Annotated in this window: 53 protein-coding genes (1 of these 53 cut by a window edge); 6 read left to right on the forward strand and 47 right to left on the reverse strand. The window is 42.2% G+C overall.

What is annotated here, in order from left to right:
- The 8 genes from IGI94_RS08495 to IGI94_RS08530 form a co-directional block, all read right to left on the reverse strand.
- Positions 1 to 322 carry the 5' end (the start) of a Nif3-like dinuclear metal center hexameric protein gene (locus IGI94_RS08495; RefSeq protein ID WP_438899628.1) on the reverse strand. It extends 797 nt beyond the left edge of the window, so 322 of the gene's 1119 nt are visible here — the first part of the coding sequence; it begins with the start codon at positions 320 to 322; its stop codon lies beyond the left edge, outside the window.
- Positions 319 to 1014, reverse strand: coding sequence for a tRNA (adenine(22)-N(1))-methyltransferase (locus tag IGI94_RS08500; RefSeq protein WP_034872664.1), 696 nt, complete (start codon positions 1012 to 1014; stop codon positions 319 to 321). The genes IGI94_RS08495 and IGI94_RS08500 overlap by 4 nt, the downstream gene beginning before the upstream one ends.
- Positions 1015 to 1109: 95 nt before the next feature.
- Complete coding sequence (locus IGI94_RS08505) at positions 1110 to 1568, reverse strand: hypothetical protein (protein WP_016620078.1); 459 nt, start codon at positions 1566 to 1568, stop codon at positions 1110 to 1112.
- A 23-nt stretch (positions 1569 to 1591) separates the two neighbouring features.
- Positions 1592 to 2524, reverse strand: a complete 933-nt coding sequence (dnaI, locus tag IGI94_RS08510) for a primosomal protein DnaI (protein ID WP_016611842.1) — start codon at positions 2522 to 2524, stop codon at positions 1592 to 1594.
- A complete protein-coding gene (locus IGI94_RS08515; protein ID WP_016611843.1) occupies positions 2524 to 3900 on the reverse strand; it encodes a replication initiation and membrane attachment family protein in 1377 nt (458 codons plus the stop codon). The genes dnaI and IGI94_RS08515 overlap by 1 nt, the downstream gene beginning before the upstream one ends.
- A 13-nt stretch (positions 3901 to 3913) precedes the next feature.
- The gene (gene nrdR, locus IGI94_RS08520) at positions 3914 to 4384 is read right to left on the reverse strand and encodes a transcriptional regulator NrdR (protein WP_005226004.1); all 471 of its coding nucleotides are present in this window, start codon (positions 4382 to 4384) and stop codon (positions 3914 to 3916) included.
- A gap of 203 nt (positions 4385 to 4587) precedes the next feature.
- Positions 4588 to 5229, reverse strand: coding sequence for a FusB/FusC family EF-G-binding protein (locus IGI94_RS08525; RefSeq protein WP_438899629.1), 642 nt, complete (start codon positions 5227 to 5229; stop codon positions 4588 to 4590).
- Positions 5230 to 5475: 246 nt separating this feature from the next.
- A complete protein-coding gene (locus tag IGI94_RS08530; protein ID WP_008380072.1) occupies positions 5476 to 5805 on the reverse strand; it encodes a hypothetical protein in 330 nt (109 codons plus the stop codon).
- A gap of 177 nt (positions 5806 to 5982) precedes the next feature.
- Between IGI94_RS08530 and IGI94_RS08535 the strand changes: the two genes are divergently transcribed.
- Positions 5983 to 6762, forward strand: coding sequence for an ABC transporter ATP-binding protein (locus IGI94_RS08535; RefSeq protein WP_086332401.1), 780 nt, complete (start codon positions 5983 to 5985; stop codon positions 6760 to 6762).
- A gap of 174 nt (positions 6763 to 6936) precedes the next feature.
- Here IGI94_RS08535 and coaE read toward each other — a convergent pair whose 3' ends face one another.
- The 27 genes from coaE to IGI94_RS08670 all read right to left on the reverse strand — a co-directional run bounded on the left by coaE (position 6937) and on the right by IGI94_RS08670 (position 38290).
- A complete protein-coding gene (gene coaE / locus IGI94_RS08540; protein ID WP_438899630.1) occupies positions 6937 to 7530 on the reverse strand; it encodes a dephospho-CoA kinase in 594 nt (197 codons plus the stop codon).
- Positions 7527 to 8369 (reverse strand): DNA-formamidopyrimidine glycosylase, encoded by an 843-nt coding sequence (gene mutM / locus IGI94_RS08545; RefSeq protein WP_016611848.1) that lies wholly within the window; start codon positions 8367 to 8369, stop codon positions 7527 to 7529. Before mutM ends, coaE begins: the two co-directional genes overlap by 4 nt.
- 15 nt (positions 8370 to 8384) lie before the next feature.
- Positions 8385 to 11030, reverse strand: a complete 2646-nt coding sequence (gene polA, locus IGI94_RS08550; protein ID WP_086299407.1) for a DNA polymerase I — start codon at positions 11028 to 11030, stop codon at positions 8385 to 8387.
- Between the two features lie 125 nt (positions 11031 to 11155).
- Positions 11156 to 11848, reverse strand: a complete 693-nt coding sequence (locus IGI94_RS08555) for a Bax inhibitor-1/YccA family protein (protein WP_016620070.1) — start codon at positions 11846 to 11848, stop codon at positions 11156 to 11158.
- Positions 11841 to 12314: a MaoC family dehydratase gene (locus IGI94_RS08560; protein ID WP_438899631.1), complete on the reverse strand. Its 474-nt coding sequence runs from the start codon at positions 12312 to 12314 to the stop codon at positions 11841 to 11843. The genes IGI94_RS08555 and IGI94_RS08560 overlap by 8 nt, the downstream gene beginning before the upstream one ends.
- Before the next feature lie 141 nt (positions 12315 to 12455).
- On the reverse strand, positions 12456 to 13790 hold the full coding sequence (gene murC, locus IGI94_RS08565; protein ID WP_005235767.1) for a UDP-N-acetylmuramate--L-alanine ligase: 1335 nt from the start codon (positions 13788 to 13790) through the stop codon (positions 12456 to 12458).
- 114 nt (positions 13791 to 13904) lie between these two features.
- Positions 13905 to 14369 (reverse strand): SprT family protein, encoded by a 465-nt coding sequence (locus IGI94_RS08570; protein WP_005235765.1) that lies wholly within the window; start codon positions 14367 to 14369, stop codon positions 13905 to 13907.
- Positions 14366 to 16552, reverse strand: a complete 2187-nt coding sequence (locus IGI94_RS08575) for a Tex family protein (protein ID WP_438899632.1) — start codon at positions 16550 to 16552, stop codon at positions 14366 to 14368. Before IGI94_RS08575 ends, IGI94_RS08570 begins: the two co-directional genes overlap by 4 nt.
- 135 nt (positions 16553 to 16687) lie before the next feature.
- Positions 16688 to 17422, reverse strand: a complete 735-nt coding sequence (locus IGI94_RS08580) for a metallophosphoesterase family protein (protein ID WP_194188481.1) — start codon at positions 17420 to 17422, stop codon at positions 16688 to 16690.
- A gap of 164 nt (positions 17423 to 17586) precedes the next feature.
- The gene (locus tag IGI94_RS08585) at positions 17587 to 17958 is read right to left on the reverse strand and encodes a VOC family protein (RefSeq protein ID WP_042890720.1); all 372 of its coding nucleotides are present in this window, start codon (positions 17956 to 17958) and stop codon (positions 17587 to 17589) included.
- Between the two features lie 22 nt (positions 17959 to 17980).
- A complete protein-coding gene (locus IGI94_RS08590; protein WP_042890719.1) occupies positions 17981 to 18394 on the reverse strand; it encodes a DUF1149 family protein in 414 nt (137 codons plus the stop codon).
- A 92-nt stretch (positions 18395 to 18486) separates the two neighbouring features.
- Positions 18487 to 19539, reverse strand: coding sequence for a SepM family pheromone-processing serine protease (locus tag IGI94_RS08595; protein ID WP_005235759.1), 1053 nt, complete (start codon positions 19537 to 19539; stop codon positions 18487 to 18489).
- Positions 19529 to 20023, reverse strand: coding sequence for a pantetheine-phosphate adenylyltransferase (coaD, locus tag IGI94_RS08600; protein ID WP_086316168.1), 495 nt, complete (start codon positions 20021 to 20023; stop codon positions 19529 to 19531). The genes IGI94_RS08595 and coaD overlap by 11 nt, the downstream gene beginning before the upstream one ends.
- A 1-nt stretch (position 20024) precedes the next feature.
- On the reverse strand, positions 20025 to 20579 hold the full coding sequence (gene rsmD / locus IGI94_RS08605) for a 16S rRNA (guanine(966)-N(2))-methyltransferase RsmD (protein ID WP_086316169.1): 555 nt from the start codon (positions 20577 to 20579) through the stop codon (positions 20025 to 20027).
- 100 nt (positions 20580 to 20679) lie between these two features.
- Positions 20680 to 21024, reverse strand: a complete 345-nt coding sequence (locus tag IGI94_RS08610) for a YlbG family protein (RefSeq protein WP_086316170.1) — start codon at positions 21022 to 21024, stop codon at positions 20680 to 20682.
- Positions 21011 to 21439 (reverse strand): YlbF family regulator, encoded by a 429-nt coding sequence (locus tag IGI94_RS08615; RefSeq protein WP_086316171.1) that lies wholly within the window; start codon positions 21437 to 21439, stop codon positions 21011 to 21013. The genes IGI94_RS08610 and IGI94_RS08615 overlap by 14 nt, the downstream gene beginning before the upstream one ends.
- A complete protein-coding gene (locus IGI94_RS08620) occupies positions 21426 to 22556 on the reverse strand; it encodes a CAP-associated domain-containing protein (protein WP_086316172.1) in 1131 nt (376 codons plus the stop codon). Before IGI94_RS08620 ends, IGI94_RS08615 begins: the two co-directional genes overlap by 14 nt.
- A gap of 15 nt (positions 22557 to 22571) precedes the next feature.
- Positions 22572 to 26000, reverse strand: coding sequence for a pyruvate carboxylase (locus tag IGI94_RS08625; RefSeq protein ID WP_005235747.1), 3429 nt, complete (start codon positions 25998 to 26000; stop codon positions 22572 to 22574).
- 22 nt (positions 26001 to 26022) lie between these two features.
- Positions 26023 to 27186, reverse strand: a complete 1164-nt coding sequence (locus IGI94_RS08630; RefSeq protein WP_005235746.1) for an FtsW/RodA/SpoVE family cell cycle protein — start codon at positions 27184 to 27186, stop codon at positions 26023 to 26025.
- 2 nt (positions 27187 to 27188) lie between these two features.
- A complete protein-coding gene (locus IGI94_RS08635) occupies positions 27189 to 27488 on the reverse strand; it encodes a YlaN family protein (protein ID WP_008380108.1) in 300 nt (99 codons plus the stop codon).
- A 371-nt stretch (positions 27489 to 27859) separates the two neighbouring features.
- Complete coding sequence (locus IGI94_RS08640) at positions 27860 to 28894, reverse strand: diacylglycerol kinase (RefSeq protein ID WP_005235735.1); 1035 nt, start codon at positions 28892 to 28894, stop codon at positions 27860 to 27862.
- A 10-nt stretch (positions 28895 to 28904) separates the two neighbouring features.
- A complete protein-coding gene (gene gatB / locus IGI94_RS08645) occupies positions 28905 to 30335 on the reverse strand; it encodes an Asp-tRNA(Asn)/Glu-tRNA(Gln) amidotransferase subunit GatB (protein WP_005225979.1) in 1431 nt (476 codons plus the stop codon).
- Positions 30332 to 31804, reverse strand: coding sequence for an Asp-tRNA(Asn)/Glu-tRNA(Gln) amidotransferase subunit GatA (gene gatA / locus IGI94_RS08650; protein ID WP_005235733.1), 1473 nt, complete (start codon positions 31802 to 31804; stop codon positions 30332 to 30334). Before gatA ends, gatB begins: the two co-directional genes overlap by 4 nt.
- Positions 31804 to 32109 carry an Asp-tRNA(Asn)/Glu-tRNA(Gln) amidotransferase subunit GatC gene (gene gatC / locus IGI94_RS08655; RefSeq protein WP_005225977.1) on the reverse strand — a complete coding sequence of 102 codons (306 nt, stop codon included), beginning with the start codon at positions 32107 to 32109 and terminating at the stop codon, positions 31804 to 31806. The genes gatA and gatC overlap by 1 nt, the downstream gene beginning before the upstream one ends.
- A 215-nt stretch (positions 32110 to 32324) precedes the next feature.
- The gene (gene ligA / locus IGI94_RS08660) at positions 32325 to 34355 is read right to left on the reverse strand and encodes an NAD-dependent DNA ligase LigA (protein WP_034872674.1); all 2031 of its coding nucleotides are present in this window, start codon (positions 34353 to 34355) and stop codon (positions 32325 to 32327) included.
- A gap of 13 nt (positions 34356 to 34368) precedes the next feature.
- A complete protein-coding gene (gene pcrA, locus IGI94_RS08665; protein WP_086316175.1) occupies positions 34369 to 36612 on the reverse strand; it encodes a DNA helicase PcrA in 2244 nt (747 codons plus the stop codon).
- A gap of 211 nt (positions 36613 to 36823) precedes the next feature.
- On the reverse strand, positions 36824 to 38290 hold the full coding sequence (locus IGI94_RS08670) for an alpha-amylase (protein WP_429946682.1): 1467 nt from the start codon (positions 38288 to 38290) through the stop codon (positions 36824 to 36826).
- A gap of 205 nt (positions 38291 to 38495) precedes the next feature.
- On the opposite strand from IGI94_RS08670, the gene IGI94_RS08675 reads away from it, so the two are divergent.
- From IGI94_RS08675 to IGI94_RS08685, 3 genes are read left to right on the forward strand one after another with little or no spacing between them, the layout of a single operon-like run.
- The gene (locus tag IGI94_RS08675; protein WP_429946683.1) at positions 38496 to 39251 is read left to right on the forward strand and encodes a DeoR/GlpR family DNA-binding transcription regulator; all 756 of its coding nucleotides are present in this window, start codon (positions 38496 to 38498) and stop codon (positions 39249 to 39251) included.
- Entirely contained in the window at positions 39248 to 40165 is a 918-nt protein-coding gene (gene pfkB / locus IGI94_RS08680) for a 1-phosphofructokinase (protein ID WP_008380122.1), read from the forward strand. Before IGI94_RS08675 ends, pfkB begins: the two co-directional genes overlap by 4 nt.
- A gap of 13 nt (positions 40166 to 40178) precedes the next feature.
- Complete coding sequence (locus IGI94_RS08685; RefSeq protein ID WP_005235722.1) at positions 40179 to 42104, forward strand: PTS fructose transporter subunit IIABC; 1926 nt, start codon at positions 40179 to 40181, stop codon at positions 42102 to 42104.
- A 42-nt stretch (positions 42105 to 42146) separates the two neighbouring features.
- On the opposite strand, the gene IGI94_RS08690 is transcribed toward IGI94_RS08685, so the two are convergent.
- Positions 42147 to 43478, reverse strand: coding sequence for a hypothetical protein (locus tag IGI94_RS08690; protein ID WP_438899633.1), 1332 nt, complete (start codon positions 43476 to 43478; stop codon positions 42147 to 42149).
- Positions 43479 to 43608: 130 nt separating this feature from the next.
- Between IGI94_RS08690 and IGI94_RS08695 the strand changes: the two genes are divergently transcribed.
- Positions 43609 to 43788: an SPJ_0845 family protein gene (locus IGI94_RS08695; RefSeq protein ID WP_008380128.1), complete on the forward strand. Its 180-nt coding sequence runs from the start codon at positions 43609 to 43611 to the stop codon at positions 43786 to 43788.
- A 111-nt stretch (positions 43789 to 43899) separates the two neighbouring features.
- On the opposite strand, the gene IGI94_RS08700 is transcribed toward IGI94_RS08695, so the two are convergent.
- The 8 genes from IGI94_RS08700 to IGI94_RS08735 all read right to left on the reverse strand — a co-directional run bounded on the left by IGI94_RS08700 (position 43900) and on the right by IGI94_RS08735 (position 51653).
- The gene (locus IGI94_RS08700; protein WP_194199625.1) at positions 43900 to 44781 is read right to left on the reverse strand and encodes a helix-turn-helix domain-containing protein; all 882 of its coding nucleotides are present in this window, start codon (positions 44779 to 44781) and stop codon (positions 43900 to 43902) included.
- Between the two features lie 170 nt (positions 44782 to 44951).
- Positions 44952 to 45536, reverse strand: a complete 585-nt coding sequence (gene yihA, locus IGI94_RS08705) for a ribosome biogenesis GTP-binding protein YihA/YsxC (protein ID WP_008382206.1) — start codon at positions 45534 to 45536, stop codon at positions 44952 to 44954.
- Between the two features lie 70 nt (positions 45537 to 45606).
- The gene (gene clpX / locus IGI94_RS08710; protein WP_005235713.1) at positions 45607 to 46851 is read right to left on the reverse strand and encodes an ATP-dependent Clp protease ATP-binding subunit ClpX; all 1245 of its coding nucleotides are present in this window, start codon (positions 46849 to 46851) and stop codon (positions 45607 to 45609) included.
- Between the two features lie 226 nt (positions 46852 to 47077).
- Positions 47078 to 48361, reverse strand: coding sequence for a trigger factor (gene tig, locus IGI94_RS08715; RefSeq protein ID WP_005235710.1), 1284 nt, complete (start codon positions 48359 to 48361; stop codon positions 47078 to 47080).
- Positions 48362 to 48480: 119 nt separating this feature from the next.
- The gene (locus IGI94_RS08720) at positions 48481 to 49428 is read right to left on the reverse strand and encodes a hypothetical protein (RefSeq protein WP_101699066.1); all 948 of its coding nucleotides are present in this window, start codon (positions 49426 to 49428) and stop codon (positions 48481 to 48483) included.
- 37 nt (positions 49429 to 49465) lie between these two features.
- Positions 49466 to 50296, reverse strand: coding sequence for an RDD family protein (locus tag IGI94_RS08725; protein ID WP_086332413.1), 831 nt, complete (start codon positions 50294 to 50296; stop codon positions 49466 to 49468).
- A 2-nt stretch (positions 50297 to 50298) separates the two neighbouring features.
- Positions 50299 to 51330, reverse strand: a complete 1032-nt coding sequence (sppA, locus tag IGI94_RS08730) for a signal peptide peptidase SppA (protein ID WP_005235703.1) — start codon at positions 51328 to 51330, stop codon at positions 50299 to 50301.
- A gap of 32 nt (positions 51331 to 51362) precedes the next feature.
- Positions 51363 to 51653, reverse strand: coding sequence for a hypothetical protein (locus IGI94_RS08735; protein ID WP_005235701.1), 291 nt, complete (start codon positions 51651 to 51653; stop codon positions 51363 to 51365).
- Between the two features lie 445 nt (positions 51654 to 52098).
- On the opposite strand from IGI94_RS08735, the gene glmS reads away from it, so the two are divergent.
- Positions 52099 to 53910: a glutamine--fructose-6-phosphate transaminase (isomerizing) gene (gene glmS / locus IGI94_RS08740; protein ID WP_438899634.1), complete on the forward strand. Its 1812-nt coding sequence runs from the start codon at positions 52099 to 52101 to the stop codon at positions 53908 to 53910.
- A gap of 289 nt (positions 53911 to 54199) precedes the next feature.
- On the opposite strand, the gene glmM is transcribed toward glmS, so the two are convergent.
- The 3 genes from glmM to cdaA are packed head-to-tail and all read right to left on the reverse strand — an operon-like array spanning position 54200 to position 57564.
- Complete coding sequence (gene glmM, locus IGI94_RS08745; RefSeq protein WP_008382200.1) at positions 54200 to 55555, reverse strand: phosphoglucosamine mutase; 1356 nt, start codon at positions 55553 to 55555, stop codon at positions 54200 to 54202.
- A gap of 39 nt (positions 55556 to 55594) precedes the next feature.
- Entirely contained in the window at positions 55595 to 56686 is a 1092-nt protein-coding gene (locus IGI94_RS08750; protein ID WP_005235690.1) for a CdaR family protein, read from the reverse strand.
- Positions 56683 to 57564 (reverse strand): diadenylate cyclase CdaA, encoded by an 882-nt coding sequence (gene cdaA, locus IGI94_RS08755; RefSeq protein ID WP_005235688.1) that lies wholly within the window; start codon positions 57562 to 57564, stop codon positions 56683 to 56685. The genes IGI94_RS08750 and cdaA overlap by 4 nt, the downstream gene beginning before the upstream one ends.
- Positions 57565 to 57671 lie beyond the last annotated feature (107 nt).

Here is a 57671-nt window from a genome sequence, read left to right on the forward strand (position 1 = left end):
CTTCAATAATATCCATATTGGTGTGGGCGGCGTAAACGGCAATATCATGCTTGACGAGATCCATTAGCATCTTTTGTTGTGGATCATCTGTCAGTAAGCGGTTCAAAGGCCGAAAGATCGGTGGGTGTTTGGCAATGATCAAGTCGATCTTTTTCTCGATGGCTTCTGCAACCACTTCTGGACGTACATCAAGAGTCATCATGACTCGCTCGAGCGGTTTGTTTAATGTGCCAACATGTAGACCAACAGGATCGCCTTCTTCTGCCAACCATAAAGGGCAGTATGCTTCAAAGCGTTTGATAAATTCTTGACCAGAAATCATGCCAACACCTCCTTGATCCATTCGATCTGATCCTTTAATTCATTGATTTTTTCAGCAGGTGGTTCTTTGGCTTTCTCTAACTCTTTAATGACGCGTTGTCGTTGCTTTAATTCATGTTGCCATTTTTTAAGGAAAACTGGATTTTTTTCTTTTAATAAAAAAGGACCAAAAAATAATTGCTGGGACGTATACGTCGTTTTTCCAGTTTCCGCAACGATAATTTCATAGTTTTTGTCGTTTTCTTCTAAAAGTACTTCATGAATGATTATAAAGTTGTTGCTAACGAGCCATTCTCGCAAAGTCCGTTCCCCAACATTCGGTTGTAAGACCAAGCGTTTGACTCCCGCTAAGCGATTTTTCCGGCTACCTTCTTCTAAAATCGAACGTATCAGTGTGCCGCCCATTCCAGCAATGACAACGGTGTCGATGTTGTCTTCAGGTTGAATCGCGTCCAGTCCATCTGCCAAGCGAACCACGATTTTATCAGCTAACCCGTTCTTACGCACTTGTTTGCTGGCAGAATCATAAGGTCCTTGAACAACTTCTCCAGCTACAGCATAAGAGATTTTGTTCTGCAGCATCAATGCAACAGGCAAGTAAGCATGGTCGGAACCGATGTCGGCGAAACGTGCTTGGTCGGGAATTTGTGCGCCCACACAAGCCAAACGATCCGATAATGCATGTTCGTTCATATTGTCACTCCTTCTCTCGTAGTATATCACGCTTTCCAAAAATAGAAAAAAATGTGCGTCTTGACTGTGGTGCCATTGCCAAGGCGCACATTGCATTAATCTTCCACTAATTCAACCTTTTGGATCGAGTTGCCCGGAATTTGCGGCGGGATCGACATCGTCATGATCGGTATGCCTTGCAACGTCACCTGGACGGTAGCACCTTCCGTCAATTCCTCCAGATCTCCTGAATAAGCCTCGACTGGGACATGTAGGATGACCCCATCATTTTGAAAACTTTGGACGACTTGATCGTCATCTTCCACTGCCGCCACCTCTTTCAAAAAGAGTGAAAAGGTATCATCCGATCCTGCTATCGCATCTTCTTGGATAACACCAGTAAAAATTGCGGCTGTTTCCGTTTCTGATGTACTATTTGATACGGAACTGGTCTGCTCGCTAGTTTCAGAAGTTCCAGTCTCCCCATTTGCAGCGCTGTTTCCCTGATTGCCGCAAGCTGTTAAAAGCAGCATTGCTGCAAAGGATAATCCTATTATTACCTGTTTTGTCATCATCTTCTTCCTCCAGTAATAGTCAGTTATTGGCCATCATTTCGTCGGTTTTTACCAGTCATTTGAATTTCTTGTGTCAAATAACGGATACGTTCCATAATGCGCTTGGCTTTTAATGGTTCGGATTCACCTCGTTGCGTCACCGAAAGATGCTGTTCCAACTCATGCATAGTAAAATTCGAAGTAAAAAAGGTCGGCAGTTGTTCTTGCATGCGGTATTGCAATATGACACCGAAGACTTCGTCGCGAATCCAGCTGCTCATCGCATCAGCACCGATATCATCCATCATCAAAATTGGGGCTTTTTTCACTGCATTCAGCTTGTCCCCCACTTGATCTTTGCCGATTGCTTGTTTCATCTCTACCGCAAATGTTGGAAAGTGGACAAGTGTCGTTGTATACCCCGCCTCTGCTAAATCTCTGGCGATTGCTCCAAGCAGGTAAGTCTTGCCAATCCCAAAACTTCCTACAAAGTAAAGGCCTTTATGAAATTCTTGCGGATTCGCTGTCAACTCACTAATAAAATCAACGGCGGCTGCGATAGCCTCCATTCGTCCAGGCGTTTGCTGATAATCTGCAAAGCTCGCTTCTTGAATATCTTTAGGCATATCCATCGCTTTGATGCGACTGCGGATCTCTTCTTGTTTCTGGTAAGCCAGTAACTCTTTGGTTGGCACATAGGTGACATCAATAAAATGAAAATTTAACGCTAAGCGTGGTTCATAGCCCGGTGCGATCATGGATGGATCATTGATGCGGAATTTCCGCTTTTCTTGAACGAACTCATACAGTTTCGCATAGCTTTTTTGAATATCCGCTTCGGTCAATGCTTCTTCATTTTCGGCAATAAACGCTTTGACATCAGGATCTTGCAAAACTTCTGCCATCATTGATGAAAACTGATCACGGTAATTGCGTTTATCCAATAATTTCCCTAAGTTTTTTCCAACATCTTCCATTACTTGTCACCAGCTTTCTTATGCAAGTAGTTTTGCAGTTTTTTATCTAATTCTGCTTGTCGCTCTGGCGTTAATGCTGTCTCTTCCACTGGTTTTTCAGCCCAAGAAGGCAGCTTTTCTTCGCGAATGATTTTTTTGCCGCTTGTTTGTGGTCGGCTGCGTTTTTCCTTGGCACTTCGAACAAGGCTCCGAACATGCTTGATCGCATCTTCTGCCGTACCGATTTTTAATTCTGACCACTGGGCGGCAATATTATTTACATAATTTCCGGATAAAGCGGCATTGTTTTGGACTACTAAAACGTAATGAACCAGAACATTGATCACACTATTCGGCAATGGTGATCGTTCGACAAGGCTTTTGATCAACCATTGTTCTGAATCGGTCATAAAACTGTTTTTCTCCGCTTTGATCGCTTTTAGAAAGGCGATCGGCGCATTATTTTCACTTTCTTGAATCAATAATACATCATTTTCTGAAAAACCATTCTGCTTCAATGTATTGAAGCGCCGCAACTGGCTTTCTGCTTGAGGATCTTCTCTTTTCGATGTTTTCGTGAAGGTCTGCCGCGATTTTTTCATGATCGCTTGTTCCAGCTTCTTCTGATCGACCTCTCCTGTTGTCAAAGAAACATTGTCCGCCATCAAATCCAACAATTCCAACACATCATAGCCATATAAGGAATGATATAGAACTAACTTTTGTCGAAAACTCGGCGTGAAATTAGCGGCACGGATATACCGACGTTGCGCTTCATATAAAAGAAAGTCCCAATCCAATTGCTTTTCGTCAAGCACCAAGTTTGCATTGGATTCTTGAAAAGAATTACTGACTGCCTGTAACGTTTCTTCATGAGAGGCGAAACGAGCAGTATTTAACCCATAGGCAACTGAGAAGGATTGGGTCACTTCCTGATAATCGGTTAAAGAACATTTCTTTGGTTGATACAGCTTGACCAGCTGATTAAATTTACGCTCCCCGACTCTTTCCAACAAAAGATAGGTATACAATTCATCTTGAAAAAACGCTGCCGGATGAACCGGTTCTTGCAGCCAATACAGATAGGAGGATCCGTTTTGCAAATCTGCTTTTTCATATGATTTCAGCAAGCCGATACCTTCTAGGTTTTGCTTGGCTTTTATGAAGCGAGACATTCCGACATTCATGGCATTCAAGATATCTAGATGCACGGTCGTCATCGACTCCTCGCCAGAAATGCTTTGGGCTTGGACATCGCTTGCTAGTGTCAAATACAACGCTAAAGCATCACTTTCAATAATTGGTTGATACAAATAAATGAGGGCGTCTTTCCCTTCCGTTGTAAGTGGACGGCTTTTGAACACTTTGTACGATTGATTCGGTAAACTATTGCCCACTTGTTGTCCCCCTCTATTCTTGTGGTTCTTTCGCTTTTTCGACGATGTCTTGTAGTTCTTTTAAGAAAACTGACATGTCTTTAAACTGGCGGTATACACTGGCAAAACGGATATAAGCGATCTCGTCTAAATCAACTAGATCTTCCATCACATACTCACCAATTTGTGTCGTAGATATTTCATTTTCACCAAGAGCACGGACACGACTTTCCACATGATCGACGATTGTTTCCATCTGATCCATTGTCACTGGTCGTTTTTCAGCAGAACGAATCAAGCCCCGTAAAATTTTTTCTCGGTTGAATTCTTCACGGGCACCATTTTTCTTGATCACAAGCAAGGGTGCCTCTTCAATACGTTCAAATGTTGTAAAGCGATAGCCGCAATTTTCGCACTCACGACGACGGCGAATCACACGTCCATCATCGGCTTGTCGACTATCAACTACCCTCGAATTGTTATGATGACATTTTGGACATTGCATAGTTCCACCTCATTTTCTCTCTTATGCACTTACGTTTTCACGTAAAGTCATCGGTTTCTATGATTAATTATAACATGAAATCCATTGGTACAATAGCCAAAGTGGTTTATTCTGTTCATTTAATACAAAATTTAAATAATGCTATAACTGTTGTTTTTTTCAATGAGAAAAAACGGCAGAAAGATTTCTGCCGTTTCATTTCGTTATTTATCTTTCATTTGCAGCAAAGAAACAAAATCATGCAAATTTGCTGGCTGTTCCAACTGCTGATTGCACCTTTGGCTATCACGGCAAATATAATTCCCGCGTTTCGTATATGTTCCATCGCCGTTGCTCTTGGTCAAAGAAAGAAACATCGACACATTTCCTTCATGCTGGCACAAGGGACAGATCCCTTTTTTGACCTCGGTTGACACATGACCGTGAAGTCCTGTAAATCCCTGCTCAGTGGCTATGATCATAAACTTGCTTTGACTACCGATATCATCCCAAGCAAGATAAGTGGTCTCTTTTAAATCAACGGAAGCAAAATCAGGTATTTTCAGTTTTTTTACTTTCCGAAACATTTTTTCAATTTGTTTTGTTGTCGGCAGCTGAAAGGGTCGGACGTACTCTTTGAGTTCTGATAACAGCTCATTGCTGCGACTGATCGTCATCCCCTGTTGAAAGAAAGCAGCTAAAATTTCACGTGGTGCTGTTTCTTCTTCAGGAAAAAAATGTTCTATGGCGTCTTTGGTCATCGTTTCAACCGTTTTGATCGTTCGAGGATCATTCACCGATTGATAGGTTCGAACTAATTGGTATACTTGATATTTAATTGAATGAAATTGGTAAGGTTCGATCATAAAAAAGCCTTCTTTCTAATTTTCCGTTTCCTATTGCGGCTGTTCTACTTTCTTGACAGTCGTACACAATGCATAAATAAGCATTTGATGACCACCTCCCAATTTCTTTGCTTCTCTCTATGCGATCTTAATGGATTATAATGAGATGTTGAGCAATTGTCAACTGAGCAGTAGTCTCTTGACTCTTCATCCACTCTGGTTAACAAAAAAATGCCTCGTCTAGAAGACGAAGGCATCCGTGTTCAGTTATAATTTATCTTCAATTCCAGTATAATGCTTCAGCTGGTCTGCATCTCGACGATCGGCAGAAGAAATTTTATTGGCATCAGGATTTTCAGCTCGCAACAATTCTTCACTGCTGACATTTTCTGGGGTAGTTCGATCATTGCGGGCATCGCGCTCGTCATTTTGATCTTCTAATTCATTGACTCTTTTTTGATCGTGCTCTTTCTTGATCTGACCTTCGTGTGCTTGTTCTTTCCCAGAATGGGCAAGTTCTTCATTATTGGTCCACTCACCGATTTTTTCTTTAGCCTTGCCAACGATCACATCTTTTTCGTCTTTAAAAGTACCCATAGTTATCATCCCTCCTGTATAGTTTCATCATAACAAGCATTCTGAATTCTGACAAAAGATATGAATGCGATACCAAACAGTCAGCAAAATGTTTTTCTTTATGCTATAATATGAGCGATTATTTTCTGAATATTCTTACAACTGGAGGTGAAGAACCTGTTTAAGGTTCGACAATAGATGACAATCCTCGATTTCCAACAGGTTTCATTCGTTCGCGACAAGAACTATTTATTAAAAGCGATCAATTGGCAAGTGAAAAAAAATGAGCATTGGGTGATTTTAGGTCTGAATGGTGCTGGCAAAAGTTTATTACTCCAAATGATCACGGGAAGTTTATGGCCTTCTTCTGGTCAACGAACGGTCTTAGGTGAGCGTTACGGAAAAACGTCTGTGCCCGATCTTCAACGGCGCATTGGTTGGGTCAGTTCAGCGCTGCAAAGCAAGTTTTATGGTCGCGATCTTGCCGAAGAGATCGTTCTTTCGGGGCTTTATTCCAGTATTGGTCTTTATGAGTCCTATGAAGAAGAGCAGCTGATCCAAGCAAAAGCGCTTTTGACTGACTTAGGTTTGTCGCATTTGATCAATCGTTCCTATCACGTCCTTTCTCAAGGGGAAAAACAATTTGTCATGATCGCACGGGCCATGATGGCACAACCAGAGATCCTGATTTTGGACGAACCTTGTACGGGCCTTGATCTATTTGCGCGAGAAGAACTGCTAACCCGTCTGGAGGCTTTTTCACATCTGCCGAATACGCCGACTCTTCTTTACGTTACCCATCATACGGAAGAGCTACTACCGATTTTCACTCATTTGCTGATGTTAAAAAACGGCAAAGTCCACGCCGCTGGTCAACGAGAGACGATTTTTACTGAGGAGGTTCTCACCTCTTTTTATGATCAGCCGATCATTCTTCACCCCTTTTCCAGCAATCGCGTGATCGTGACCCCAAAATAAATCAGGGCTGGTACTTTGATATTTAACCATTCATACACGATCGTCTTACTTTCCAAACCAAACAGTTTCCGACATGTTTCAGCGCCAGTTGTTTTTGGAAATGATAGGGCTAGGTTTGCTATTGAAAGATAAAATAGCAGGTTCCCTTTTACTGAAGGGAACCTGCTGTCTTATCTATTTGTTTAAGGATGCTAACCAATCATCGATCTGCTGATTGAGTTGGGCGATCGTTCCTTGATTATCAAAGACAATATCTGCCCGTTGTTTCTTTTTCTCAATGGAAAGCTGACTGTCGATTCGTTGTTGCGCTTCTTGCTCACTCAGTTGATTACGTGCCTTCAACCGCTCTTTTTGAAGCGCTTCTGGCACATAAACGACTGCGGTTTGATCCATGTATTGGTCGTAGTCGGCTTCATAAAGCAAAGGAATGTCAACGATCAACAAGGGCACTTCCTGTTTTTTTTCTTCGATCTGAGACAAAATCTCTTGTCGAATAAAAGGAGATAACGTCTGATTCAGCATGCGGCGTTTTTCTGGATCGTTAAAAATCAAAGCACCGAGGGTTTGTCGATCTAGGTGCCCATCATCTGTCAAAATCTGCGGACCAAAGGCTTGCGTCACCGCCTGCAAGCCCTCCGTATTCGGTTCAACGACTTCTCTTGCGATGATATCGGCATCAATAATCGGTAAACCCAGTGATCGAAAATGCGCGACTGCAGTACTTTTTCCAGTGGCGATTCCCCCAGTGACGCCTAAAACAAAACTCATTTGTTGGACCTCACATGCAGTTTTTGACACTGAGGACAAAAATGCGTCCCCCGTTGGGCAACTTTGATCTTGACGATTGGTGTGCCACATCGGCCACAAGGATTGCCTGTCTGGCCATAGACATTTAATGACATTTGGAATTTCCCGGCTTCTCCTAGTGCATTGAGATAGGTCCGAATGGTAGTTCCGCCTGCTTCAACAGCTCGTTCTAAGACATCGATGATTGCTTTATGCAGCACATCTACTTCAGTTGGCATTAATGAATCCGCTGGTTGCTCTGGATGGATTTTTGCTTGCCACAGCGCCTCATCTACATAAATATTGCCCAAACCAGTAACGAGCTTTTGGTCAAGCAATAACGGTTTGATGGCTTTTTTCGAACGCTTCAATCCTTGTTCAAATGCCTCTAATAAAAACAATTCAGGCTTAGGCTCAGGACCTAATTGCATGATGCCTTTATAGGCTGCGCTTTGGTCTTTATCCACTAAGGTCATACGTCCAAATTTTCTTACATCATGGTAATTTAACTGACTGCCATCCGTAAAATGGAAAATGACATGTGTATGTTTATCGACAATCGGGTCTGACTCAAAATACTCGTACTTGCCTTCCATTCGTAGATGAGAGATCAGATCATAATCTGTCAATTTAAAAATCAAAAATTTTCCACGTCGTTCAAATTTTTCAAAACGTTGCCCTTTCAAAAGCGCCGAAAAGATCGGTACTTCAGGACTTTCAATGATTCGCGGCCACAGGATCTCGACCGATTCGATCGTTTTATTCAAAACAAGTTTTTCAAGTCCTTTACGGACCGTTTCAACTTCTGGTAATTCCGGCACCTCTGTTCACCTCATTTATTTTGCATCGTACCATGTTTTGCCCCAATTGCTGTCTGTCAGTAAAGGGACATGCAATGCAACGGCTTGCTCCATCACTTCTTTCACTAAAGCGTCAAGACGAGGCAATTCAGATTCAGGTACTTCAAAGACTAGTTCATCGTGTACTTGCAGCAGCATCGTTGCTGCTAATTTTTCTTCTTTCAAACGTTTCGCCAAATCGATCATGGCAATTTTTAAGATATCCGCCGCACTGCCTTGAATCGGTGTATTGATGGCGGTTCTTTCGGCAAAAGTTCGAATATTGAAATTGCGAGAATTGATATCAGGTAGGTAACGACGGCGATGATACAAGGTTTCAACGTACCCTTTGTCCTTCGCCTCACGAACCACATCCTCCATATACGTTTTCACACCAGGATATTTTTCAAAATACGTATCGATGTATTGTTGGGCGGCTTTTCTGGTGATTCCTAGATTCTGTGATAATCCATAATCAGAAATCCCATAAACGATACCGAAGTTGACCGCTTTGGCTTGACGACGCATATTTGGTGTCACATCTTCTGCTTTTTCGATACCAAAGACTCGCATCGCTGTGCTTGAATGGATATCTTGACCTTCGATAAAGGCTTCTTTCAAATGGGTATCATCTGAAATATGTGCCAACACCCGCAATTCGATTTGAGAGTAGTCAGAAGAATAGATAACCCAATCAGCTTCTCGTGGCACAAAGGCTTCGCGGATCTTTCGACCTTCTTCTAAACGAATCGGAATGTTTTGTAAGTTTGGATCGACAGAACTTAAACGACCAGTTTGGGTCAAGGTTTGTACATATCGCGTATGGACTTTGCCATCTCCTTGGATCACTTTTAATAAGCCTTCTACATAGGTTGATTGGATCTTAGCGATTTGACGATAAGTCAAAATGTCTTCAACGATTGGTGCTTGCTCTTTTAGTTGTTCTAACACATCGACTGCGGTCGAATAGCCAGTTTTGGTTTTTTTGATAACTGGTAAGCCCATTTTTTCAAATAAAATCACACCCAGTTGTTTCGGCGAGTTTAAGTTGAAGGTTTCTCCAGCTTCGGCGTAGATTTTTTCTTCAATTTCATGCAACCGTTGTGCAAATTCGCCCTTCATCTGATGCAAGCGAGACGCATCAACTTTGATGCCGGTAATCTCCATCTCAGCTAAAATCATTGATAAAGGCAGTTCCATTTCTTCAAAGAGCGCTGTTTGATTTTTCGCTGCCAATTCTTCCGTAAGTTTTGGTGTTAGGTTTGTAATCGCCGCTACTTTACGGGCTAAATGAGCAAAGAAGTCTTCCTCATCCGCCGGCAGCCCTTTTTTCGCTCCTTTTCCATAAATCGCTTCATCCGATTGGATCGCATCATAGCCATAGTGAGCGGCAACACCTGCGATGTCATTATTCGTATCATTCGTGTCTAAAAGATAAGCTGCCAATAAAACATCAAAAGCGATTCCCTTTGGTGCTGTCGTGTACCGGTTTAACGCCACGTACGTGCGTTTGGCATCATAGACGAATTTTTTACGTTTCTCGTCTTTTAACCAATCGGTAAAGGCCGGACTTTCAAACAATTCTTCACGATTGCTGACATAAATTTTTTCTTGATTGCCCCAAGCAACACCGACAATGTCTTCCAAATGATAGTTATCCCCCATCATCTCGACATACAATGCTGTGTCTCCCTGGAACATATCTTCCGTTACTTCTTCAACGACCGAAAACAAAATGTCTTCCATCTCAACTGGTTCAGCTGTAATCTGCAGCTTATCTAAGAAGCTATTAAAGTTCATTTCTTGGTAGAATGGCACCAATTTCTCTAAATCTTTGCCTTCATATTTCAGTTTGTCGACATCGACCTCAATGGGCGCATCCACATCGATGGTTGCTAATTGTTTTGAAAGAAAGGCGATCTCACGGTCATTGATCAAGTTTTCTTTCATCTTGCTTTTTTTCATTTCATCGATGTGTTCATAGATTCCCTCAACGGAGCCATATTCCTTTAAAAGCTTAATGGCTGTCTTCTCACCAATTTTGGTGACGCCGGGAATATTATCGGAAGCATCGCCAGCTAGTCCTTTCATGTCGATGATTTGTAAGGGCGTTAGGCCGTCATATTTTTCAGCCACATGAGCGGGCGTATAACTTTCAATTTCGCTAACGCCTTTGACCGTAATGTCAACTTTCACGTGCTCCGTTGCCAGCTGGGTCAAATCGCGATCGCCAGATAAAACGACGACATCAAATAGCTCTTTATCGACTTTATTTGCCAATGTGCCAATGATATCATCGGCTTCATAGTTATCTAATTCGTAGTATTGAACACCTAACGCGTTGATCAATTCGCGAATGTAAGGCATTTGTTCTTTAAATTCCCCAGGGGTTTTTGAACGTCCACCTTTATAATCTTCATACATCGCTGTCCTGAAGGTGGTTTTTCCAGCATCAAAAGCCACTAAAACATGTGTTGGCTGTTCTTTTGCCATCACATTTTCAAACATAGTATGAAACGCATAGATGGCATTTGTGTGCAGCCCATTGGCATTTTTAAACCGTTCTAATGAATTATGCAACGCAAAAAACGCGCGAAAAGCCACACTATTCCCATCAACGAGTAGTAATTTATTTTTTGGCATTTGATTACTCCTTTTCTCAAAAAGTTCTTCTTTATTCTATCAAAGAACGGGCACAAAAGCGATGAATTGCTTTGTTTTCTCTCTCATTTTATACAAAAAAAAAGGCGAGTTTCCTCGCACTTTTTTTAGTTGTTTTTTCCAAAGATACGCAATAACGCAAGGAATAAGTTGATAAAATCTAAATACAGTTGTAGTGCCATGAAAACGGCCACTCCAGTATTTGCGCCACCATTCGTTGCGAAGTATACATTGCGGATTTGCTGATTGTCATAAGCGGTGATTCCCATAAAGACAAAGACGGTCACGATCGATAAGAAAAAGTCAACCGGTTGACTGCGTAAAATAAATACATTCAAGAGCGTTGAGATGATGATCCCGATCAACAGACCATAGCCGATACGACCAACCACACTTAGATCACGTTTGGTCATGATCCCAAATGCTGACATGACACCAAAAGTGACGGCTGCTGAAACAAATGCTCCCACGATCGATCCAAAGTCATAGATCATCAATGTCACAGACAAGGTCAATCCATTCAAGAGCGAATAGACTAAAAAGCCAGCAACGGTCAAGGATGGATTTTTCTGCGCCTTCACACCTAATACAATGACTAAAATGATCTGTAAGATCCAAAGACCGGTAAATCCTAGCGGAAAATTGTTGATAAATTGCAGGGTTTGCGCTTGGAAGACTTCCCCAAAAATATAGGCTGAAATCGCACTGATCGCAAGCCCAACGCCGAAGAATAAATACACTTTTGAATAAAAGCGATTTAAGCCTTGGGCTTGGACGGTTTCATTGTTTAAATTATTCATCTTGTTGTTCCTCCTCATTTACTACTACTGCTTTTGGCGGCTGGACCATGACCACAGCATCTAAAATACGATGATCTTCTGTGTTGATCGCTTCAACCGAAATAGTTACCACGTCTTTCATTTTATCCACTTTGATCACTTCGAATTCAAAGGTCAATGTTTCATAATGATATACAGGTTCAATAAAGTTCACCGAAAAATTGACTACATGAGAGCCAGGACCAGGCAAATGTTTCGATACGGCACTGGTGATGATCCCCATCAACATGATGGATGGGACGATTGGACGCTGATACTCAGTATTTTGCGTGTAGTCATGTTGAATATACAAAGGGTTTGCATCATTAGTAAGCCCTAAATATAACAACAGTTGATTGTCTTCGATCGATTCTGTTAAGGATAACGAATCGCCTTCCTCGATATCTTCAATACTTTTCCCTATTTTTCGCGGTTTTCCTATATTCAAAATTTAATTCCTCCAAAAAGAATAGTTTCATCTGAGTATATTCTATCAGATGCCGACAAAAGTGCAAGTTCGCGGTGCTGCTTTTGCAAAAAATTCAGATGTAAAAAACTCTTGCAGCAAACACGCCACAAGAGTCTTTGATTACAATACGTTACGAGTTGTATTGCTTAGTAGTTTTTCATAGGCTGTTTCAAATTTTTGCACATCTCCTGCTCCCATGAAAATCACGACAGCATTTTGATGATCTAGTAGCGGAGAAACGTTCTCTTCTTTGATCACAGTTCCGCCTCTTTGAATTTTATTGCCCAGATCTTCAATCTTAACATCCCCTCGAGATTCACGGGCAGATCCAAAAATGTCACATAGATACACATGGTCTGCAAGATCTAACGCTTCCGCAAATTCATCCATTAAAGCGATCGTACGGGTAAAGGTATGAGGTTGGAAGACAGCAATAATCTCTTTATCCGGATATTTTTGACGAGCGCCATCAATCGTTGCTTTGATTTCTGCAGGATGATGGGCGTAATCGTCTACGATCGTCATATCCGCTACGATTTTTTCGCTGAAGCGACGTTTCACTCCAGGGAATGAGAGCATCTCAGCGGCAACTTCTTTCATGTCCAATCCTTCTTTGTAAGCCACAGCGATCACACTGAGTGCGTTGTTGATGTTGTGTTGACCAAACGCTGGCAAGACAAAATGGCCAATATTTTCACCATGGATAAAGACGTCGAACTCTGAACCTTGGGTGGTGCGTTCAATGTTTTTTGCTTGAACATCGTCGTTATCGTTGACGCCGTAATAGTAGATCGGGACATCTGCTTCAAGTTTACGCAGGTACTCGTCATCACCAAAAGCAAAAATGCCTTTTTTTACTTGACTTGCCATCGATTGAAAGGCTGAGAAGACATCGTCAATCGAGTGGAAATAGTCCGGATGATCAAAATCGATGTTGGTCATAATTGCATAGTCCGGTGAATAAGCTAAGAAATGACGGCGGTATTCACAAGCTTCAAACGAGAAGAATTCCGCATCGGGCTCTCCATGACCGGTACCATCGCCAATCAAGAAACTTGTTGGCCGGATGCCGCTTAAAACATGAGAAAGCAATCCTGTCGTACTGGTTTTTCCGTGAGAACCAGTCACAGCAATACTCGTATAGGGCTGAATGAATTGGCCAATAAAGTCATGATAACGAGTGACTTCTAAACCAAGTTCTTTGGCCCGTATGATTTCTTCGTGGGTGTCAGGGAAAGCATTCCCTTGGATAATGACCATTTCTGGTTGAATGTTTGCTTTATCGAAAGGCAACAATTTGATTGCTGCTTTTTCTAGATCACGTTGAGTGAAGAAATATTCTTCCACATCAGAGCCTTGTACTTGGTAGCCTTTTTCGTGCAGAATCAAAGCCAATGAACTCATACCGGAACCTTTGATTCCAACAAAATGATGTATTTTGTTTTGATTTTCCATTATTATAATCCTCTTTTCTCAAATCCGCGTCGTAAAAAAACGCGTGTATTGACAAATATCAGGTTGTCACACGACCTACATTATCATACAAAATGAAAAAAATAGCAACGAGTTTTATTTTTCGACTTGACTTTTCTCATCATTTCCTATTTCTAGCAAACGTCCGCGACATTTTCCACAAACAAATTTTTTGATATCCACACGCCGCTGCCGCCGAATCTCGCAGCCACAATTTTGACATCGATAGCAATGCTTAGCTGTTCTTATGGCAGGAGGTGCATACCGTAGGCCTCCCGTTTTTGCCAGCAATGCTTTAAAAGCAGGATCTTGGTGACGATGACCAAGACCTGCTAAATGCAAATGATAGTGACATAATTCATGCTTGATAATGCCGATAAAAACCTCCATCCCGTGTTCAGTAAGCATCACTGGATTGAAATCCAAGTGGTGATCACTTAGATGGTAACGGCCACCGGTTGTTTTTAAGCGAGAATTAAATACCGCTCGATGCGTAAATGGTTTATTGAAAACAGACAGCGAAAGCTCTTCCACCAAACGCTGCAATTCTTGTTGGGTCATTTAGCATTTCCTGGATCGACCATTGTTAAACTGATACGGCCTTTTTTGACATCTACTTGCTCGATCCAAACGGTTACGACGTCACCAACGGAAACAACGTCTTTCGGATGTTTTACAAACGAACGGCTCAGCTTCGACAAATGAACCAGTCCATCTTGTTTGACACCGATATCGACGAAAGCACCAAAGTCGATCACATTTCGAACAGTTCCTTTCAATTCCATTCCCGGTTTTAGATCCTCCATACTCAACACATCTTTGCGCAATAATGGGGCTGGCATTTCATCCCGCATATCACGTCCTGGCTGCATTAACGCTTTTAAGATATCTGTGATGGTTTCTTTCCCGACAGACAATTTAGCAGAAAGTTCTGCTGGACGCATTTGCGCCAACTTCACTTTATTTTCTTCCGATTGTTCTTTCCCAAGCCCCGCTAGAGAAATATCCGCGAGCGCCAAAATTTCTTTGGCAGTGTCATAACTTTCTGGATGAATCCCGGTATTGTCCAAAATGACTTTTCCGCCAGGAATCCGCATAAAACCGATCGCCTGTTCATAGGCCTTTGGCCCTAAGCGAGGGACTTTTTTCAGTTGATTGCGCTGCGTAAATACCCCCTTTTCTTCTCGATAAGTCACAATATTTTGAGCGGTCGTTTTATTTAGACCAGCCACGTGCTGTAAGAGTGCCGCACTTGCGGTATTGACATCAACGCCTACTTGGTTGACGACTGTTTCAACGACAAAATCCAATTGTTCGGCTAAGCGTTTTTGTGAGACGTCATGCTGATATTGCCCGACGCCCACCGATTGTGGATCAATTTTGACTAATTCTGCCAGCGGATCTTGCAGACGGCGACCAATACTGATGGCACTGCGTTCTTCCACTTGCAGATCAGGGAATTCTTGCCGGGCGATCGGACTGGCCGAATAAACAGAAGCGCCTGCCTCATTCACGATCACATAATATACCTCTTGATCGATCAATTTTAATTGTTCAGCGACGAATTGCTCTGACTCTCGACTCGCCGTCCCATTACCGATTGCGACCATTTCAACTTTATAGGTTTGCAATAAGCGACGAAACGCTGGTCCAGCCGCTTCTCGTTTATTCATCGGCGCCGGTTTATGGGGATAGATCACTTCGATCGCTAATACTTTTCCTGTCTCATCAACGACGGCCAATTTACAGCCCGTTCGATACGCTGGATCAAACCCTAAAACGACTTTCCCCTTCAACGGAGGCTGCAGCAGCAGATTGCGAAGATTTTCTCCAAAAATCGCAATTGCTTGTTCGTCGGCTTTTTCTGTCAACTCATTGCGGATCTCTCGTTCGATCGCTGGTAAGATAAAACGTTTCAAGGCGTCAGCAGCAGCAGTTTGGACAAAACTGGCTGCGGGTGAATCACTATTTGTGATCAATTTCCGACGTAGGTACTCCATGATTTTTTCTTCATCTGCCACAAGCGTTACCTTCAAAATGTCTTCTTTTTCTCCACGATTGGTGGCTAAAACCCGGTGGGAAACCATCTTATTGATAGGATGTTGGAAATCGTAATACATTTCATAAACGCCTTTTTCATCTTTTTCAGCATTTTTGACCGTGCTCTTATACAGTCCTTTGTTAGAATAATAGCTCCGAATCCAACTTCGAAATTCTGCAGTATCACCAACGCCTTCTGCAATGATCTCATGGGCGCCAGCCAAGACATCTTCTACAGTAGGAACAGCATCACTCATAAATTCGGTCGCTTTTTCTTGTACGTCACCTATTTTTGAGACGCTTAACAGCCACTGAGCAAATGGTTCCAAGCCATTTTCTTTGGCGATCGTCGCTTTGGTGCGTCGTTTTTGTTTATACGGACGATACAGGTCTTCGACGGCCTGCATTTTTGTCGCAGCTAAAATCGCCTGTGATAGTTCAGGCGTTAGCTTTTCTTGTTCTTCTATCAAGCGCAAAACTTCTTGCTTGCGTTTCTCTAGGTTTTCTAAGTACTGATACCGCTCTTCGATTTCTCGAATCTGAACTTCGTCAAGTCCATTCGTCATTTCTTTACGATAGCGGGCAATAAACGGAACGGTATTTCCTTCTTGCAACAACTGTAACACCGTACTGATTTGTTTTTGGGTAAAAGAGGTTAGTTCTTGTTTCACTAAATCAAGTACCTCTTGATTCATTTCTGCCATTCGTTCTCACCTTTCCTTTGTTGCTTTTGCTATTTTAACATAAAAAAGTCAGCCATTGAGGAAACAAGAAGGCACGAAAGGAACATTGCTTCGGGGCTCTTGTAATGGCTGCTTTTCTCTTTTTAGAAAAGACTTTTAAAAGTCTGGTTGCCAAGGTCCTGCTAAATTTTGATATTCGATATCTTGAAGGACCCCTTTGTCATCAAAAATCACGCCATGCACCGATCCACCAAATACTGCCCCGCCATCGATGCCGATCTTGTCGTCTTGTTGCCAAAGATCTGTTGTCTGCATATCTCCATGCAGCATTGGCGTGATGGTATGGCCAAAAACGATCGTTTTTCCTGTACGGTTTTTCCCTTTATGAAAAGGTTCGCGAATCCAGATAAAATCGTGGTCGGTGGTCTTCCGCCAATCTTTTTTACTTAAATCCACGCCCGCATGGACAAAGAGGTACTTTCCCCACTCGTAATAAAGTGGTCGCTCCATTAAAAACTCTATTAAGTCTCCATACCTACTTCGAATCATTAAGGCGATTTCCGTCGGCGAATACTCCTCAGTGGCGCCTATATGCAAAAGACTTTCAATCGTTTCTTTGCCACCATTGCGTACGTAGGCGGCGAACCAATCCTCAGGGGCATTTAGAAATTGCAGAAAATACTCTTCGTGATTGCCACGTAAATAAATCGCTTGATGTTCTTCGACTAATTTCTTTCCAAGCAATAAACACTCTTTGGACATTGGCCCTCGGTCATTTAAATCACCAATCAAAAGCAACTGATGGATTTTCGGATCATATTCCGCAAGAAGACTTTTAAAAAGATCGGCCATTCCATGAATATCACTGATTGCATAAAGATAGTTTTGCATAGTCATTCCCTCCTTAAAGGCAATTGAGTCTCTTATTATCAATTTTAGCCCTTTGGCTGCAAAATGTCTTGCATTAAAATCAAAAAACAATCATTCGTCTTGAACGGTTCGACAGCATAGAGTCGGGTTCATAAAGACGAATGATTGATTACGATCGGTAAAACCTATTTTCCTGAAACAGCAAAATAATTGCCATCCGGATCGGCAAAATTGAAAACCAGCTGTTCTTCCATCTGAATCAATTCGCCGACTTCTGCTTCCATCTCTAAAAGTTTTTTATAGAGAGCTGTAATATCCTCAGCAAAAAACATGATCGATGGGGAATTTAATGCGACTTCAGGTGAGTGCGTTTCGATGAACTCACGGTCATATAAGACAAAATGAGCCTCTGCCTCTTTTGATGGCGCGATTTCGACAACGGATGTTCCATCAACGGTTTGTTGTTCAATGATCGCAAACCCTAGTTCTTGCCAAAACTCAACTGCTTTCGTCACATCATCAACGTAGAGCATCACTTGCATTTGATTGGAAAACAATGGGCATCCCTCCTATTTCTGGTTATTTGTCTTCTTCCTTCGCTTCTTGCGCAGCGTTCGAATTGGTATTAAAGTTCAATTGTAAACCTGGTTTGTCGGTCACGATCTCTGTCACTTCATAAGTCAAGCGTTTGACTATATCAAACAAGGGCTCAACCAAGCGGTCAGTTTCGGCTTTCGTCAAATCCTCTCCAGAATTGACTTTGCGATTCAAAATATGATTGACTTGTCCGACACGTCCTGACAAAACATAATCAGGGAACACTAATTGAAATTCTAGCCGGGCGCCAATAATACTGTTTTTTTCCATATATTCTTCATCTTTGACTTTTAACGGCGCAAAGCCGACATTCAATTTAGTTTCCATTTCTTTGTCTTTCGGTTTCATATCGAAATGATATGCTTCAACGATCGGTTGTTGTCTTTTTAATTCCACTAGATTCACACTCCTTATCTAAAAGTATAGCATAACCTTTTCTTTGAGCCTACTGTATTCTTTAGACAATAAAAAAAACGGCGAGCGCCGTTTTAATTTGCTTCTTTTAGTGTTGCTAGATAATCCAAGGCATCTTGGACATTGGCGATCGGAACGATTTTCATATCCGTGTCTAACTTCTTCGCTGCTGCCACTGCCTCTTCATAATTTGTTTTGATGGAAGGATCTATTTCACGCTCTTCGTCAGTGATTTCATCATCTGGGGCAAAGAAGATTTCTGCACCACTTTCACTGGCACTCGCTACTTTTTTATCGATCCCACCGATTCGACCAACGGTTCCGTCAGCTGAGATCGTTCCTGTCCCAGCTATGTTGTGACCTTTACGTAGGTTATCTCCGGTCAACTGTTCATAGATTTCAAGGGTGAACATCAAACCAGCGGAAGGTCCTCCGATATTGCCAGAATCGATCACGATCTCTTCATCAGAAGTGATCTCTGTATGATCGACGAGGGAGATGCCGATACCGGCTTTTTGATTGCTCTCCAGTTCAATTAGTTTGCCCGTTGCTTCTTTTTCTTCGCCATCTTGCAAGTAAGTCACGGTGATTTCATCACCAATGGTTTGACTTTGGACGTAGTCGATAAAATCTTGACTGCTTTTAAATTCTTTACCATTGACTGCGGTGACGGTATCTCCAACGGATATTTTCCCAGCAAAGCTGGAATTTGGATCGATCCCCATGACATAGACCCCTTTATAGGTCATTTCATAAGGTAAGTCTGCCAGCTTTAACGCTTGCTCAATCGCACTATTTTGCGAGGATTCCATATAGTAGCGTTGAATGCGGTTGTACTCCTCATCTGTCGCACCGCCTAAAAGTTCTTCCTCACTGATCAAGTCTTGGAATTCATTGAATTTCGTTCCAATCGCTGTGAACACGGTAGCTTGTCGAATCCCAACACTGGTCAAAGAAAAGGATCCGGCTGATGTGTCTTCTTTTTGATTGACGGTAATCAGCTCTTTTAAATCGATCGTTGCTCCTGGTTGCTCGATATAATAGGGAATCGGCAAAAAGGCACAAGCGGCGATGATCAGCGCTAAAACAAACAAGAGAACATATTTGATCGTTGATTTAAGATTCATTGGTATCACGCTTCTTTACTATAGCATCGTAGATATTTTGAGGTAAATATTCGGCAACATCGCCGTCAAAGGTCAAGATTTCTTTCAACAAACTGGAACTGATGAAACTGTGCTTTGCGTCTGCTAAAAGAAAAACGGTCTCTAATGAGGGTTCTAGGTGATGGTTCATTTCCATAATGTCCCGCTCATATTCATAGTCTTTCACACTGCGAATGCCTCTAAGCAGAAACTGGGCACCTAATTTTTTCGCAATCGTGACTGTTAGCTCTGTTTCTTGTGCCAGAATTTTGACGTTAGGAATATGGGCGAGGGCTTCTTCGATCAAATGAACTTTTTCTTCACTAGTAAAAAAACTTTTTTTATTGGTGTTTGTAAAAACGCCGACGATCAATTCATCGAAAAGCGTGGCTCCTCGCTCGATCAGATCAACATGACCGGATGTCAATGGGTCAAAACTCCCTGGAAATAAAGCAATCTTTTTCACGTTATCCCTCATTTCTATAGATCGTCACTGCCGATATGCCATAGGTTTGGGCACGGACCAAATGCAACGAGCCGATTTGTTCTGGTAAGTCGATGGACTTGTCTGTTTCGCAAACTACGTATGCAGACGGGCGAATCAATTCATCCTTCAGCATAGCTTCTAACTGATGCAGAATCTCTTGCTTTGCGTATGGCGGGTCTAAAAACAAATAGTCAAAACTTTGTCCCTCAGCTGCAAACTGCCGTAAAGCTTGATTCGCATCCATTTTTAACACCGTGAACTTTTCGGGTTCTTTGGTTATAGCAATATTTTCGCGGATCACTTTGGTTGCTGGAAAACTACGGTCGACACAAACCGCATGATTGGCACCACGAGAGACCGCTTCGATAGCCAAGCCCCCGCTTCCGCTGAATAAATCCAGTACAACTCCTCCATCTAAATATTGCCCTAACATGTTAAAAATCGCCCCTTTTACTTTGTCTGTCGTGGGGCGAGTGTTGTCTCCAGCGAGACTTTTTAATCTGCGGCCACCATATTCTCCGGCTACTACACGCATACGTTTTTCCCTCCAAGATCTTCGTAAATACAAATATAGCACTGTTTCTATAAATAGCAATAAAAAAATGGCGGTGACTCAAGGCACCCCCACTTTTTTATTACACGTTTTCTGCCAATCGAATCATCGTATTTTTTTCTTCGATATCAAACCCTTCGTCTTTCACTGGATAGGCTGCTGACGTACCAATTTTTTCAGCAAAATCCATTTCGACATCTGGTCGATAGGAAGCTTCAACTTGTCGAACAAAGTGAAACTGCTCGATTTTTGTTTTTTTGCTTTCGTATTCTTCTTCGTTCAAATAAATGACCACGTATTTCATCTTGCGTGACACATAATGAACAAAACCAAAACGGCGCAAATTCTTTAGTTGACGTAGGCTGTAAACCCATACGATCAATCCTCGACGCTTTTGCATCGTAAAAGGCTCTTTATCCTCGTGCATGACAATTTCCTCCACAACTTGATTTTGATTGAAAAAAGGGACTCCCAGCGTCCACTTTGACAGAGGGAGAAAAACAAGTAGAGATCGCCACAGTCAGTTCATCCAGCAAACGCTGCAGTTGTGTTTCACTCCAGCGATACTCACTTACTTGTTCATTAAGATCCAACTGCCGCTTGGCTGTGCGCAACGCCCGTTTTTTTTCTTTGAAATCAGGCGCATACTCACCGTAAGCTTCAATTCTTTCAAAATCTAGTTTTTTTTCTAAAAACGATTGCATCAATGTCTGAACATCAGGGTCTTGATGCATGACCTGTTTCGCTTTTTGATAGGTTTTACACGTTTCACTTGCTTTGATTGCCTTCACAAGTGCTTCGATTTGATCTTCAATCTCAAAAAAGGCTTCATCGTAAATCATCTGACGTACTATCCTCGGTCCCTTCCACATCTTCTTGCACTAAGACTACCATATTTGCTTCAGAAAAAGCAATTCCTATCTTTTCTGATTGTTCATGGGTCAGGCGCTCAGTAAATCTTGGATTACTGAACCAAGATAAAATCGTAAAAGTTGGATCATAAACAGGCGCTTCAAAGATCGAAGCAGATGCTTCCAATTCCTTTTCCGCTAACAACTCTCGCCATTCGTCATTCGATAAGACAAAATTACTTGTCTTTTCCGAAGAAAGTGCTCGCTGATAAGAATGGATTCGTTGAGAAGTCAAATGATCTGATAGATTATTGATCAAATCAGATAAAAGACCAGCTGCCTCTTGATGTGTTTGAGTATCCTGTGAGAAGCTGTCTAAGCCGATTTGCTGGCGAATTTTATCGATGATAACAAACGCCAGGGTCTCTTTTTCAAGGTTGGCTTGGGCTTGGTCAATTGTTTGCGAAACTTGAAACAGCGGTCGCTGCCCTTCCGTCAAGGGATAAGGTGCCAGTTTAAGTAATGTGGTCTGATCCAAGTAAGTGACGGCTTGCAGTTGGGCAGTCTCCTGATCAAAGAACAAAACAGCAAATGTCCCGTTGTCAAAAGCCACTAATGGACGGTAGTTCATATCTTCTTCCATCAATTCGAAACTGATCGCACGATCATTTTGTGTCAAGGTAAAGTTAGGATAGATCATGGTCAACTCCGTCAAGTCAGTCAAGGTCATGCCCATCGTAAAAGGTGCCAGGGAAGAGCCCCCGGCGCCGATTACTTTGATTGCTTGCACACTTTCACCATCGGTATTGATCTCAACATACTGTTGGTCGTCTAATTGATTGTAGACCCGAATTTCAAACTCGTAACCTGATCGATATGTTTGAACTGGAAGACCATAGACTTCTTCGAAATCCGAAACAGGTTCCCCGATCAATTCAGCTAATCCTTGAGCTGCGATTGGTTCGTAATTCATGTTTGTTGGTGCTTTGATTGGGTTTTCGATCGTCACTCTTGAATCTGAAGCGTTTTGCATGAAAACTGGCTGCAAATACACGATTATTAGGGCTAGGACAAATAAGCCGCAAAACAATAATCCTCTTCGCTTCATCTGTGGATCGACTCCTTACTTCTCTTTGACTTCAATCAAAAGATCTCCTGACTGAATTGGTTCCCCATCGGTTACATACACATGTTCAACTACGCCTGAGAAGCGGGCTTCAACCGAAGTTTCCATTTTCATCGCTTCCGTGACCATCAAGGTTTGTCCACGTGCCACCCGGTCGCCTTTTTTGACTAATACTTCTAAAACTGAGCCACTCATCGAAGCACCGATCTGTTCTTTGTTCGTTGGCTCTGCTTTACGTTTCGTTTGAACAGAGCTGATGATTGAGTTGTCCTTAACGACGATTTCTCGGCGTTGTCCGTTCAAGTTAAAGAAGAGTGTTCGGTTGCCTTCAATATCTGGCTCACCGATCTCATCTAGACGAATGATCAAGATTTTGCCTTTTTCTAATTCAACATTGATCGTTTCACCTAAGCGCATGCCGTTAAAGAAAGTTGGAGTATCAAGAACTTTCACATCTGCAAACTGTTCATAAGCTTTTCGATAATCAAGGAAGACTTGCGGATACATCAAGTAGCTCAAGACTTCTTCATGTTTTGGTTCATAGCCGATTTTCTCCGCTAGTTCTTGCTTCACATCAGCAAAATCAACTGGCTTCGCGAATGTTCCAGGACGTTCGGTAAAGGCTGGGCGTCCTTTCAAGATAATGCGCTGTAATTCTTTCGGGAAGCCACCAACTGGCTGACCTAACTCACCTTGGAAGAATGTGATTACTGACTCAGGGAAGCTTAATGTATCGCCTTTTTCAAAAACATCTTTCTCAGACAAGCCATTTTGAACCATAAAGAGTGCCATGTCCCCAACGACTTTCGAAGAAGGCGTCACTTTCACGATGTCTCCAAACATCATATTGACTTCATGATACATTTCTTTGATTTCATCCCATTTTTCGCCTAAACCAACGGCTTTGGCTTGCTGCTGGAGATTGGTATATTGTCCCCCCGGCATTTCATGCTTGTACACTTCCGTTTGAGGTGCGTTCAAGCCATTTTCAAAGGAATGGTAGTACATGCGGACATCTTCCCAGTAGTGGTTCAACTGTTGGATATTGTCTACATTGATTTCTGGGCAGCGTTCGCCGTTCAATAGTGCATAATACAAACTACTCATACTTGGTTGACTCGTTGCGCCACTGACCGCTGACATAGCGACATCCACGATGTCAACACCGGCTTTAGTAGCTGCTGAGTAAGTAATGATCCCATTTCCACTCGTATCATGGGTATGCAGATGAATCGGCACATCGATCGTATCCTTTAGCTCACTGATCAAACGATAAGCCGCTTGCGGTTTTAATAATCCAGCCATATCCTTGATAGCAATGATATGGGCACCAAGGTTTTGCAATTCTTTCGCCATATCTTTGTAGTATTGTACTGAATATTTTTGACGGGTCGGATCATTGATATCCCCGGTATAACAAATCGTTGCTTCTGCAATTTTTCCTGTATCGCGAACGGCTTGAATACTTTTCTCCATTTGTGGAACCCAGTTTAAACTATCAAAGATTCGGAACACATCAATTCCTTGCGCTGCAGATTCTTTGATGAATTCTTCCAATACATTGTCTGGATAATTGGAATATCCCACAGCATTGGAGCCTCTAAACAACATTTGCAACAAGGTATTCGGCATTTTTTTCCGGAACATCCGCAATCTTTCCCATGGATCTTCTGTTAAGAAACGGTAGGCAACGTCGAACGTTGCTCCACCCCACATTTCACTTGAGAACAATTGTGGCAGGCCAGCTTCCGTCATCGCGGCAATTTTCTTAAAGTCATGGGTTCTTACACGAGTTGCCAACAAACTTTGATGGGCATCTCGGAAGGTTGTATCCGTCAGTAAGACATTGTTTTGTTGACCGATCCATTCAACGACACCCTCGGCACCTTTCGTATCTAAAATATTTTTGGCGCTGACAAAATCAGGCGTTGCTTGGATGTGTTGTGGCATCCGTGGCTCATTATAAAATGGTTTCTTTTGTTTTTCGATCCCCGGAAATCCATTGATGGTAATTTCCCCGATATACTTCATGGTTTTGTTTCCACGATCACGAATCCGAGGGAAATTGAATAGTTCCGGCGTATTGTCGATAAAGGTGGTTTTGGCTTCACCCGAACGAAAGGCTGGATGAGAAACGACATTTCGCATGAAGAGAATGTTTGTTTTTACCCCACGTACACGAAATTCTTTCAAACAGCGCATCATTTTCTGAATCGCTTGATCAAAGGTTGCCGCATGTGTACAGACTTTTACAAGCAGTGAGTCAAAATACGGGGTTACCACCGCACCTGCGTAAGCATTTCCGACATCCAAACGAACCCCAAATCCACCTGGAGAACGGTAGGTATCAATCTTACCAGTATCTGGCATAAAATTATTCGCTGGATCTTCCGTTGTCACGCGACATTGAATCGCAACCCCTTCGAAGCGAATATCTTTTTGTTCAGGAATCCCAATTTCTTTATGCAGATCCTTGCCTTGTGCAATTAGTATTTGTGTCGTCACGATATCTAAATTGGTGATCATTTCAGTGATTGTATGTTCCACTTGGACCCGAGGGTTTACTTCGATGAAGTAAAATTTATCGCCTTCAACTAAAAATTCCACTGTTCCGGCATTGATATAGCCAACATGCTTCATCAATTGAACGGCAGCTTGACAAATTTTTTCCCGTTGTTCAGTCGTCATTGACACACAAGGTGCCACTTCGACTACTTTTTGGTGACGGCGCTGAACAGAGCAGTCACGTTCAAATAGATGGACGACATTTCCGTGCGTATCCCCTAGAATTTGGACTTCAATATGTTTTGGATTACTAATATATTTTTCAACGTAAACTTCGTCACTACCAAATGCCGCTTTCGCTTCACTTTTGGCACGTTCGTAGCCATCACGTGCTTCTTTTTCATCATGAGCGACACGCATGCCTCGACCACCGCCGCCAAGAGCTGCTTTGATCATGATTGGATAGTCATGTTCGTCAGCGAATGCTAAAACGTCGTCAATCGATGCCACTGGACCGTCAGATCCGGGAATGGATTGAATCCCCGCCTCGATCGCTGCTGCTTTTGCTTTGATCTTGTCGCCAAAAATATCTAAGTGGTGAGTGGATGGTCCGATGAAAATCAAACCTTCTTCTTCACAGCGCTGAGCAAAGCCCAGGTTTTCTGATAAAAAGCCGTACCCTGGATGAATCCCTTCGGCCCCGGCTTTTTTCGCTGTGCGAATAATATCTTCAATGTCTAAATACGCATCGATCGGTCGTTTGCCTTTCCCCACTAAATACGCTTCGTCTGCTTTAAAGCGATGGACAGAGTATTCATCCTCTGCAGCATAAATACCGACTGTTTTGATTCCTAACTCCGCACATGCGCGGAAGACACGGATCGCGATTTCTCCACGATTGGCAACAAGAATTTTCTTCATCTAATCCACTCCATTCAATTGATCAATAATTCAAATAATATTGTTTCCTCTTTTCTTCGGCACTGATATTTAATACAAAACCAATACAAATCGACAGCATCAGCAAACTTGACCCACCCTGACTTAAAAACGGAAAAGTGATTCCCGTCAATGGGATCAAACCAGTGATCCCCCCTAAGTTGATGAAAATCTGAGACATAAATAATGTCCCTATGCCGATACACATCATGGAATTAAAGGGATCTCTTGAACGGATACCGACAAGAAAGATCCGTCCCACCATATAGAACAAAACACCTAAGATAATGATCGATGGGATCAAGCCTAATTCTTCCATAACGATCGAAAATATATAATCGGTGTGCGCTTCGTTTAAGAAGCCACGTTTTTGGATACTATTTCCAAGTCCGCGTCCGAAAAGCCCACCGTTGAACATTGCGTAATACCCATTAACCATTTGATGACCTGTATTGTATTCATCCGCAAATGGGTTTAAAAATGATGAGAAGCGACTATAGACATAATCAGGTAAAAGCTTTCCACCAGTTAAATTTACCAAGAAGACGATCAATGTACTGCCTACGATTCCTGCCACACCTAATATCAGGGTATACAGGTAATTCAGACCACTAGATAATAAAACGACAAAAGCCAGTAGCATGACGATCACAGCATTCCCGAAGTCGGGATAAAAGGCCATGATCCCGGTGTAGACGAAGACGATTCCGATTGGACGCCAAACCGTTTTCCAAAACTCTTGTTGGATACCTTTTTGACGATAGGAAAGAGTCACAGATAAAAACCAGATGACAATAAATTTCAAGTACTCAGCTGGTTGAATGGAAAAGCCCGCAATCGTTAACCAACCATGTGCCCCGTTTCTTCTTGGGAAAAAGAAGGCAGCGATCAATAAAAACAAAATGACGATCATGGCGATCTGGACAAATTTTTTGTTCCGAAAAACATCCGTTTTCATTTTATACATGACAGTGATTGCTACTAGACTCAACAACCAGAATATTGCTTGATTGATGACGTAAGAAGCAGCTGTGGTCGGTTGTGTGGCGGTCATCGCAACATAGGATGTGGAGCTGTAGACCATCATCAAACCCGTAACACACATCACTATATAAGGCAGTAAAATACTATAATCTAATAAATGTCTTTTCTTTACTTTTTCTGGCAAGTTTATGCCTCCTTGCCGATTTCAGGTGTCCGCTGGTCTTCATAGACCTCGCTGTACAATTGGTTCAGATCTTTTTCGAGATCCGCCATCAATTGTTGTCCTGTTTGATTATCGACGATCCCCAAGCGGATCGCAAATGCCACTTGCCGTGATAGACCATACATTTGGGTATCAACCACTTCTTCAAATGCTTTGCATTGTGCGATACATAAACTATTTTCTTGGTTTCGGATCAGCTTTTTGATTCGTTCTGCGTCATCTCTAAGCAGATCTAGCGCTTTTGTAGAATCGATGTGCTCCATTCCGGTCCCCCCATTTCTTCGTTTCACCATTATAGCATATTCTCTCTGGCTTTTGCATCATTAGATTGCATAGAAATACGTAAATAACGAACTTTAACGAGTATATTTTCAAAAAGTTCGTTTTTTAGCGAAGATCGTTCGTTTTTCCAATTTTTCATTCGTTTTATCTTCATGAATCACGCTAATATCCGTGAAACAAACGTCCGATGTGGAACATAACGCAAAAAACGTCCTTTACTAAAATTTAAGAAAAGCTGTTCTATCAACTTTTCTTAAAAATATTCCTGTTACTTTTTCCACAATTTATTTTTTAAAAAAAGAACAGGTCCAAAAGTCCCTGTTCTTTCACTTTGCATGAAAAGAAAAATCGTTTACCTTGTTTCGTCGCCGATCTTGCCATCTCCATTGATGTCCTCATCGGAAAGACGTTCGACTTCTTTAATAAAACCTTCGCTCATCTCTTGATAGTTCTGCTCACCAACGACCGCATCATCAGGAATTTGATCGACATTCGCAAAAAACTCAATATGATTGTGTAGATTTTCAAAGCGCATAGGAGCATCTCCGCCGTATTCACCATCAAGGTTGATCATTAATCGATTGACCTGCTCTGGCGCGTCTACTTCAAGAAAAGATGTTTTCGTATAAATCAGACGACGATCGTTGATGTGCTTGCCACCATTCATCATTAAAGCAACTAAGTGGACAATCTCAAAAATATTGGCCGTTTTGACAATGATCAACGAAAATTTCCCATCGTCAAGCTTTGCATCAGGCGCAATCTGTTCAAAGCCTCCCACTGAATTCGTCAGCCCTAAAAAGAACATCGACGCTCCGCCAATGTATTCTCCGTCTTCATACTTTAGATGCATTTTGATCGGTTTGACACGAGGGAGTAATTCCGCTCCTTTTGCTAGATAAGCTAAGTAGCCAAAAACACTTTTCAACTCAGAAGGAACATCATAGGTCAGTTCTGTTAAGTGTCCGCCAGCAGCGATGTTGATAAAATACGTGTTAGGTGTTTTTCCAACATCCATCTTCACCGTTTGCTGCTTCAAAATCACTTCCGCAGCTGCTTTGATATCGGTCCGAGGAATCTTTAGTGCACGTGCGTAGTCATTGGTGGTTCCTCCAGGAATGATCGCCATTTTTGGTCGCTTTTCTAAAGGAGCGATCCCATTGACGACTTCATTGATCGTGCCATCACCACCGGCAGCTACCACCAAATCAAAACCAGCTTCGCCAGCTCTTCTTGCTTCATCACGGGCGGAAAATGGTGCAGCGGTCGTGGCAAACGCACTCGCCTCATAACCGCCTCTTTCCAAAACATCTAAAATATCTGCTAAATTTTTTCGAATCAATTCTTTCCCAGATGTCGGGTTATAGATTACTCTTGCTCTTTTCATCGCTTGCCTCTTATCGCTTTGCTAGTTCTTCTTGCAACAGCTTGTTCACAACGCCTGGATTCGCTTGTCCTTTGGTTGCTTTCATGATTTGACCAACTAAGAAACCAACTGCGCGGTCTTTTCCGTTTTTGAAGTCATCGACGGATTGTTGGTTGTTATCTAATACTTCATTGATCATTGGTAGTAATTGCGCAGGATCTGATAATTGGATCAATCCTTTGGCTTTTACGACTTCTTCAGCGTCGCCGCCGTTTGTGATCAATTCTTTGAAGACTTTTTTCGCAATCTTCGAACTGATGGTGCCATCGGCGATCAAACGAATCATTCCCGCTAAATTGTCTGGGGTTAATTTTGTTTCTGGCAGTTCCAATTTTTCACTGTTCAGATACGCTGAAACTTCCCCCATCAACCAGTTAGAAGCTTGTTTGGGATCAGCACCGGCATCAATGGTTTTTTCAAAGAAATCGGACATTTCTTTTGATAAAGTCAAGACCATTGCATCGTATTCTGGTAAGCCCAATTCAGAGATGTAACGGGCACGACGTTTTTGCGGCATTTCTGGCAAGCTTTGACGTACCCGTTCGATCCATTCATCATCGATCACAAATCGTGGGATATCTGGTTCTGGGAAGTAACGATAATCAGAAGAACCTTCTTTGACACGCATCAATAAAGTTTTGCTGGTTGCTTCATCAAAACGACGAGTTTCTTGTTGGATCTCGCCTCCAGAAAGCAATACTTTGGCTTGGCGTTTTTCTTCAAATGCTAAACCTTTTTTCACGAAGGACATAGAGTTTAAGTTTTTCAATTCTGTTTTTGTTCCGAATTGTTCTTGGCCGTAAGGTCGCAACGAAATATTGGCGTCGCAACGCATGGAACCTTCTTCCATCTTCACATCAGATACTTCTGTAAACAAGATGATTGAGCGCAATGCTTCTAGATACGCATATGCTTCTTCTGGTGAACGCATATCTGCTTCGGAAACGATCTCGATCAAAGGGGTTCCTTGACGATTTAGATCAACATAAGAATAACCGCCTTTGCCGTGCATGTTTTTCCCGGCATCTTCTTCCAAATGAACTCGCTCAATGCGGATTTTTTTCTTTTTACCTTCCACTTCGATTTCAATCCACCCATCATGACCTATCGGTTGATCGAATTGTGAAATTTGATAGGCTTTTGGATTATCAGGATAGAAATAGTTTTTGCGGTCGAAATGTGTTTCTTTTGAGATTTCACAATTCAACGCAAGCGCAGCTTTCATCCCAAATTCGATAGCCGCTTTGTTCATTACTGGTAAAACACCTGGATAGCCCCAGTCGATCACATTCGTGTTGCTATTTGGTTCAGCGCCAAAGTGAGCAGGTGCTGGAGAAAAAATCTTTGATTCTGTTTTTAATTCTACGTGGACTTCAAGCCCAATGACTGTTTCGAAGTTCATGCCTTATCCCCTCCTAAAATCACTGGTTTTTTCGTGTGGAAATCAGTTGCTTGTTCAAAGGCATAAGCCGCTTTATACATGGTTGCTTCATCAAAATGTTTCCCAATGATCTGCAAGCCGACAGGCAGTCCTTCAGAAAAACCTGCTGGAATCGACATCCCTGGCAGTCCTGCTAAGTTCACAGGAATGGTTAAAATATCATTCAAGTACATAGTGATCGGATCATTGATATTTTCTCCAATACCAAATGCTACCGTTGGGGAAGCTGGGCCAATGATCAAGTCGTATTGGCTGAAGACCTTATCGAAATCTTGTTTGATCAACGTTCGTACTTGACCGGCTTTTTTGAAGTAGGCATCGTAGTAGCCAGCACTTAGTGAAAACGTACCTAACATGATCCGACGTTTTACTTCTTCCCCGAATCCTTCACTGCGCGAATTAACATAGACATCTTCTAAATTGCTGACATTTTCTGAACGGAAACCGTAACGGATGCCGTCAAAACGTTGCAAATTAGAACTTGCTTCTGAAGAAGCGATGATATAGTAAACAGCTACCCCATACTTTGAATGTGGCAAGCTGACTTCTTCCACGGTCGCTCCTAACGCACGGAAAGTGTCTGCAGCTTTTAAGATCGCTTCTCGGACGCCCGCTTGAATTCCTTCGCCTAAGTATTCTTTTGGCAAAGCAACTTTCATGCCTTTGATATCACCAGTCAGACCTGCTGTAAAATCAGGAACAGCTGCCCCGGCTGACGTACTATCTTTTGCATCAAACCCACTGATGGCATTTAATGCGATGGCATTGTCTTTCACACCACGGGTCATTGGACCAATTTGATCTAACGAAGATGCAAACGCGATCAAACCAAAACGAGAAACCCGTCCGTATGTTGGCTTCAACCCGACGATTCCATTGAAAGCTGCTGGTTGGCGAATCGAACCACCCGTATCGCTACCTAATGATAAGGGGATTTGTCCCGCTGCAACGGCAGCCGCCGAGCCACCTGATGAACCACCAGGTACTTTTGTCTCGTCCCAAGCGTTTTTTGTTTTCTTAAAGAACGACGTTTCCGTACTCGCCCCCATCGCAAATTCATCCATGTTTAACTTACCTACTGGAATCATGTCTGCTTGGTAAACTTTGTCCATGACGGTTGCATCGTAGATTGGGTCAAAGTTGCCTAAAATTTTAGAAGCAGCTGTTGTGCGTAGATCTTTGGTAACAATGTTATCTTTGATCCCAATGGGAATCCCTGCCAACACATTGCTTTCAGTGATACCTTTTTGATCGATAGCTTGCGCTAACGCATGGGCTTTTTCTTCGTTCAATGCAAGAAACGCATCAACTTTTGGCTCTGTTTCTTTAATGCGAGCAAAGGTTTCGCTCGTTAGATCTGTCGCAGTGATTTCTTTTGATACTAATAAGCTATGCAATTCTTCTAAGCTTTTATTATATAGTTCAGTCATTAGGCACCCGCCTCCCCATTGTCAATGATTGCAGGCACTTTAATAAAGCCTTCTTCAGATTCTGGAACATTTTTCATTAATTCATCACGGTCCCAGCCACCGGTCGTTACATCTTCACGCATCACATTGATCGTTTCTGCGACATTCGATGTGAATGGTACTCCTGTGGTGTCCACTTCTTCAAGTGTTTCAACCATATCAATAATTTTTCCTAGCTGAGAGGTAAACTCATGTAATTCATCGTCTGAGAATGAAAGTTTTGCTAGTTTGGCAACGTGTTTGACTTGTTCTTCGCTGATCGCCATAAAATCCTCCTCTTTCTCGTATCCGTAATCTACGTTTACGTTTTTCCAATGTATTGTATCATTTTTTTAACAAATCATGAAATAGAATTTGAAAATTATCAAATATAATTGCAAATAAAAGCAGAAATCATTTCTTTCCTCGTATTGCAGGGAAGAAATGATTTCAATTAGACAAGAAGAAACAACTGCTTCTCGTCTGTGACAATACTTAACAGTTATTGTTCTGCCGAATGACTGCCTTCGATCGCAGCCACCATTTGAGCTTCATCCCAAACGGTAACGCCTAGGGACTGGGCTTTGGTCAGTTTACTGCCAGCCTCTTCCCCGGCAACAACGATATCAGTCTTTTTCGACACACTTCCGGTGACTTTTCCACCAAGGTTTTCGATTCTTTCTTTGGCTTCTTCGCGGGTGAAATGACTCAATTTCCCTGTCAAAACGACTGTTTTCTCTTTAAATGGCGACTCCACTTCTTCCAATTGATCCGTTCTCAGCCCTAGATAAGCAAAGTTAACACCCGCTTTTTCAAGTTCATCTAAAAGGTCGTGAACTTCTTGATTGTCAAAATACGTAACGACACTTTCTGCAATTGTAGCACCAATGGTTTCCAACGAAATGATCTCTTCTTCTTTGGCTTTGCTAAGGGTCCGAAGGTCACCAAAATGTTCCGCTAAAATCCGAGCCGCTTTGGCACCAACATGACGGATGCCTAGCCCGAAAATCAAGCGCTCAACTGAATTTTCTTTGCTTTGATGGATGGCACGCAAAAGGTTATTAGCTGATTTCTCTTTGATTTTATCGAGGGTCAGCAATTGTTCTTCTGTTAAAAAGTACAAGTCGGCCACATCTTTGACTAAGGATTTATCGAACATTTGCTCTAAAACACGTGGCCCTAAACCATCAATATTCATAGCATTTCGGGAAACAAAGTGGCTTAAGCCCTCTTTAATCTGCGCTGGACACTTCGGATTGATACAACGCAAGGCAACTTCTTCATCTAAATGGATCAGCTCACTCCCACATTCGGGACAATGTGTAGGCGCTTCAAAGGGTTCACTTGTTTCCGTGCGTTTTTCTTCCAAGACTTTCGCAACCTCTGGAATAATGTCCCCCGCCTTATAGATGATGACCGAATCGCCAATGCGAATGTCTTTCATTTTAATGAAATCTACATTATGGAGACTAGCACGGCTGACCGTCGTTCCAGCAACACGAACAGGAGTCATAACAGCGGTCGGTGTCACAACACCCGTCCGTCCCACGGTCCATTCGATCGTTTCGATCACTGTTTCCGCTTCTTCCGGTGGAAACTTATATGCCGCCGCCCATCGGGGTGCTTTTACGGTAAAGCCTAACGCATCTTGATCTTTAAAATTATTGACTTTGATGACTACGCCGTCAATCTCATACGGGAGCTCACTGCGCTTGTCATGAAACTCTTCGATATATGCCCACACTTCATCGATGGTGTGACACACTCTGCGTTCGTGATTTGTACGAAAGCCTAATTGATCCAGTTCATTCAATGCTGAAAATTGATCATTAGCTTCAATTGGACCAAAGTCAGCTAGTGTGTATAAAAAGGTGCTCAAGTTTCTTTGGGCTGCGATCCGAGTGTCTAATTGACGTAAGCTTCCAGCAGCTGCGTTTCTCGGATTGGCAAAAACCTCCACCCCTTCTTCTTCTCGCTGTTGATTCAATTTCAAAAACGAAGCCTTTGGCATATAGCATTCGCCACGAACTTCCAACGAGATCGGTTCTTTTAATTTCAGTGGGATCGATTTGACAGTCTTTAGGTTTTCTGTAATGTTTTCACCTACCGTACCATCTCCTCGAGTCGCTCCCCGAACAAAGCGCCCTTCTTCATATTTCAAGGAAATTGACAATCCATCGATCTTTAACTCGCAGACATAATCTACCGCTTTCCCCAATGCTTTTTGAACACGAGCATCAAAAGCCACGATTCCTTCTTTGTCAAAGACATCGTTCAGGCTATAAAGTGGGATATCATGGGTGACTTTTTCAAAGCCAGGTAAAATGATGCCGCCTACTCGTTGGGTGGGCGAGTCTTCGGTTATTAGCTGCGGATAATTGGTTTCAATTTCAACCAGTTCTGCATACAGCTGATCATAGAGATAATCTTCAACAGAAGGTTGATCTTTTACATAGTATTCGTACGCGTACTGATTTAATTGCGTACGCAGCTCTTCTGCTCGTGATTGGATTTCTTTTGAAGGGACATCCATCCTAATATCCTCCTTATTTTTCAACTTTTTCAATCGGCGCAAAGGCCGCCAACAATCGTTTGACGCCTTGTTGTGGGAACGCCACATCTAATTCGATGTCTTGCGCGCTGCCAGTCGTCCGAACGACCGTACCGATTCCCCATTTTTTATGTTGAACTTTCTCGCCTACTTGCCATGTATTACCAGCTGCAGAGGTCTGTTGCTTAGAAGCGACGGTCGTTTGACGCGGCTGTGTATAGCTCGGTTTAAAGACTTTTGGTTGAAACGGTGCAGCAGCTTTCGGTTGTGAACGCTCGCCTAATGATTGCAGCAGATCTTGTTCAATCTCCTCGATAAACCGTGACGGACGATTGTATTGGGTACGACCGTATAATGTTCTGGAAAAAGCGTTGGTCATAAAGAGCTCTTCCTCAGCACGAGTGATTCCCACATAAGCAAGGCGCCGTTCTTCTTCGAGTTCGCTTTCTTCCATTAAAGCCCGAGAAAGCGGGAAGATATTTTCTTCCAAACCAATCAAGAATACCACTGGAAACTCCAGTCCTTTTGCAGCATGCAAGGTCATCAACGTCACTTGACTACTTTCTTCTTCATAACTATCGACGTCTGACAATAAAGCTAAGTCATTTAAGAAAACACTCAACTTCTCATCTGGTGCATCTGCATCGTCTTCGTTTTGCGCCTCAAATCGTTTATCGAATTCTTGGGTAACCGATAAAAATTCTTCCAGGTTTTCAAGTCTAGCTTGTGCTTCTAAATTATTCTGGTTGACTAACTCTTGACGATAACCCGTCTTTTCTAATATTTCTTTCGTCAGTTCAGTTACTGAGAGGTAAGGAACCATTTGGGCGAAGCCATCCATCATCATCCCAAAGCTTCCTAATTCTTTGCCGGCCTTTCCAGAAATATTCGCCAACTCGACGTTCATGGCTGCTTCTAGCAATGACCACTCATGAAGATTCGCAAAATCTCGTAGTTTTTCGACGGATGTCGCACCGATCCCACGTTTTGGTACATTGATGATTCGTTCCAAGCTGATGGAATCACGAGGATTGGCGATCGCCGATAAATAAGCCAAAATATCACGGATTTCTTTGCGGTCATAGAACTTTCTGCCGCCGACCATCGTATAAGGAACGTTGGCTTTTAAAAGCATTTCTTCAATGATCCGTGACTGGGCGTTGGTCCGATACAAAATCGCAAAATCACCGAATTTACGGTTCTTTTCTGCAATTTGTTTCTGCATTTCACTGACGATAAATCGCGCCTCATCTCGTTCACTATCCCCGCGATAATAAGTGATTTTTTCCCCATCACGATTTTCTGTCCACAGATTTTTGTCTGGGCGGTTGCGGTTATTTTTGATTACTTGGTTTGCCGCATTTAAAATCGTTTGCGTTGAACGATAGTTTTGCTCTAACAAAATCGTCGCGGCATCCGGATAGTCTTTTTCAAAGTCTAAAATATTTTGCATGTTGGCACCACGCCAACCGTAAATACTTTGGTCCGCATCCCCAACAACACAAAGATTTCGAAAACGAGCGGCCATTAAATTGACCAGCGTGTATTGGGCGTGGTTGGTATCTTGGTATTCATCGACATGGATATAGTGGAATTTCCGTTGGTAAAATTGCAGCGCATCTTCATTGTCTTGGAAGAGGCGGATCGTATTCATGATTAAATCATCGAAGTCCATGCATTGATTATTACGCAGCTCTTTTTGATATTTTTCATAACAACGACCTACGATTTGCTCAAAGAGACTACCTTCCATGGCTTGGTAAGCTTCAGGTGTCAACAGCTCATTCTTTGCATGAGAGATCGTTCCCAAAATAGAACGAGGATCATATTTTTTGGGATCGATATTCAATTCTTTTAATACTCGTTTCATCAGCGTATTTTGCTCAGAAGAATCAATGATAGTAAAATTCTTCGAATACCCGATTCGATCAACATCCCTGCGCAAAATTCTGACACACATCGAGTGGAAGGTTGAAACCCAAACGTCTTCACCACCCGATCCTAATAGTTGACTGACCCGTTCTTTCATTTCACGTGCCGCTTTATTCGTAAATGTGATGGCTAAAATATTCCATGGATTTACATTTTTTTCTTCTATTAAATAGGCGATTCGGTGGGTTAGGACACGGGTCTTCCCGCTTCCTGCACCTGCCATCAGCAGCAACGGTCCTTCCGTATGCATAACGGCTTCTTTTTGCCGTGGGTTCATGCGTTCAAGTAATTCACTTTTGGATGACATGATTTTAAACATCCTTTCTTTCTCAATCTTCTCAATTATAGCATTATCCGGGAAAGGGGAAAACCGAACGCTTTGAAAACTTTTAATTAAAAGCGCTTTGATTTTTCCCCTTACGATTCATGCGATTTTTCAAGAGAAAGCAGGCTTGGTTTGTTTACATAATAAAAAGGCTGTAAACCTACCAGCCTTTTTATTCGTTTAAAGATTTTGGTTAACTAAAGTACTTCTCTACTAGTTTTTCATTTACATAAATCGAGACTTGCCCATCATTGACCGGGAAAACACCTTTTCCGGTATCATCTAAAACAACTTTCGCTTCATTATTTCTCAATATATCCACGAATGTCTCTCCACCATGGATCGCACTGATAGTCATTTCTTTTTCCGCTCCTTGGGCATTGGTCATCACGACCGCTAATCCAGAAAGCTCATGTTCATAATCGCCAGTTAATACCCAGCCAATGCAATTAGGATCATCGAAATAATCGACTTGATTCCCGAATGCAAGCTTCTCCCGAAGTTTCAGCATATGGACCAGCGCATCCCCGACAGGGGCGATTTCTTGCGCGGGAATCCCAAATAAATCCCCCCAGAAAACTACTGGTACGCCAGCTTTACGTAAAAGGATCAATGAATAGGCATGGACTTTGAACCATCCGTCTATCCAAGATTGTAAACTTTGTCCGACTTGCGTATCATGATTGTCTACAAAAGTCACGGCATAATCTTCGCGCGCGGCAGTCAGTGTACCGGCAAAAATTTGACTCATATCATATTCGCCATTCGAGTGAGATGCTTCATATAAATTATAGTGCAAAGGCACATCGAATAAATAAATCAGATTTCCTGAAGAATCTAAATACTCTTCTAATTTTGGCAGATCCCCTGACCAATATTCTCCGACAACAAATAGTGGTTTGCCTTTTTCTTCCCGACGACTCAAGATCCAATCTGCGTAATAGTTGAACTCAATGTGTTTCACCGCATCTAAGCGATAGCCATCAACACCGGTCAACTCTTGGTACCATTGCCCCCATTTATTGAGCTGTTCCACCGTTTCAGGATTTTCCATGTCCAGATCACAACCCATTAAATAGTCGTAATTACCCATTTCATCATCCACTTGGTTTTCCCAGCCCTTATCAGCGAAGTTAAAAATCCCGTGGTCTTTATTGCGATCATCATAATCGACACCAGAAAAATTATGCCAGGTCCAGACATAGTCATTGTAAGTTCCTTTACGTCCTGGGAAAGTGAATTTAGTCCAAGCTTCGATCTCTTCTTCATCACTGATCGGTTCATTGCGGTTTTCGGTATTGTATTTAACCGCCGGAACGACTTCTTTTTCATCGGCGCCGATCAAGTGATTAAAGACGATATCGGCATAAACCTCAACTCCTTGTTCTTGCAGTGCTTTGATGGCTTCTAAGTATTCATCCTTTGTCCCATATTTTGTTGGCACCGACCCCTTTTGATCGAATTCGCCTAGATCATAATAATCATAGACACCATACCCAACGTCTTCGGACCCAGCTGTCCCTTTATAGGCAGGCGGCAGCCAAATTGCGGTAAATCCATACTCTTTGATTTCTTTACTCATTTCTTTCAATTTGTTCCAGTGTTGGCTATCTGCCGGCAGGTCCCATTCGAACCCTTGTAAAATGACTTTGTTATTCATTTATTTATCCCCCCTTAATTCAATTAAGCCAAATAATAGTAAAAATTGTCAAATATAAGGACAGCAATCTCAGGAAAATGAAGGTTAGCATGACCGTTTGTGATCGATTTCTATTATTCGCGCTTTCATTTTGAATGTTTTTTACTGTTTATGATTGATTTTGAATGAATCATATGTTACTATGGCAGGTGAAGAGGTGATGTAAATGCTTACAGAGGAGCGGCATCAAGCGATTTTGGCACGATTAGAGCAAGAGGAGATCGTCAAAGTCAGTGAACTGATCCAACTGCTGGATGCTTCAGAGTCAACAATCCGCAGAGATCTCCAAGAACTGGAAGATAAAGGGTTTCTAGTTAGAATTCACGGCGGGGCCAAAAAAAGCCAGCAATTAGGTTTTGAACCCAACATGTCTGAAAAAAAAGCGAAATTTCAAACAGAAAAACAAAAAATTGCTCGCGCAGCCGCACAAACGATCAAAAATGGTGAAGTCATTTATCTAGACGCAGGAACAACGACCCTTGAAATGATTCCTTTCTTATCGACCATCACAGCGCTGAAAGTTGTCACGAACTCCGTCAAGCACGCTTCCCTACTGATTGATCACGGGATCGACACCATGATTTTAGGGGGACCCATTAAGATAGCTACGAACGCTGTGTTAGGGATCAATGCCGGTGAACAGTTGCGTAAATTGCGCTTTAACCGCTGTTTTATGGGCATGAACGGTGCTCATTCGGAAGCTGGTTTCACCACACCCGATCCTGAAGAAGCCCTGATCAAGCAGATTGCACTAGAGCACAGTCAACAAGCCTATGTCTTGCTAGACCATTCCAAGTTTCAGCAAACAACTTTTGCTCAAGTTGCTTTTATTGAAGGTGCAACGATCATCACCGATTATTGCCCAAAAAACTATTTAGCGAAATTCAGAGCAAAAACAACCATTATGGAGGTAATACAATGATTTACACAGTAACACTCAATCCATCGATCGACTTTATCGTCCACGTCGATCATTTGGAGATCGGTGCCCTTAATCGAATGAAACAAGACTTTAAACTACCTGGTGGCAAAGGAATCAATGTCTCACGTATTTTGAAGCGAATTGGCATCTCCTCGACTGCCCTTGGTTTTGTTGGCGGATTTACTGGTCGTTTTATTGAAGAGTGGCTGACCAAAGAGGAAATCAACAGCAATTTTACGCAAGTCGCTGCCGATACCCGGATCAATATCAAATTAAAATCCGGCGAAGAAACAGAAATCAACGGCCTTGGTCCAGTCATTCAAGAGCAAGAAATCGCTGAATTGAAACACCAATTAGCCGCTCTTTCTGCCGAAGACATCGTCATCCTATCAGGAAGTAAACCAGCTGGTCTTCCAGCCGACTTTTATAAAGAATTGATCAAAATCGTTAAAGAAGCTGGTGCAGAATTTGTCATTGATACGACTGGTGCGGAACTATTTGATGCCTTATCCGATCAGCCTTTGCTGATCAAACCAAATAATCATGAATTAGCGGAACTTTATGAAACTTCTTTTTCAACAATCGAAGATATTTTGCCTTATGGCCAAAGAATGCTAAAGGATGGCGCTAAAAATGTCATCGTCTCTCTAGGTGGTGATGGTGCCCTGCTCTTTACTGGCAATGAGATCTATCGCTCCAATGTGTTGAAACGACCTTTGAAAAATTCAGTTGGCGCTGGAGATTCCATGATTGCTGGATTCATTGGGCGTTACGCAAAGACCAAAGATGTGGTTGAAGCATTCAAATGGGGGGTCGCTTGTGGCAGTGCCACTGCGTTCTCAGATGATTTAGCTGAGGCGTCATTTATCGAAGAATTACTACCGGAAGTCATTATTGAACAAGTGAATCTATAGGAGGATGGAAAAAATGAAAATCAATGAGTTGATGCTGAAAGATGCCATGATCATGGACTTGCAAGCAACAGACAAAAAAGGTGCCATTGATGAAATGGTAGCAAAATTATATGCTGTCGGACGGATTTCAGATGTCGAAATCTACAAAGAAGGAATTCTTGCCCGAGAAGCCCAAACCTCAACAGGGTTAGGTGACGGCATCGCAATGCCCCATGCCAAAAACAGTGCAGTCAAAGAAGCGACGGTTTTATTCGCAAAGAGTAATGCGGGTGTCGACTATGAGGCGTTAGATGGACAACCAACGTACCTCTTCTTTATGATCGCAGCACCAGAAGGAGCAAATGATACTCATTTACAAGCGTTAGCAGCTCTATCTCGCTTATTGATCGATCCAGATTTCGTTGCTAAACTAAAAACAGCGACAACTGCTGATCAAGTACAACAACTTTTCTCAGAAGCTGAGGCACAGCAAGAAGCCGATGCTTTAGCAGAAGAAGCGGCAAACCAAGAAGCAGCACCTGCTAGCGAACGTCCCTATATCGTCGCAGTTACAGCTTGCCCGACAGGGATCGCCCACACCTACATGGCAGAAGATGCTTTGAAAAAGAAAGCCAAAGAACTTGGTGTTGACATCAAAGTCGAAACAAATGGTTCAGAAGGAATCAAAAATCGTTTAACAGAAGCTGATATCGCCCGAGCTGCTGGTGTGATCGTAGCTGCCGATAAAAAAGTTGAAATGGATCGCTTTGACGGCAAACATTTAGTAAACCGTCCTGTGAGCGATGGTATCCGTAAAACCGAGCAATTAATCAATGAAGCATTGAGCGGAACTGCTCCTGTTTTTCACGGTAGTGGCCAAGCTTCTGATAAAGAGGACGCTTCTGCTGATGGTTCAGTCGGTCAACGAATCTATAAAGATTTGATGAATGGTGTTTCTCACATGTTACCATTTGTTATTGCCGGTGGAATCATGATCGCTATTTCCTTCATGGTGGACCAGTTCATGGGTGTCCCTCAAGATGCCTTGAGTCAATTAGGAAACTACAACCAAGCCGCTTCTTGGTTCAACCAAATCGGTAGCGCGGCATTTGGTTTTATGCTACCTGTCTTAGCTGGTTTCATCGCTTCAAGTATCAGTGACCGACCTGGATTGATCGTCGGTTTCGCAGCAGGTGCCCTAGCAAATACGGGTGGTGCTGGATTCTTAGGAGCATTGATTGGCGGTTTCTTAGCTGGTTATGTCATCAAGTTCTTGCGTTCATTATTCAAAGGTTTACCAAAATCATTAGAAGGAATCAAAACGATCCTCTTCTACCCTGTTTTCGGCCTATTGATCACTGGCTTCTTGATGTTACTGATCAACGTGCCAATGAAAGCCATCAATGACGGTTTGAATAGCTTCTTGACTGGCTTAAGTGGTACCAACGCCGCTTTACTTGGTGCTTTGTTAGCAGCAATGATGGCAGCCGATCTAGGTGGCCCAATCAACAAAGCCGCTTATGTTTTCGGTACTGCAACATTGGCAACGACCGTTGCTGAAGGTGGTAGCGTCGTGATGGCATCTGTAATGGCGGGCGGAATGGTTCCTCCATTGGCAATCTTTGTCGCAACGTTATTGTTTAAAAATAAATTCACCAAAGACCAAAAAGAAGCTGGTTTAACAAACATCGTCATGGGGCTATCCTTCGTCACAGAAGGTGCGATCCCATTTGCAGCAGCAGATCCATTGCGGGCGATCCCAAGCTTTATCGTTGGTTCTGCACTGACTGGTGCGCTTGTCGGTGCCTTTGATATCCAATTAATGGCACCACATGGTGGGATCTTTGTTGTTCTATTATTATCTAAACCAATTTTGTTCTTGCTATTCATCTTAATCGGTGCGATCGTTTCTGGCGTTGTATTCGGTTTGTTGAAAAAAGCGCCTGAACAAGCTGCCTAATTGAAAAGACCCGCAAGATCCTCGTGATCTTGCGGGTCTTTTTCATTCTTGATTGGTAAAGAGCTGCTGTTCGACTAGCTTTTGGGTATTCATAAAATACACTCGTAGTTTTTTCCCATCCTTCTTTAGGTTAACCCACGTATATTTGCGCGTGCGGTGCAAATACCCAAAATGAACATCCGGCATCGCTGCTTTCAATCCGTCTATCGGCAGCTCCTTCAAGGCTGTTTCTGGTAAATAAAATTGTAAGCAAGCTGTGTAGTCTTTAAAGCGATCCTCTGAGTAATCAATTTCGAGGTGATTCCGAATATAAAAGGCATATGCCTCGACCCCATCATCTACAGTCAATTCCGGTTTTAATACAATATAATCCATCATGCGCAACCGATCTTGGTCGATCCAAGGAAAATACGCTTGTGCATTCAAGTAACCTTTCACCCGTCGCTCCTGGTACTCTTCGTTCACCAAATCGAAGCTTCGAGTGACGAAATGTGTCGCGTTACGCTTAGTCGTCGGCTGCAGCCGATCATTTTGGTACTGGATGGTTTGGATCAATTGGTCGCCAAAGGCGTACTCAATATATGGTTCCCTCAAAATACCGACGCCATTATCCCATGTCAATTGATCGATCCCAGTTTGATCGCGAAACAAACGCTGGTATGAAAGATTCAACTCGTGATCCCACTGAAACGGATCGCGATACAATTCCACCATCACGATTCCCTGATCTCTAACTTGGACCTGCTCGACTTGTTGCGCATCCGTAATGATCACCTGAGGAATAATACGGGCATAGAATACCGAAAAGTACATTCGCCAACAAGAGGTCAGTGTGTAGCCATTGTAAAAAACATCGTACCCAGCAAATTGATTGCAATCAATAACGATCTCTTGTTCAAAATTTTTCCGCTTCGGTAACGCGTTGATTTCAGCAATCGATTGAAAATTTTGTCTTTTCTCGATTCGCTCGACGTTATGCATCAGGTACTCATCATATGAACGCAAATAGCCAAACATTCCATCTCTTTGCATCGTTTCATCGAAGTAACTTAAAATCACTGTTTTCTGTGTGGAGAATACGTCTTTCGTAAACAGGTGCCGTTGTAAAACAGCCTCTTGAATGATATGGATACTGGACTCATTTTGGCCGTCCGTCACAATCAATTCAGTATTGATTTCTTCAGGGGCGCTATGCAGCAGTTGACTGACCTCATCAAAATCATAAGGTTTCTTTTCTTGCTGATTGTAATAGTATTCCGTCGGCTGATAGCTAAGACGAACCAAAGCGAACCAATTTTCAATCAACAAACGCAACTGTGATGCTTCCATTTGTGTCGATTGTAGAAAGCCGTAAATTTTTTCAGTTTTGATCATCGCTATCCCTCTTTTCTATCCCCTTTCTTTAATTATAGTAAAGGGAGAAACGATTGAACACTATTTCGCTTTTTTTTGGTGAAATCTACGACCGTTCGTGGTAAACTAAAGGCGCTTGGAGGTGAACCTTATGGGCTTAAAATTCCAACGAGAAGACTCGCTAGATAAAATGTTTGATGATTTTGCCTTTCTTCCCGATAACGACAAAGACAATAAAAAGCAGGAAAAGGACATTGAGCGTTTCTTAAAAAACGAACCTGATGATGAAAAAGAGCAAAAAAAAGCAAATAATATAAAAAAAGCAGACTAACAAAAAAGGCACAGGACTGTGAGGTCCTTGCCTTTTTTACCTTTTTAGCTAAGAAATGAGCGACCAAATCAACTTATCTGGGAGAATCAGAATCTGATCCTCCTTCTCACATTACAACTCTTCATATAAAACACTTTGCCGTAAGCGAATCAAGCCGATAATCACCAGACAAAGAATGAAAACGACGCCTGCTAGGATCGTGACCACAAAGCCAGCTACCACGATTGGGGATTGAGTAAAGCGAATCATTGGTTCAAAAAAAGTGGTTTTGATCAAATCCGGGATGTCTGTCGCTAGCAGTTGCTGAATCGCATGATTGAAATCCTTTGCCGTTGCACTCGATGGCAAAACAGCCATAAAACTCCCTACACCATAATTTGCAACTCCAATCCATGCAACAGCAACATTTCCTAATGCAAGTAATCCGATACCAACATTTCCAACAACAACCGATCCAACGGCGATATTTCCTATACCAACGAGCAAGGCAAAACAGAAATGACCAAAAGCGAACGCGCCGATGCTGATGGTCCCGATTGCCAACGCGCCAAAGGACATAACACCGATCGATAGCAGTCCCAAACTGATAAGCCCCATAGCAATGACCCCTTTGGCTTTAACGCCAAGACAGAACCAGCCAGACGCAGTGGGTACCTCTTTCATCAGAACAAAAAACTCTCGAACGCTCGTCACTTGATTCAGTAATAAGAATAAATTGGGAATCAAAATGTGCATTAACGGAAGCCGTAGAACCCTCCGTTCACTTTTGTATTCATAATAGTAGGTTTCTTTCTTTTCTTTTAATAGCTCTTCCACTGGAGTGCCTAATAAATCGGCGAGACGAACCAATGTCTCGATGTCTGGCAACCCATTTCCTCGTTCCCATTTTGAAATGGCCTTATCAGAAACAAATAACCTCGCAGCTAATTCCTTCTGGGTTAAGTTATGTCTTGATCGATACTTTTTTAATTTTTTACTTAATGTTTCATGCATTCGACCACACCTCCTTGTTACAAGTTTAACAAATATTAAGGAGATTTTCGCTAAAATTGGGCAAATTTGGCACTCTACGCTCCGTAGAATAGCCTAAATCCCCAATTTTTACTTTTAAAAAGCAAAAAAACGAAGGGAGCGACTTGCTCGCTTCGTTTCTTTATTCAAAATTATTTGATTGCTGCTTCGATGGCTTTCCATGCTTCTTCTTTTCCTTGTTTGGTAATGGAAGAAAAAAGAATGAACGTATCAGCTGGATCAAAGGACAACGCTTTTTTGATCATACTTTCATGCTTATTCCATTTCCCACGAGGGATTTTGTCTGCTTTGGTGGCAACAACGATCACAGGGATCTCATAATACTTTAAAAATTCATACATTTGAACATCTTCTTGGGAAGGTGCATGGCGCAAATCTACCAAAGATACTACTGCTCGCAGCTGCTCTCTTTGTTCGAGGTACGTTTCAATCATTTTTCCCCATTTTGCTCGCTCGGTTTTTGATACTTTTGCATAGCCATAGCCAGGGACATCGACAAAATGCAGCGTATTTTCAATCAAATAAAAATTCAATGTTTGGGTTTTCCCCGGTTTTGACGAGGTTCGGGCTAAGTTTTTACGGTTAATCAATGTATTGATAAAGGAAGATTTACCGACATTGGAGCGCCCTGCTAAGGCAATCTCCGGTAAGGGTGTATCTGGGTATTGTGCTGGTGAAACAGCACTAATGACGATCTCAGCTTCATGTACTTTCATTGGATCGCTCCTTTTCATTTTTTTCAAAAAGAAAGCCGGATAGCAATGAAACTATCCGACTTGGTCTCGATTAGACTGCTTTTTTTGTCTCTTCATTGTAAATGATTTTTGGTTCGCCAAGTCCTTTCGCAGCTTCTTCCGTAATAGTGACTTTTTGAATCGACTCATCAGAAGGAACATTGAACATGACTTCCATCATGATATTTTCGATGATCGAACGTAATCCACGAGCACCGGTGTTTCGCTCAATTGCTTGCGCAGCAATCGCACGTAAAGCCTCTGGCTCAAATTCGAGTTCTGTGTCATCTAATGCCATCAATTTTTGATATTGTTTGACAAGGGCATTTTTTGGTTCAGTCAAAATATGCACTAAATCATCTACCGTCAATTTCTCTAAAGCAGCCATCACTGGCAAACGGCCGATAAATTCAGGGATCAAACCGAATTTAAGCAAATCTTCAGGAATGATCTGTTGCATCACGCTCTCGCCTTCTTCAAGACGTTTGTTGTTTGTACCAAACCCAATGGTTTTTTCACCTAAGCGGTTTTTAACAATTGTTTCGATCCCGTCAAACGCCCCACCAACGATAAAGAGAATATTGGTCGTATCGATTTGGATCATCTCTTGATGCGGATGTTTCCGTCCCCCTTGAGGCGGCACACTAGCAGTGGTTCCTTCTAGGATTTTCAGCAAAGCTTGCTGAACACCTTCACCGGAGACATCACGAGTAATCGATACATTTTCACTCTTACGGGCGATTTTATCGATCTCATCAATATAGATAATCCCTTTTTCAGCCATTTCTACATTATAATCAGCAGCTTGTAAAAGCTTCAAAAGAATATTTTCCACATCTTCACCGACATAGCCGGCTTCTGTTAAACTGGTTGCATCAGCGATTGCAAAAGGCACATTCAGTGAACGTGCTAGCGTTTGTGCCAAAAATGTTTTACCTGAACCTGTTGGCCCGATCAAGCAAATATTGCTTTTCTGTAACTCCACATCTTCAGCTGTCGTTTCTACATTGACGCGTTTATAGTGATTATAAACCGCTACAGCCAATGTTCGTTTGGCACGATCTTGTCCAATCACATATTCATTGAGGACATTCAATAGTTCTTGCGGTTTCGGCACTTCGGTAAACTCCCGAACTGCTTCTTCGTAAAACTCTTCATCAATGATTTCTTTGCACAAATCAATGCACTCATTACAGATATAGACCCCAGGCCCTGCAACGATCTTTTTCACCTCTTCTTGCGTTTTTCCGCAAAAAGAACAACGAACAGCTTCATTACCGTTTGTATTATCGTACATACTGTTCACCCCTTGAAAATTTTCCAACCTATTTAAAGGAGTGGAATTTGGTTTACTAACTTTGCAGTCTTAAACAATCATATCATAACTTTTTTGAAAGAAAAAGTCATTTTTACTTTGCCTAACGTTTTCTTATCATTTGTTAGTAATTCCGAAATATCCCCTATTTACTCCCATGAAAAAACGGCCAACACCACTAGATGTTCGCCGTTTTTAAGAGTTTTGACTACGCTTCTTTTGCAGTGCCTGTTACAAGTTCAACTGCTTTTTTCATTGTAATATCGTGTTTCAACATGTCTTCTGTTAAGACGCGTTTGATTTGATCCACTGGCATATTGTAAGCTTCAGAAAGTTCTTTGATTTCTTTTTCGATATCTTCTTCTGTTGCTTCCAAACCTTCTTCTTTAGCGATTGCTTCAATGACAAGGTTTGTTTTCACGCGTGTTTCTGCTTCGCCTTCAAATTGTGTGTGAAGGTCTGCTTCAGTTGAACCAGTTAATTGATAATACATTTCAGGTGAGATTCCTTGACGTTGCATATTGTTCAAGAACTCATCCATTGAACGGTGTACTTCATCATGTACCATTGAATGTGGTAATTCAACGATTTCTGCGTTTTCAACTGCTTGACGGATCGCAGCTTCATCTTTTGCATCTTCTGCTGCTTTTTCTTTTGTTTCAGTCAATTCAGCACGATATTTTTCTTTTAATTCCGCTAATGATTCAACGCTGTCATCAACGTCTTTTGCGAATTCATCATCTAATTCAGGAAGTTCTTTTGCTTTTACTTCGTGAACCGTTACTTTGAAGACTGCTTCTTTACCAGCTAAATCTTCTGCTTGATAATCTTCTGGGAAAGTCACGGTAACGTCTTTGCTATCGCCAGCTTTTGTTCCTACTAATTGTTCTTCAAAACCAGGGATGAATGAGTTTGAGCCAAGTTCAAGTGAGTAGTTTTCACCTTTGCCGCCTTCAAATGTTTCTTCTCCTAAGAAGCCTTCAAAGTCGATAACGACTGTGTCGCCATTTTCAGCTGCTTCGTCTTCTTTGATAACTAATTCAGCTTGTGCTTCTTGTTCGCGTTTGATGCGTGCATCAACGTCTTCTTCTGTTACTTCACGGTCTTGTTTTTCAACAGTTAAATCTTTGTAATCACCAAGTTTTACTTCAGGTTTTACAGTAACTTCTGCTTTGATTACCCAGTCTTGACCTTTTTCCATGCTGTCAACGTCGATTTTTGGTTGCGAAACAGGATCGATCCCTGCTTCTTTTACAGCAGCTTCATAAGCTTCTGGAAGAACAGCGTTCAATGCATCTTCATACAACGCTTCTTCGCCGTACATACGGTTAAATACTTGGCGTGAAACTTTCCCTTTACGGAAGCCAGGTACGTTAAGATTGCCTTTCACTTTATTGAATGCAGTCGTCAAGCCTTTTTGGATTTCCGCTTGAGCGATCGTAAATGTCAAAACACCATCATTGGTGCCTGTTTTTTCCCATTTTGCAGTCATTTATTTCCCTCCGAATATTAATTGATTTACATATGAAATAGCTTCATGCATACCTTTAAATAGTACACTAACGTTGTTTAATTGTAAACATTTTACCATGAAAGTTGCGAATTTTTCTTTCAGCGAATGCTCAAACGTAGGATATTGCGCAAGTGTCGTTTGCGTTCTTCTATTTCATTGTCTGCTTTTGGCTGTTCTTTTTCTTCAAATAACCCGCGATAATCTTCAATGTAGCTTGCCACCCATGCGTTTGCCTCTTCTTTTGCCGGTAAAAACGGGTAACTTATCGCTAAATGATCATCGATTTCTGCTGAGACACTTTCCGCTAAAATCGGGTCCTCTTGGGCGATCGTTTCTTCGATCGCTTTATGGATCGCTTTAACAGCGTCATCCTCCTGTAAAAGTTTCAATTCTTTCGGAACGATTTGCTGCATATTCCCAAGGTAATCGATTAGGTCAAAAGGTTCGTCCACTTCAAGACGCACGAGCTCATCCACTAATTTAGGTAGCAAATACGGATTTTTGATGGAAGCCAACGTGTCATGCATCAGCGAGATAAATTGTGATTTGGTAATTGCTTGGGTAAAAACGTGCCACTCTGTTGCACTCACCGGTTGATTGGCTTCATCTAATGCGCGTAAATGCTTGCGTTTCCCATGAAAATCTTCCAATCCTAAAATTTGTTGTACTTCTTCTACTTTAGCTAGTTCACTAGCCAACTGTTCCTGATAGCGTTTTGGAATTTTTGTTTTCTGACCTAATGTAAGCCAGCGCCGAGTTTTTAAGTATTGACCATCCAAGATCAGCAGATGACCAATTTGTAAAAAACCATCAGTTTGTTTCAAATAATCATCTAGATAGTCTTCCGCAAGATCTAACGCTTTGGCAAAATCATTCAGCTGTTGCAAGCATTCCACGAGCCATTGATTGATCTCAAAACTGGCGTTTTTTTGATAAAGTTCATTGTACAAACGAAAAGCCTGCAAAAACTCTTTTGACTGGTAGGCTTTTTCTGCCGCCAGACGAAGCCGCTCATTTGGTCCCGGGAAATCAATCGTCTCACCCATTCACGACCCCTCCTTTACTAATTGCTTGATCTGCTAGTTAGTTTTGTGCACCAATCATTACGTGATTGGCATCCACCTGTTTATTAAAGGCCTTGATCAAATTGATGGTTACCACACTTGTTTCTGCAAAATAATCCGCAGCCTGCTGCTTATTTTTATTAAAGACGATTGGTAAATAACCGAGATAAAAGAAAACATTGAATTGCAGCACATAGCGCCCGCAAAGTTCGCGGATCAAGACCGTTTGCCAACTGAGTTCTTCTTCTACAAAAGAAATAACGCGGATGCCAAAGAGCATTTTCCCAATTGTTTGGCCATGATTCAGCTTCGTCATCAGAACAAAATAGCCCAGATAGATCGCTAAGGCACAGACGTTGTAAAGTCCAAACCGCTGGTTAGTTGCCGTTAGATTCGCTAGATTATAGATACTGCCGATCGTTATTTGCGTGATTGCCCGGATCACTAGAAGATCCACTAAAAAAGCAAACAGACGTATCCAAAAACCGGCAAAAAAGTAGCTAGGAAAGTCATTAAAGAACCGTTTGTCTTCGGTCTGTTTTTCAGGTTCTTCAAAATGTTGCCACGCTTTTTGTCTTTCTTCGATTTCACTTTGGTTATACTCTTCTTCTTGAAAAGACGTCAAGACTTGTTGATAAAAATCATCGGGATGGTTTACTTGTGCGTTCTTCATCGCTTTGCTGGCGTTTACTGGTTCGGCTGTTTCTGAAACCTGCGCTTCAGTTCGTACATCCGTATGACCGGTTGACGGTGTGGAGGTTTCGCGCTGTTCCCTTTGATCGATTGATGTACTTGTGTGATTGTCATCTGTTGACGATGCGGCAGCGGAATACTTGTTTTTATCTGTCATAGTTATTCACCTCCATAGTAATAAAGAGGTTTAGGGGCATCGCTTGTTCCTAGGCTTTCCATCAATTGGATCACTCGTTCTGTATTTGATTCTTTTAGTCCTTGCAGTTCGGCTAAACTTGAACCTAACCAAGTAGAAGCAAATCCAGTAGATGAAACGTCATAGCTGAAAATCTCTGCATCTTCCAAGCCTAGATCTGCTTGCATTGCTGCTAATGTATCTTCAGGAAAACCGATTTCATCCACTAAGCCAACAGACACTGCTTGCTGACCATCATAGATGCGGCCATCAGCGATCTTTCTAACGGCTTCTTCTGTCATGCCGCGTCCTTCAGCCACAATTTTAACGAACCGACCATAAGCATTGTCGACATAGGTCTGCAAGACTTCTTTATCGGCTTCTGTTGGCTCTCTCGTTGCTGAACCTACATCTTTTAGTGCACCACTTTTATACGTATTGTCTTCGATCCCTAGCTTTTCGAATAAGCCGGCATAGTTGAGCCCCGACATGATCACTCCGATCGAACCGGTAATCGTTTCATCCGTTGCGAAAATTTTATCAGCACCTGCCGAAATATAATAACCGCCACTGGCTGCCATGTTTTTCATACTGACATACATCGGAATCCCTAACTCTTTGATTTTTGCTAATTCACGAGCAATCTCGGCACTTTCATAGACGCCGCCTCCTGGGGTATTGACTTCCATCAAGATGCCCCCAATAGTTGGATCTTCTTGGATCATCCGTAGTTCTTCTAAAAATCGCTGATGATCATAAGATTCTGTTGTGAATAAGCCGCCACTGGAGCTGCTGGCGATCGTTCCTTCTAAAGATAAGCGAACAATGCGATTGTCTTGATCTCCGGCAACTAACGTTGTCTCTTCGATCGCATTACTTCCGTAGAACAAAGCATTTAAACCTTGCAGCGTTTGAGTTTCCTCTTGCTCTGGACGATTTGTGATTACTGAAAAAACCCCCGAGCAGATAAATAACCCTGCTGCGATCGCCGCTGCGATCCATCTTCTTTTATTCATTTTCCCACCTAACTTTTCGCCTTTCCCATAATTTAGTATAGATTTTTGATGACGATCACTGCTTCTTCGTCACCAACCGCATCAAATTTCTCGCTTTTTTCAGCTAAGACGTAGCCGCCAAAAAATTCCTTTGTTAGTTCATCCTGGACTTTGAATGTTTGCGCGGTTTCCACGGTGACTGATCCGGGTAAAATTTCTTGCAAGCTGTCCCAGCCCGTATCCAACATGACCTTTGTTTCATCTGTGACATTAGGATCTTTTTCTATCGCAGCTACTATTTTCTTTAGCTCTGAAAAAGTCATACAATTTACAAATTCTGGCATTTCATTCCCTCACTTTCTTACTTTTTTATTGTAGCGAACTTAAAAAAAAAAGCATAGCTTTATGAGGAAATTTCTTGGGAATCTTATTCGACAAAGCTATGTCAGCTATTTTGATTCCCTTTAGACTGGTTCAAATCAACCTTACCAATAACTATACCAATTATTTTCATATAACTTACAGTTGACAGAAACAGGAATAAATATTATGATATTGCTTGTATTTCTATAAAATATTTCACAAGGAGGATAGATAGACCAATATGGATAGCGCCTGATCTGGAAACAGATGACGAGGAAAGAGTTTATCGAAACATTCGGCGGATGACTCTAGGGACTGCACTCTACAGGCAAGAACAAATCTCATCGTAAGATGATGACAAAGACTTGCTGCGCAGATAGAAATACATAATGCCAAACTAAATTTTTTGAAAGTAGGATTATCATTATGTGTGGAATTGTAGGAATCGTAGGAAAATCAAATGCAGAACGAATTATTTTAAACGGATTGGAACGCTTAGAGTATCGGGGCTATGACTCAGCAGGCCTTTATGTCGCTGATCGGACTTCGGATCATTTAGTGAAAGCCCAAGGAAGAATCAAAAACTTGGAAGAAAAAGTGACTTCTGAAGTAACAGGAACGATCGGTATCGGACATACCCGTTGGGCGACCCATGGCAAGCCATCAGAAATGAATGCTCATCCTCACACTTCGGCAAACCAAGCACTCGTTTTGGTTCATAATGGTGTGATCGAAAACTTTGAAGAGCTTCATCAAGAATATTTAAGCAACCACCAGTTTGAAGGTCAAACAGATACCGAAATCGTTGTTCATTTGATTGAAGTGTTGAAAGAGCAAGACAACAGCACGACCAAAGCGGCCTTTAAAAAAGCTTTGTCCTTGATTCGCGGCTCTTATGCCTTTGCTTTAGTAGAAAAAAAAGATCCAGAAACCATTTATGTTGCTAAAAATAAAAGTCCCTTATTGATCGGTTTGGGAGATGGATTTAATGTCATTTGCAGCGATGCCTTAGCAATGCTCGATCAAACGACTCATTTTGTTGAGATCGAAGATGGCGAAATGGTGACCGTAACAGCCGATGCGATCGAACTCGAAGATCCAAAAGGAAACCTTGTGTACCGTGAATCTTATGAAGCACAACTAGATCTGACTGACATCGAAAAAGGAACGTACCCTTACTACATGTTAAAAGAAATCGATGATCAACCAACCGTGATGCGCCGCTTGATCCAAGAATATCAAGGAGAATCCGGTGAAGTAGTAATCGATCCAGCGTTAAAAAACGAACTTTTAGCTAGCGATCGAATCTACATCATCGCATGTGGTACCAGTAATCATGCTGGTTGGGCAGCAAAATCCATTTTAGAAAAGCTAACACAGATCCCTGTTGAGGTTCACTTATCTAGTGAGTTTGGCTACAACATGCCATTGTTGTCAGCAAAACCCTTCTTCTTGTTCTTATCACAAAGTGGTGAAACGGCAGATAGCCGTCAAGTATTAGTGACGATCAACCAGTTAGGTCTTCCTAGTCTCACGATTACCAATGTTGCTGGTTCTACTCTTTCTCGAGAAGCGAACCATACCTTATTGCTTCATGCTGGTCCAGAAATCGCCGTTGCCTCTACAAAAGCATATACCGGACAGATCGCTGTCATGACCTTATTAGCAAAAGCCATTGGTGATGAAAAAGCCGTCCCTGAAGCATTGGACTTTGATGTCTTCCATGAACTAAGCATCGTTGCTTCTGCAATGGAGGCTTTAGTGGATGAAAAAGCCGTTATCAGTCAATTTGCTGAAGATTTTCTTTCCGAAACCCGCAATGCGTTTTACATTGGTCGCGGGAATGATTACTATGTATCGATGGAAGCGGCATTGAAATTAAAAGAAATTTCTTATATCCAAGCGGAAGGCTTTGCGGCTGGTGAATTAAAACACGGCACCATCGCGTTGATCGAAGAAGGTACACCAGTGATTGGTGTGATCACGGAAGAAGTGACTGGCTCTCATACGCGAGGCAATTTGAAAGAAGTCGAATCTCGTGGGGCTCATACCCTTGTGATCGTTAACCAAGAGTTAGCAAAAGCGACCGATCAAATCATCTTGCCAAACGTCCACCCATTGGTAACCAGCTTAGTGGCAGTCGTTCCAACGCAACTGCTAGCATACTTTGCTACTTTACAACGTGGATTCGATGTTGATAAACCAAGAAACTTAGCAAAATCCGTTACCGTTGAATAGTTTTTTAAAAAACTGAAACCGAATTGGTTATCTTCTGTTTAATAAAAAGAACTCCTCGTTCGATGACTCGATCGTTCATAGGGGTTCTTTTTTCTTGTTTTCTGCCCAACAAATCCGAAAAGACTTTTAAAAGCAACTATACTTCGCAAGGCTTGCCCACGGCGTGTTCCCTTTTAAGCGTTGTCGACAAATTCGTTGACAAGTTTCTCTAGTTCGCAAGTTGGCTTCTTGCTGGTAAGTAGACAAAAAAGACGACCAAAGAATATCTTTGATCGTCTTACTTCTTCATTTATTCCGCACCGATTTCTTCTCGAACGACCGCTGCGATTTTTTCAACATAGTAATCGACTTTTTCAATGGTTGGTGCTTCTGCCATCACCCGAAGCAATGGTTCTGTTCCTGAAGGACGAACCAAGATCCGGCCTTCACCGTTCATTTCTGCTTCTGTCTCTTCCACGATTTTACGGATAGCTGGAACATCCATCGCACCATTTTTATCTGTCACTCGAATGTTGACAAGTTTTTGTGGATAGATCGTTACCTCTCCTGCTAATTCCGACAGTTTCTTGCCCGTTTGTTTCATGATATTCAATAGTTGAATTCCTGATAGTAAACCGTCACCTGTCGTATTGAAATCCAAGAAAATCATATGCCCTGATTGCTCGCCACCGAAATTATAATCGTTTTTACGCATTTCTTCTACGACATAACGGTCACCGACTTGTGTGATCACATCTTTCAGACCAATTGCTTCCACTGCTTTGTGGAACCCTAAATTGCTCATGACTGTTGTAACGATCGTTCCTTGGTTCAAGCGTTTTTGTTCTGCTAAATATTTTGCACAGATATACATGATCTTATCGCCATCAACGATATTTCCTAGTTCATCAACTGCGATGACCCGATCGCCATCTCCATCAAATGCAAGACCAGCATCGGCCCCTTTTTCAACGACGAATTCGGCTAATGTTTCGGGGTGAGTCGAACCAACACCATCATTGATGTTCAACCCATCTGGGGAAGTTCCCATTGTGAAGAATTCTGTTTCTAGATCGGCAAACAAACGATTGACGCTTGTAGCTGTTGCGCCATTTGCTGCATCGACACAAACCGTGATCCCTTCTAAATCGTCAGGAATCGTTTGACGTAGAAATTGAGAGTATTTCAATAACCCTTCTGGGAACTCATCCACCGTTCCTAAGCCATCGGCAGAAGGTCGAGGAAGTGTATCTTCCGGCGCATCAAGCAATGCTTCAATTTCAGCTTCTTGTTCATCGACTAATTTAAAGCCATCATTTCCGAAGAACTTGATCCCATTGTCTTGTGCAGGATTGTGAGAGGCAGAGATCATCACACCTGCGCTTGCTTTTTGTACTTTCGTCAAGTATGCCACTCCTGGTGTGGAAATAACGCCTAATTGAAATACCTCGATCCCAACGGATAACAAACCAGCAATCAATGCGCTTTCTAGCATTTGTCCAGAAATTCGTGTGTCTCGCCCAACCAATACGCGAGGACGACGGTCCCCGGTTTCATGTTGACTTAGTACATAGCCGCCGTAACGCCCCAATTTAAATGCTAACTCAGGTGTCAATTCCTTGTTAGCTTCTCCTCTAACACCATCAGTACCAAAATATTTTCCCATTTTAATAACCTCTCTTATTCATTCTCTACAGTCAAACGACTAAGAACTACTTGTCGTCGTGCTGCTTGCGGAATTCTCTGTTTGTTCGTTCGTCGTGTCGACTGTTGAAGAGTTGTCTTGAGAATTCTCACTATTCACTGCTTCATTGCTATCATTGTTTGATTGATTCTCCGTAGTAGCTTCTGCAACCGGTGTGATTTGGATCGTCACGACCGTTGGATTGATTGTTGTCCCTTCAGGCACTGGAATGGTTACTGTCCGTTCCGTCGTTGTCGTGATCTCACTAACGTCCACCGGCACACCGATCTGTTGGGTTTCATCCAAGATACTTTGTGGTCCTGTCAGAACGGCACTGATACTGCTCATGCGATAAATGTAATGGGAGATCCCGTCTGGAGTTGTCCCTTGTTGTGTAACAAACAATTCAATTTCTTTGCTTGGAGCCTCCATCACCAATGCAACATCTACCGAATCAGGATCCGCGATGATCGCTAATGGATTGTTGTCGCTATCCCAGGCTTCGATGGTTCCATTGACAGTGATCGAATCCCCAGTGATATCATCTGGATTTACGATCGCTACCACTCGGTCGATTTCAGCTAATGTTTGATCGCCAGTTGTGATTTCTACTTTCTGCGGATCGACACTCATTGAATCGACGCCGTAACCACTCGTTGCTCCGTCAGTGGAGATGACGGGTTCAACGGTAAACGTTTGGGTCACTTTTTTCTCGATCGTCACAGTGACTGTTTTTGGTTCGATTTCAGCTGTGACGCTTGAACTAAGATTTTTTACTTCTAAAGGGACCTCATGGGTTCCTTCATCGAGCCCAGTCAAATCAGCTACGACTCGAAAGCTCCGTGTTTCCTCACTACGTTCTGCATTCAATTGTACACGGTTTCGACTAGATAAAGTCACATCCACTGTTGTTTCAAATCCTTGGATGAAGTATTCATCCGTGTCGTAGGTGGTCTGAATCGGTACATTTTCGATCTCTTCCTCATAAGGATTTGATGTTCCCGCAAGATTGACTTGCAGGCTTGATCCGCTGGCGATGAAAAACAAAACCAGACTAAAGAACAGCGCTAGTATACCATAAAATACGTTTTGACGACGCTCTTTCTTGATCATTTTCTTCCTCCTTTGTTGACCCCTTCAAAGAAAGATTGCAGCAAGTTGCGTTTGCCAGGTTTTTCTTCCGGAACTAATTCGCGATTCAACACGTCGAGATACTCTTGGCGAGAAAGTTCAGTCAGCATGCGATTATTTAGCGTAATACTAACGTCGCCGGTTTCTTCTGAGACGATAATGGTCAATGCGTCACTGACTTCTGATATCCCAACAGCTGCTCTATGACGTGTCCCGAATTCTTTCGGAATCAGTGGACTTTCTGACAATGGCAAGTAGGCACTAGCAACAGCGATCTTATCATCTCTTAAAATGACTGCACCATCATGCAGCGGTGTATTAGGAATAAAAATATTGATCAGTAGTTCGCCCGTCACATCCGCATCTAAGGGAATCCCAGTTTCGATGTATTCTTCTAAACCAGTCGTCCGCTCGATCGTGATCAATGCACCGATCTTTCGTTTTGCCATATATTGAACAGCTTTGTCCAGTGCTTGGACCAAAACTTCATCCCGCCGTTTTTCGTTTTTAGAAGTCTTGAAGAAAGAGCTGCGTCCAAGATGCTCTAGCCCCCGTCGAATTTCTGGTTGGAAAATAACAATTGCGGCGATCACCCCATAAGTAATGACTTGATCCATCAACCAAGATAGCGTCTTTAATCCTACGATACCAGCCAAAAACCTTAGAACAATGAACAGTCCGACTCCTTTGAACAACTGGATCGCTTTTGTCCCTCGCACAAGCTGGATAAGCTTATAAACCAAGTACCAAACAACGATCACATCTAAAACATTTACTAAAAAAGACCAAGAAAATATATCAAATGAGAGCAATTCTCTCCAATAATCTAAATTAAAAAAATCCCTGAAATTTATCAACATAAACAGCCTTCCTTTATTCTTAAGACTTCAGATAATAGTATAACATAGGACCTCTTCAAAGATTTGAAAAAAAACAAATTTATGAAAAAGTTTTGAAAAAATAAACA

Origin of the sequence: Enterococcus sp. AZ149, from assembly GCF_051714285.1 — a bacterium.
GTDB lineage: Bacteria > Bacillota > Bacilli > Lactobacillales > Enterococcaceae > Enterococcus_D > Enterococcus_D entomosocium.

Coding starts and splice junctions, on each gene's coding strand:
- IGI94_RS08570 (WP_005235765.1), bottom strand. CDS start 14,369: ATGACCCAACAAGAATTGCAGCGTTTGGTGGAAGAGCTTTCGCTGTCT.
- yihA (WP_008382206.1), bottom strand. CDS start 45,536: ATGAAAGTACATGAAGCTGAGATCGTCATTAGTGCTGTTTCACCAGCA.
- IGI94_RS08635 (WP_008380108.1), bottom strand. CDS start 27,488: ATGGAGCACATCGATTCTACAAAAGCGCTAGATCTGCTTAGAGATGAC.
- coaE (WP_438899630.1), bottom strand. CDS start 7,530: ATGAGTTTTGTTTTAGGCGTCACTGGGGGAATCGCCACTGGAAAAAGT.
- glmS (WP_438899634.1), top strand. CDS start 52,099: ATGTGTGGAATTGTAGGAATCGTAGGAAAATCAAATGCAGAACGAATT.
- cdaA (WP_005235688.1), bottom strand. CDS start 57,564: ATGTTGATAAATTTCAGGGATTTTTTTAATTTAGATTATTGGAGAGAA.
- IGI94_RS08595 (WP_005235759.1), bottom strand. CDS start 19,539: ATGAATCTTAAATCAACGATCAAATATGTTCTCTTGTTTGTTTTAGCG.
- IGI94_RS08670 (WP_429946682.1), bottom strand. CDS start 38,290: ATGAATAACAAAGTCATTTTACAAGGGTTCGAATGGGACCTGCCGGCA.
- sppA (WP_005235703.1), bottom strand. CDS start 51,330: ATGAATAAAAGAAGATGGATCGCAGCGGCGATCGCAGCAGGGTTATTT.
- pfkB (WP_008380122.1), top strand. CDS start 39,248: ATGATTTACACAGTAACACTCAATCCATCGATCGACTTTATCGTCCAC.
- IGI94_RS08500 (WP_034872664.1), bottom strand. CDS start 1,014: ATGAACGAACATGCATTATCGGATCGTTTGGCTTGTGTGGGCGCACAA.
- tig (WP_005235710.1), bottom strand. CDS start 48,361: ATGACTGCAAAATGGGAAAAAACAGGCACCAATGATGGTGTTTTGACA.
- IGI94_RS08690 (WP_438899633.1), bottom strand. CDS start 43,478: ATGATCAAAACTGAAAAAATTTACGGCTTTCTACAATCGACACAAATG.
- IGI94_RS08685 (WP_005235722.1), top strand. CDS start 40,179: ATGAAAATCAATGAGTTGATGCTGAAAGATGCCATGATCATGGACTTG.
- rsmD (WP_086316169.1), bottom strand. CDS start 20,579: ATGCGTGTAGTAGCCGGAGAATATGGTGGCCGCAGATTAAAAAGTCTC.
- ligA (WP_034872674.1), bottom strand. CDS start 34,355: ATGGATGTCCCTTCAAAAGAAATCCAATCACGAGCAGAAGAGCTGCGT.
- IGI94_RS08525 (WP_438899629.1), bottom strand. CDS start 5,229: ATGATCGAACCTTACCAATTTCATTCAATTAAATATCAAGTATACCAA.
- pcrA (WP_086316175.1), bottom strand. CDS start 36,612: ATGTCATCCAAAAGTGAATTACTTGAACGCATGAACCCACGGCAAAAA.
- IGI94_RS08620 (WP_086316172.1), bottom strand. CDS start 22,556: ATGAAGCGAAGAGGATTATTGTTTTGCGGCTTATTTGTCCTAGCCCTA.
- IGI94_RS08720 (WP_101699066.1), bottom strand. CDS start 49,428: ATGGGTGAGACGATTGATTTCCCGGGACCAAATGAGCGGCTTCGTCTG.
- IGI94_RS08615 (WP_086316171.1), bottom strand. CDS start 21,439: ATGATTTACGATGAAGCCTTTTTTGAGATTGAAGATCAAATCGAAGCA.
- gatA (WP_005235733.1), bottom strand. CDS start 31,804: ATGACTGAACTATATAATAAAAGCTTAGAAGAATTGCATAGCTTATTA.
- IGI94_RS08700 (WP_194199625.1), bottom strand. CDS start 44,781: ATGCATGAAACATTAAGTAAAAAATTAAAAAAGTATCGATCAAGACAT.
- IGI94_RS08610 (WP_086316170.1), bottom strand. CDS start 21,024: ATGCACGAGGATAAAGAGCCTTTTACGATGCAAAAGCGTCGAGGATTG.
- dnaI (WP_016611842.1), bottom strand. CDS start 2,524: ATGGAAGATGTTGGAAAAAACTTAGGGAAATTATTGGATAAACGCAAT.
- IGI94_RS08575 (WP_438899632.1), bottom strand. CDS start 16,552: ATGGCAGAAATGAATCAAGAGGTACTTGATTTAGTGAAACAAGAACTA.
- murC (WP_005235767.1), bottom strand. CDS start 13,790: ATGGAAAATCAAAACAAAATACATCATTTTGTTGGAATCAAAGGTTCC.
- IGI94_RS08580 (WP_194188481.1), bottom strand. CDS start 17,422: ATGCAAAACTATCTTTATGCAATCAGTGATATTCATGGAATGGCCGAT.
- gatB (WP_005225979.1), bottom strand. CDS start 30,335: ATGAACTTCGAAACAGTCATTGGGCTTGAAGTCCACGTAGAATTAAAA.
- IGI94_RS08555 (WP_016620070.1), bottom strand. CDS start 11,848: ATGAATAATTTAAACAATGAAACCGTCCAAGCCCAAGGCTTAAATCGC.
- glmM (WP_008382200.1), bottom strand. CDS start 55,555: ATGGGAAAATATTTTGGTACTGATGGTGTTAGAGGAGAAGCTAACAAG.
- polA (WP_086299407.1), bottom strand. CDS start 11,030: ATGCCAAAAAATAAATTACTACTCGTTGATGGGAATAGTGTGGCTTTT.
- IGI94_RS08675 (WP_429946683.1), top strand. CDS start 38,496: ATGCTTACAGAGGAGCGGCATCAAGCGATTTTGGCACGATTAGAGCAA.
- clpX (WP_005235713.1), bottom strand. CDS start 46,851: ATGTACGATAATACAAACGGTAATGAAGCTGTTCGTTGTTCTTTTTGC.
- gatC (WP_005225977.1), bottom strand. CDS start 32,109: ATGGCGATCAGCGAAGAACAAGTCAAACACGTTGCCAAACTAGCAAAA.
- IGI94_RS08625 (WP_005235747.1), bottom strand. CDS start 26,000: ATGAAGAAAATTCTTGTTGCCAATCGTGGAGAAATCGCGATCCGTGTC.
- IGI94_RS08530 (WP_008380072.1), bottom strand. CDS start 5,805: ATGGGTACTTTTAAAGACGAAAAAGATGTGATCGTTGGCAAGGCTAAA.
- IGI94_RS08735 (WP_005235701.1), bottom strand. CDS start 51,653: ATGCCAGAATTTGTAAATTGTATGACTTTTTCAGAGCTAAAGAAAATA.
- IGI94_RS08505 (WP_016620078.1), bottom strand. CDS start 1,568: ATGATGACAAAACAGGTAATAATAGGATTATCCTTTGCAGCAATGCTG.
- IGI94_RS08695 (WP_008380128.1), top strand. CDS start 43,609: ATGGGCTTAAAATTCCAACGAGAAGACTCGCTAGATAAAATGTTTGAT.
- IGI94_RS08725 (WP_086332413.1), bottom strand. CDS start 50,296: ATGACAGATAAAAACAAGTATTCCGCTGCCGCATCGTCAACAGATGAC.
- nrdR (WP_005226004.1), bottom strand. CDS start 4,384: ATGCAATGTCCAAAATGTCATCATAACAATTCGAGGGTAGTTGATAGT.
- IGI94_RS08750 (WP_005235690.1), bottom strand. CDS start 56,686: ATGATCAAGAAAGAGCGTCGTCAAAACGTATTTTATGGTATACTAGCG.
- IGI94_RS08640 (WP_005235735.1), bottom strand. CDS start 28,894: ATGAAAAGAGCAAGAGTAATCTATAACCCGACATCTGGGAAAGAATTG.
- IGI94_RS08535 (WP_086332401.1), top strand. CDS start 5,983: ATGACAATCCTCGATTTCCAACAGGTTTCATTCGTTCGCGACAAGAAC.